The sequence below is a fragment of the Pontibacter qinzhouensis genome, assembly GCF_008017455.1.
Taxonomy (GTDB): domain Bacteria; phylum Bacteroidota; class Bacteroidia; order Cytophagales; family Hymenobacteraceae; genus Pontibacter; species Pontibacter qinzhouensis.
This window is the reverse complement of the sequence record NZ_VRTY01000009.1, coordinates 1-57,671: the sequence shown is the minus strand read 5'-3', so window position 1 is coordinate 57,671 and position 57,671 is coordinate 1. Positions and strand designations below refer to the sequence as shown.

Genomic DNA, 57,671 nt, shown 5'->3' with positions numbered 1-57,671 from the left:
CGGAAGAGCAAATTCATTAGAATAATTAGAAAGAAGGGAAATGTGGTTTGTAGTTTAGCTTGCATCGGGAGAATGCCAACTTCCTGAAACAACACAGGGCCGAATCAGCTTCGGCCCTGTGTTGTTTATTTGTCTTTCTTATCCAGGTTCTTGCCCATGTCCTCTATCTGCTTCATAACATTCTCTATTCTTTCATCAGCATACGGGCCGTAGGAGTTGGTAATGGTGCCTTTAATACCCTCCGTAGTTTCTACTACATAGAGTATCGACATATCATCAGGGTTACTTTCGCCTTCGAAGCGGTAGAAGTCTATGATGCGAACCTGGTCTGGCGTAAAGGTTTTCTTGCCGTCCATGGTTGCCAGTTGCCCTTCTTCTGTCACTTTAAAGTCGAGTGTGCAGCCGTCTTTTTTAAGGCGGTTCAGCACATTCACCAGAGATCTTTCTTCAACTTTATCTTGCATAGTTTTTTGGTTTAAATTGATGTCGGTTGTCAAGTATAAACCTATACGCAAAAAAAACTCAAGGATACAGCTTTCAGCAAGAAAATATAAGGATGACGCTATACATTAACCAAACAGGGCGCTTTGCTATTTCGCCAGCTGCTTTTGTTCCAGCTCTTTCTGTATTTTCTTGAAATCGATGGTAGAGCAGGCGCTGCCGCAGCCTTTGGCGCAACTGCCCCCTTTCGTGCTGAAGCTACGGTACAGCAGCCGCGCCACATAGGCCGCAGCCACTAAGAACAATACTAGTATAATGAGTTCCTGCATTTTTTTATTGTTGCTAATTTTTTGCCGGTTGTTGACTTATGGAATTGTTAAATGGCTTAATTGTTAATCTCTTAAGAATCCCAGACCTCACACCTGTTGAGCGAAACAATTTAACCATGCAGCCATTAAACAATTAGCAACCAACAACTAGCAATTATAACTAATAAGGCAGCAAAAAAGTTTACGGCCGTGTTACTTCCAGAATTCGTTAATGGTATCTTTTACCTGCTGGTGAATGTGCCCGTTGCTGCCGATAATCTGCTTGCCGAAAATAAAATCGTCGCCATCGCCGAACATCGATACCTGGCCGCCTGCCTCCTGCACCAGTATAATGCCTGCTGCCACATCGTAAGGCTGCAGGTTGTACTCAAAAAATGTTTCGGCACGGCCTGCTGCCACATACGCCAGGTCGAGGGCAGCAGAACCTAACCTTCTGAAACCATGTGACCGGGCCATAAAAGCATGCAGAATTTCGAGGTACTGCTTCGCCTTTGTCTCCTCGTAGTACGGGAAACCAGTAATGATCAGCGACTGCTCCAGCGTAGTAATGTCTGACACATGTATTTTTTTGTCGTTGAGGTAAGCGCCGCCGCCTTTGTAGGCCCAGAAGCATTCGTCGTGCATAACCCCATACACCACACCGGCCACAATCTCCTTGTTTTCCATCAGGCCAACGCTCACCGAGAACAGCGGCAAGCCGTGGGTAAAGTTCGTGGTGCCATCGAGCGGGTCTATTATCCAGTTGTAGCGATCCTGGCGGGTAGTGTCTGTTCCTTCTTCGGTTATAAAACCTGCTTCAGGCAACAATTTCCGCAGGTCTTCCACCAGCATTTCTTCGGCCTGTTTGTCTACGTAGCTCACCATGTTGGCAAAGCCTTTCATTTCTATGGTAGAGCGGTCGAAGTTCTCGGCTTCCTGTTTTATAAAGGCACCGGCTTTTTTAGCTATTAAGTTTAATTCCTGTGATAGTTGCTGAAGGTTCATGTTGTTACTTTTTGTTTAGTTTGAGAAAACCATACCATGTACGCAGACCGCAGCCCGATGGTAAGCACCAGCGGCAGGAACGAGGCATGGAACTGCTGCGGCCACCACACCCAGCCTACTACCAGCACCGCTGCTATTGCAGCTGTTATGGCTAGATAGGCCACCACCCATTTAGGGAAGCGGTTGCGTAAAAGGAAAAAGAAAATAATCAGGTGCGTAGGAATAGCCCAGAGCAGGTTGTAGTTATCGGCAGTGCCCTGGTGGTCGGTAGCGACCCAAAGCAGCAGCAGCGCCAGCCCCAACAGCCCGTAGAGCAGGTACAGCACCAGGTCGAAGGCTTTGCTCCAGTTCTTTTTCCGGAAGTTGATAACTGTAAGTGCCACAGCCGTAGCAAACAGCAGCCACCAGAAAACCATGGGGGTAAACAGACTGAACTGCTCCTCTACTGGTGTGTTCTGGTACACAGGCTGCATTTTGCCGGCCAGTGGCACTGCTTTGCCGTCTTGCTGAATGGTGGCATTGGCTAAGCCTTCGGCCAGATAATCGGGCAGGAACATGTATTCGTAAGGTGTGGCGGTGCGGTCTATGCGGGAGCCGAGGCCCAGGTCTATGCCAAAATCGCCCCAGGGCTGCGGCCCCAGGTAGAGGTCGGTGAGGTTCCGGAACGACAGGTTTTTATCGAGGTGCGCTATATTAAACTGAACCTGGTCCGGAAATGTGGCCTCTATGCCATCGCGGATGCGGGTGGCGCAATTATCGAAAAAGAAATCGTAGAGGTAAAAGCGGTTTTCGGGCAGGTAGTTGTTGGTCAGAAAGTCCCAGTACTGCTGCCGTTGCTCCGGGTTCAGGTTGAGCACCTGCTCGTATACGCCCCGGTTATCGGCAGTGTAGGCGTACACGAAATCCTGGAAATAGGCCGCCGATAGCTTGTAGTTGAGCTTGCCCTGCGCAAACTTCAGGTAAAAGTTAGGCTCGTTAAAATCGAAGGTGCCGTAGTTGAAAATTATGTCCATGCCGGTGCTGGGGTCGTTTACCCGCACGGCGCTGTGGCCAAAGGTGGAGTAAAGTTCCTCGCCGCTGGAGCAGGTAATCAGGCTAATTTTGGCTTGCTGAGATAATTGTATGCCATCGAACTGTGCCTGCGCCTGCAGCTGTACCAACAGGAGGAGCAGCACCAACAAGAGCGCCTTTATATGTTTAGTCATGGTCGTTTTTACTGTTTTTTTGCTTGCCCTCTGCTCCTGCCACCACGAGCACAAACTCTCCTTTTATAGCTTTGGTTGTGAATAGCTGCACCAGCTCATCTAGCGTACCGTTTACGGTCTCCTCAAACATCTTCGAGATTTCACGTGAAACAGATGCCAGGCGCCCGCCTCCAAAGTACTCCTGAAACTGAGTAAGTGTTTTGAGCAGGCGGTGCGGCGACTCGTAAAAGATCATGGTGCGCTCTTCGGTGGCCAGGCTGGTAAGGCGGGTCTGGCGGCCTTTTTTCAGGGGCAGAAATCCTTCAAACGTAAACCTGTCGGTACTGAAACCGGATTTAACCAGTGCCGGCACAAAGGCAGTAGGGCCAGGCAGGCACTCCACCTTCAGGTCGTGCTTCAGGCACTCGCGCACCAGAAAAAAGCCCGGGTCTGAAATGCCCGGCGTGCCTGCATCCGATACCAGCGCCATTACCTCACCAGCTTTCAGCCGCTCTACCAGGTGAGCCGTGGCCTTGTGCTCGTTGTGCAGGTGGTGGCTGTGCATGCGTTTGTCTATACCCAGGTGCTGGAGCAGCTTGCCGCTGGTGCGGGTATCTTCAGCCAGAATCACATCTACTTCCTTCAGCACCCGAATAGCGCGCAAGGTTATATCTTCGAGGTTGCCGATAGGCGTGGGCACTAAATACAGATTGGTTTTTTCAGGTTCCTGCATGCGGCAAAGATACAAGGGTTAAGTTAGAAAGTTTTTGAAAGATGTTAGAAGCTAGATGTCAGATACTAGACTTTTTTGTCTGAATCTTTATAGAGCCCTTACACCAAGAATCTAGGGAATACAAGAAGGAGCATAATATCTTCAGTCTCATGTTTTCGGAACCTTATTGAGTCAGTAATTTTTAGCAAATCCTCTCATCCCTAAATCTGTGAATTGAATAATTGGTATATGAGCACATTACTAATTTATTCTAATGATTTTGCCCTTCCGAAGGCTTTGTGCAATAAAACTACCAAGGGTTGGCGGCTTTTACTTTCCCGTTGTTAGCTGTTCGTAAATAGCATCAATTCGGTTAGCGAGTTTATGGTCGCGATGAGTTACGGTGTTGCCGGCGCTGTGGGTGGTGAGTTCTATCTCTACTTTGTTGTACACGTTGCTCCACCAGGGGTGATGGTCCATTTCTTCGGCTGCCTCAGCTACGGCATTTATAAACGCCATGGCCTCTTTAAAATTCTTGAACTGGAAGCTGCGCTTGAGCTTGTTATCTTCTTCTTTCCACATAATTGTATTATTTATAACTGTTGCTGCTAAGTAAAAAAACCAAAATTATTCAAATGAAAATGGCCTTCAGAAGCAAATTCATCAGAATGCTGCCAAGGGTCAGACCCATATTGCTAACGTACTGACACTGTGTTTAGCTGTAGGAAGTATAGATGGAAAGCTTTTGAGCGAAGAGCTTTCACTACCTTTCTAACCTTCTACCTTAAAAATAACTTTCTAACTTAGAAAACAAGCCTGGCGTATAGTTAAAGGCTGCGACAAAACTTTTCGGAGTTCAGCTTTAGATCTTTTTGAAAACTGAAGACAACAAGTCTTGTGTCATGATACTTATGTCCTCTTTATCGAAGTTCTATACTGTTGAATTCCTTAAAGCCAGGATGCAGTTCATATGAGCTGCAACAGTGGCAAGCATTACCTATAAACTATGAAAGCAATGGATAAAAAACCAAAATCAGTTCCGGCACAGGAGCAGGATGTGCAACCTGGCAAAGAACATAAAATGACACCAAAGCCGGAGTACATCCGGAAAACGTATAAAGGCAGCGATAAGTTAAAAGACAAAGTAGCCCTCATAACAGGCGGCGACAGTGGCATTGGCCGGGCCGTAGCCGTGCACTTTGCCCGCGAAGGAGCCGATGTTGCCATCGTGTACCTCAACGAAGACAAAGATGCCAAGGACACCAAAAAGCTGGTAGAAAAAGAAGGCCGCAAATGCACCATTATAGCAGGAGACATAGGCGAAGAGGACTTTTGCAAGAAAACCGTGGAGCAGGTGGTAAAAGAGTTCGGAAAGCTGGATGTGCTGGTGAACAACGCCGCCGAGCAGCACGAGCAGACCGACCTGCGCGATATTTCAGATGAGCAACTGAGGCGCACATTCCAGACCAACATCTTCTCGATGTTCTACATGACCAAAGCTGCTTTGGAGCATATGAAAGAAGGTGCAGCCATCGTAAACTCCACTTCTATTACCTCCTACCGCGGCAGCAGCCACCTCATGGACTACGCCTCTACCAAAGGAGCCATTACCTCTTTTACCCGCTCCCTCTCCTCTAATCTGGCCGAAAAAAACATACGCGTAAATGCCGTAGCACCAGGCCCGATCTGGACTCCGCTTATACCTGCTTCTTTTGATGCCGAAAAAGTAAAGGAATTCGGCAAAGATCAGCCGATGGGGCGTGTGGGGCAGCCATCTGAGGTAGCACCAGCCTACGTTTTTCTGGCCTCCGAAGATGGTTCTTATGTAACCGGGCAGGTAATTCATGTGAACGGTGGCGAGCTTATAGGTTCTTAAAAAGATTAAACCATAGGCCCCGAAAAGGAGTAAAACCCTGTATGGCTGTTACCTATTGTAGGTGCCAGTCCTAAAACCTAACTACTATGGAACAAGATAAAGAACAGAACGCACAACAGGGCCAGCAGCATGGTGGTAAAGCACCACACGACCGGCCGGTACGTGTCATAGAAGACGATACATCAGATCAGGAAATGGCAGCCGGGCATATTATACCGAATGCCGATGCGCCTAAAAACGAACATCAGCGTGGTGGCTTTGGCAACCGCGATGGCAAAGAAGGTTATGGCTCCGATACCGCAGGTAACGGACCATCTGCCATAGGCGTTAATGATTTTTCTGATGACGGTATTCCGCCAAAAGATAACATGCGGACAGAAGACGAAGGCAGAGGATCTTAAAGAACGAGTGCCAGGTATTAATTTTTGTATGGGTGCTGTTGCAGAATTCTGAAAATTGTGACAGGGCCTTTGTTTAACTAAAAAAGAAGGAGGACGTTATGCCATCTTATAAGCATACACAGCCCGGCGGCGAGAACGCAGGAAAGCCCGGCGGAACAGGACAAACAAAAGCAGGGGTAAAACCTGTTGATTCGGATGCAGCCAGTTCTCAGCACGATGAACTGGAGGATAAATATACCAACGATATTGATGAGCCAGGACAGAATGTGAAAACAAACAACCCCAACCGAAATCTGAATAAACCAGATATTGATAAAGGAAAGTATAATTAGAAAATTTTAGTATATTTCAACAGGAATAGCACTTGCTCCGGCGGGTGCTATTTTTATGTCGAGCAGCAGCAACAGCTTGCCATACACAAGTGCAAGAGCTAACCAACCCCTATGGCCCGTTATGCCCTCACCGATATTCATGGCTGTGTCCGAACCCTCAGAGCCATGGTTACCCAACAGCTTCGTCTTCGCAAAGACGATGAGCTTTATATATTAGGCGACCTGGTACACAAAGGCCCAGATAGTAAAGGCGTCATCGATTTTATTATTCACCTCCAGAAGCAGCACTACCAGGTAAAATGCCTCCGCGGCAACCACGACCACATGTTGCTACAGGCTGCCCGAACCGGAGACAAAGCTTTAAAACTACCGCAAGAGGAGAAAGAACTGCTACTAGCCAATTTCGGACTTAAGGACATTACTCACCTCTCCGACAGGTATTTTAATTTTTTAGGTGGTTTGCCTTTTTACCTGGAGCTGCCCGATTACTTTTTAGTGCATGCCGGCTTCGATTTTAAGCACGTCGATATTCTTAGCGACACGGATGCCATGATGAATATCCGGAACTTTAAAGTAGACTGGAATAAGTTAGCCTATAAACCCCTGCTGCATGGCCACACCCCCACCGCCTTGCATGCTATAAAAAAAACAATAGCCCACAAAGAGCTGCAGGTGAACCTCGATGCCGGTTGTGTCTACTACAAAAATGCCGCCCTCGGAAACCTGGTAGCCCTAGACCTGGACACCTACAAGCTATACGTGCAATTCAACGTAGATCGCCCCTATTTTAACGGCCGCAAATAATAAGCCCTAAGTACATTCAGCTAAAACATATCGGGTGGGGACCCTTGGCAATGTTCTGATGTAAAACCTTCTGGAGGCTGTTTTCATTCGAATAATTTAGAAGCCAAGACTGGGCCGGTTTGACCAACCCGACAAAATTTCCTTGTTAATATTTAGTCTCTTTCCAACTTATAAATCAGATAGTTAGCAAATATGCTTGCTTTACTTTTCAGGTATCCGATAGTAAGTGAGTTCCCGAATTTGCTTCTGATAACTTTGCTGATCGATTTACTGATTTGTTAACTTGGGTATTAAAGTTTTAACATTAATTTATTGTTTATTTATAGAAAGAACTATCATTTTATCTAATTTTGTAAAATAATGTTAGAATAATTAAAGTATAGGTTAAGATGTTTTTTTAATATATAAAAATGCATTACCTTTAGTGCCGGTCTGTTAAGTAGCTAAAAACTAATGATAACAGCATACAATTAGCTTTTGTTCAAACTAATTTTTACGAATTCTAACAGATAGATGAAAATGAGGATGAATACGATAGACCGCCTGTAACTAATTCTACGTAAGTGTATTACATAGATATTGCCCTGCTCCATTACCTAGAAAACAATAGCTTAATAAGTAGTAATTTTTTCGGCAACCCTGCTTTTGTTTCTTGCCTGCACCCAGGCAGAGATAAAAAATCAGGGTGTTTTGTATGAGTAACCCCCAAAGCTAACTACTAGATTTTTAACTTTTATTTTATGAGACAAACCTTTACTCTCTCTTTTAAAAACCTTCTTCTCCCGCTGTTCCTGCAGCTGGTGCTGCTGCTCTGCGTAGTCGTGCAGGGGTATGGGCAGGTGACTTTAGACTATAGCTATGACGGACCATGGCAATCACTCCCAAACACTAATCTTCCTACAGCAATTAGTCAAAATGGTTTAGCGACAGATCAAAGTACAAATTTAGGGGGCAGTGGAACTGGCGGATCTGCAAACTTTGATAGTGTAGGTGATTGGATAACTGTACGCGTTCCTGAAGGATCTAAAACAGTATCCTTTATACTTCGTGCGGCTGGTACATTCGCAAATTTTACAGGTACATTCTTGGTAAGGGAGTCAGTGGATGGTGTTAGCTATTCAACAGTTAGTACTATAGACGCGTCAAGTAATGTCGGCCCAGCTATAACCACTCAAAGGAGTTTTACGAGTAGTGTAAATAGTAGTGCTAGATATATAAGATTTATTTATTCAAATAAAGTAGGTAACGAAAGGCTTTTATATGATGCGCTTAGAATAACTCAAGGGCCTGAAATTAACATTAAGCAAGGAGAAGCTTCAATTAGTACGAACGGCTCATTTAGCTTTGGTAGTGTAAATGCTAATACTAGCCAAACATATACTTTCACTGTTGAGAACTTAGGCGGTCAGACCTTAAATCTTACAGACAGCCCTATTGTAGCGCTATCTGGTACAAATGCTTCACAATTTACTGTTAATACAACAACTACTTCTTCGACAGTAGCTCCAGGAGCATCCACTACTTTTAATGTAACGTTTACCCCAACATCATTTGGGTCAAAAACTGCGACATTATCTATTAGCAATAATGATGCAGATGAAAACCCTTATACAATTAATATTTCTGGCTCTGGGATTGAGCCAGAAATAAATTTACGACAAGGTACAAGTTCAATCAGCACAGGCGGACCTTTTAATTTTAATAACGTAAATGTAAACACCAGTCAGTCATTCGTTTTCACTATTGAGAATATAGGTACTGCACCTTTAAATCTTACAGGTAGCCCGAAAGTGCAGCTGACAGGTGTAAATGCTTCACAATTTACTGTTAATGAAACTGCTACTTCTTCTACAGTAGCACCAGGTGCGTCAACAACATTCAGCGTGACTTTTACCCCAACGTCTGCTGGCTCAAAATCTGCATTATTTTCTATAAGTAATAACGACTCAAATGAGAACCCTTATACAGTTTCATTAACAGGAACAGGTTTTTATCCTGCCCCTATTATTACTCAATTTAATCCTGTTTCAGGTTATGTAGGAGATGTAATTACTATAATTGGGAGTAACTTCACAAATGTAAATAGTATTAATTTTAATGGGACCACAGCTTCCGTTTTTACTATAGTTAGTGATACTGAAATTCAAGTTACAGTCCCTTCTGGAGCTACTACAGGTCCAATATTGCTTACTGTAACAGGAGGTAATTCAACTGCAAGTAGTACCTTTACTGTTCTAACTCCGACGATTACCGTAGTGGATCCGAATGAGGGCTACATAGGCGATATCGTTACCATCACGGGCACAAACTTTGTTGATGTTCAGGGCGTGCAGTTCAACGGTGTTGAGGCCGTATACATCCTGGACAGCGAGACGCAGATTCAGGCGCAGGTGCCAGAGGGGGCCACCACCGGCCCGGTAACGGTTCAAACCGTGGGCGGCACTGCCGATAGCGACCCCTTCACGGTGCTATACCTGGTTCCAACGATTACTTCATTCACTCCTGACGAAGGGTTGTTAGGAGATATAATTATCATTACAGGTACAAACTTTGTTGACGTGCAAAGCGTTGCATTTAATGGTGCTGTTTCGACTAATTATATTGTTAATAGCGATACGCAGATCAGTGCCCAAGTACCTATTGAAGCGACTTCAGGTTCAATTACCGTTACAACTTTAGGCGGCACTGCAGCTAGTATAACTACATTCACAGTGTTAAATCCCCTCCCCGTAGAACTGATATCCTTTACAGCCGAGCAACAGGGTGCTGTTACCTTGCTCAAATGGGCAACTGCTTCTGAAACCGATAACTCACACTTCGAGGTAGAAATGTCGACTTCGCCGGAGGCAGGTTTCGCGACTTTAGGTAAAGTAGCCAGCAAAGTAGTAACCAGCAGCCTTACTACCCGATACGAGTTTACGCACCAGGTAAGAAACGCAGGTACTTTCTATTACAGACTGAAACAAGTAGACTTAGACGGAACTTTCGCTTACAGCAACGTAGTAGCCGTAGAAGCAAAAGGTGCTCTCACCAATGCCGTAACAGTAGCCCCTAACCCACTTATCCCTGATTCTAAAATAATAGTAGAAGCAGCTGCCAGCGGTAAAGCCATTATGCGTTTAACCAGCATGACAGGCCAGCAGGTTTATTTCAGAGAAGTAGCGGTAACAGCAGGTCAGAATGAGTTTGCACTACCGTACTACGATAAGCTTCAGAATGCGGCCTATGTTCTTACCGTAGAACTGAATGGCAAAGTAATCAGCACCAAAGTGGTGAAACAGTAACATACTTACATTCCTGCAAAAACCCGGCAACCGAAAGGTGCCGGGTTTTTTGTTTTAAAGCCATTCTAGCTGAAACAAAGCCCTTGAACCAAAAAGCGCTTGATCCCTTCTGAAGGCCATTTTCATTAGAATAATTTAGTTGATTGTTGGTTGCTGATTGTTAAATGGCTGAATTAGAAAATAAATTTTGAATGAGTGAGTGGTTTTTCAACTCAAAGCTAATGAAGGTCTAATATTTAGCATCTGGCATCTACTAAAACATCTAAAACCCCGGAAAATACCGCTATAGTTGTTGCTGAAAGCTTGGGCAGGACCTTGGCAGGCAAATACATGGCTGAAATTTTGAGGATTAGCGACTTAAAATCTGCAAACATTGGTTTATTCAGGAGCAAAGCTTAATTTTGGAACGATTACATCAACCAAAGTAGCAATGCAAAAGGACACAGCCATTTTTGATTTAATTGCCAAAGAAAAAGCACGCCAGACACATGGCATCGAATTAATTGCCTCCGAGAACTTTGTATCGGAGCAGGTCATGCAGGCCATGGGCAGCGAAATGACAAACAAGTACGCCGAAGGCCTGCCGGGCAAACGCTATTATGGTGGCTGTGAAATAGTGGATCAGGCCGAGCAGTTGGCCATAGATCGTGCAAAAGAGCTTTTTGGAGCCGCCTGGGTTAACGTGCAGCCGCACTCCGGCGCACAGGCAAATGCAGCCGTTATGCTGGCCGTGTTAAACCCCGGCGATAAAATTCTGGGCTTCGACCTATCGCATGGCGGTCACCTGACCCACGGTTCGCCTGTAAACTTCTCTGGTAAAATCTACAAGCCCACATTTTATGGCGTAGAACAGGAAACAGGCCTCATCGATTTCAGCAAAGTAGTAGAGATCGCTCGCCGCGAGCAGCCAAAGCTGATCATCTGCGGTGCCTCCGCCTACTCTCGTGAGTGGGACTACAAAAAACTGCGCGAAGCCGCTGACGAAGTAGGCGCCCTCCTGCTGGCCGATATCTCTCACCCATCCGGACTGATTGCACGTGGTTTGCTGAACGATCCGTTTGAGCACTGCCATATCGTAACCACCACTACCCACAAAACATTGCGCGGCCCAAGAGGCGGCATGATCATGATGGGCAAAGACTTTGAAAACCCATTTGGCCTGAAAACTCCGAAAGGCGAAACCCGCATGATGTCGTCGTTGCTGGATGGAGCCGTATTCCCTGGCACGCAAGGCGGACCGCTGGAGCACGTAATAGCTGCCAAAGCCGTTTCGTTCTTCGAGGCCCTCTCCGATGATTACCTGAACTACGTGAAGCAGGTGCAGCAAAATGCCCAGGCCATGGCTAAAGCGTTCCTGTCGCGCGGTTACGATATTATCTCTGGCGGCACAGATAACCACATGATGCTGATCGACCTGCGCTCTAAAGGCCTGACCGGTAAACTTGCCGAAAACTCGCTCGTGAAAGCAGACATCACCATCAATAAAAACATGGTTCCTTTCGACGATAAATCTCCTTTTGTAACTTCTGGTATGCGTGTGGGTACGGCAGCTATTACCACCAGAGGCCTGAAAGAGAACGACATGGAGCGCATTGTGGACCTGATCGATACGGTGCTTATAAATAATGAGAACGAAAGTACAATCCAGTCGGTGCGCAAAGACGTAAATGCCTGGATGGAAAAATATCCGCTCTTCGCTCACTAATAAATAAAGGCCGAAGACTTTACTAAATGAATCAACCTTATATGGAAGAAGAGACGCAGGAGATGTCCTTTGTGGACCATCTGGAGGAGCTAAGATGGCACATTATCAGGTCGTTTTCATCCATTTTAGTATTTGCGGTCATCGCCTTTCTGGCAAAAGGCTTTGTGTTTCACGATATCATCCTGGCTCCTTCCCGCCCCGATTTTTTCAGCTACCAACTGATGTGCGATTTAGGAAACAGAATTGGTTCTGAAGTACTCTGTATCACAGACCTCGGCTTCACGATTCAGAGCCGGCAGATGAGCGGGCAGCTTTCCATGCATATTATGGTATCGCTGGTGCTGGGGCTGGCCTGCGCTTTCCCGTATGCTTTTTGGGAGATATGGCGCTTCGTGAGTCCGGGCCTTTACCCGCAGGAGCAGAAAAACTCCAGAGGGGCCGTGTTTTTTGTGTCGCTGTTGTTCATTTTAGGCCTTTTGTTCGGCTATTATGTGGTGTCGCCAATTTCGATCAATTTCCTGGCGGGCTACCAGGTCGATCCTTCTATCCTGAATGAGTTCGACCTGTCTTCATACATTTCTACGCTCACCACACTCTGTTTGTCGTGTGCGGTCATGTTCCAGCTGCCGGTAGTGGTCTATTTCTTTACCAAGGCAGGCTTGCTCACGCCAGAGATCATGAAGTTGTACCGGCGCCACTCCATGGTCATTATTTTAGTAGTTGCAGCGATCATTACACCACCGGATGTCATCAGCCAATTATTGATAGCTATGCCCCTGCTCGTACTATACGAAATCAGTATCAGTGTTTCGGGCTCTATCCGTAAAAGAGATTTAAAGCGATTAAACGACAACAATACCATCTAATACTATGGCTTACAATATTGCAATAGGCGGCGACCATGCCGGGTTTGTCTACAAAAACATGCTTATAAAAGTGCTGGAGCAAGATGGGCATGAGCTAAAAGACTTTGGGCCATACTCCGGAGAGTCTTCCGATTACCCCGATTTTGTGCATCCACTTTCTAAAGCAGTCGCCAACCAGGAGTTTGATTTCGGAATATTAGTGTGCGGCAGCGGCAACGGAGTGGCCATTACAGCTAACAAATACCAACAGGTACGGGCAGCGCTTTGCTGGAAGCCGGAGCTGGCGCAACTGGCTCGTGGCCACAACAACGCCAATGTGCTTTGCATCCCGTCGCGGTTCGTATCGGAAGAGGAAGCAGTAGAGATGATGCGCGTTTTCCTTTCGACTGAGTTTGAAGGAGGCCGCCACGCCACACGGGTAAACAAGATTACCAATTGCTAAAATAAGCTACAACAGCCTAAAAATTAAGCTTAAAAGAAAACGCGGCCTCTAAGGTCCGCGTTTTCTTTTTCATGCCCCCTGTAGCTGCACCCCTCCCGGGTGCTCATGACCCTCAGCTACCAAAAGCGCGAAAAGCCTCTGGAAGGCCATTTTCATTAGAATAATTCTACTTATAACTCCTTTCCCTGTCTCTTATAAACCGCAGGAACATCTGTAGGTTCGTAAGCATCGAAAATAGTAGGAAGCTTATATTTAAGTTCTTCCAACAGGCCGACTTTGTCAATAATATACCTTGGCGGTTCTTTTTTGAAGTTCCGGTACAGGGCAAATACAGCGTCATATTCATTCAGCCTGCCAAAGTGCCGTTGTGCGAGTTGCCAGTTGAGGTAAGGTGTGGCCAGCGTGTTGTGGGTGTAGTAGGTAATGTCGTTGCCCAGCACGAGCACCGAAGCTCCTTTAATAGCCTGCGCAGGAGAAACAGGCAACAAAATTCTGGACTCGTCGATTTTGACCAGGGAGCCAATACCCAGTGGCTGCCGGTAACGCAGCACCACCACGCCTGCCAGCAGCACAAGGTACATTAGCGAGAGTATCCAGGGTTTAAAGCGGCTGGTAAACAAAAACTCGCTGAAGTAAGCCAGCGGTGGCAGCAGCACCAGGAACGAAGCAGCCGATACCTGATCTCTTGAAATAATAACCAGAAGACTTACAATGAGCCACACCACCATCAGCTGCTGAAACTTAACCTGGAACACCAGCCGTTGCGCCAGCGAGAGCATACTGAACAACGACAGCGCCAGCACGAGGCCCGGTAGGACCAGTAGCTTAGCCAGGTCGGCGGGTGGTATCAGAAACGAAACTTCAAACTGCCATGGCCGCAACAGGTGCAGCTCCAGAAAACTGCCAACCGCCCCCGTAAAAAGGTAGTAAGACAGAAGCATGGCATACGGAAAGGCAAAGCCACAAAGCATGAGAAGCGAACTCCTGAAGGCGGCGGAGGCAAACAGAATAACAGCAAAAAGCCCCAGCAGCAGAAAAAGCCCCAAAGGCAGAAAGCTTAGCGCCGCCAGCCCCAGCATAAACCCACCAATAAACAGGCGGCTGTTATCGAGCCCCTCGCGCGCAACAGTTATAAAGTATGGCAACGACAATATAACAAATGTATTACCAAGGAGCAGCGGCGTGAGCATCTCGAACTCCAGGGTAAGGCAGCCAAAGGTAAGGTACAGCAGGGCGGGCAGGTAATTGCTTTCTGCGTAAACCTTGTTCCGGATAAAAGTTGAATTGAGCAGGAGCGCCTGCGCCAGCAGCAGCGCTGCTGCCACCAGCCGGTACGTCAGGTAAGAGCGGCCGGCCACCAGGTCTATGAGCCAGTACACTAAAGCAGCAAGCGGAGCAGTACTGTCATAAATTTCGCGGTACATGGCAAACCCATCGGCCATACGCTCCCCTATCAGCATAAATTTAAGCTCGGGTACAGTGGCAGGCACTCCCAGTAAAATAAGCGGAACTCGTATGGCCAGGTAGAGTAAAACCAGCAGGATCAGTCGGGAAGGCAATATGCTTCGGAAGTAACTAATCAAGAGTTATTAGAGTTAGAAAGCGAGATAAACGTACCTTCTCCGAAATGAGTAAGCTACTTTTGGGGTAAAAATGCGAAATTAATATGATATTTGCATCTTCGTATGGAAAGTAAAAGACAACAGAAATTCTCACGCCTCATTCAGAAAGAGCTGGCCGACATCTTCCAGAGGGAAGTGCCGCATCTTTTCGGAGGGGCCTATATATCAGTTAGTGTGGTGCGTGTATCTCCCGATCTGGGGCTGGCGCGTGTGTACCTGAGTCTCCTGATGACTACCGACAACAAAGCGGTGCTGCATGAGATAAAGGAAAACACCAAAACCCTTCGTCACCACCTGGCGCAGCGCATCAAGAACCAGGTGCGGGTAATACCGGCTCTGGCATTTTACCTCGATGACAGCGCCGAGTATGCTGCCCAGATGGATAAGTTATTCTCCGGCCTGGAAATACCTCCTGCCAACGAGAACGATGCCGAAAACGAGGATGCTTCTGAAGACGAAGAAGACGAAAACACCACCCGCTAGCCTTGCAACGCCTCATTTATGCAGTATGATCCGATAAAGCGGATTCTGGGCGACGTGTTCAACCAGACCCCTTTTCTTAGACGCATATTTTACCACCTGCTCGACCTGCTGCTGCTGCGTGCCTGGCACGTGCACAAAGAGCTCAAAGCCTGGGCTGTAACCCGTAAAGAAAAAGAGCAGTACATACTCGATGCCGGTTCTGGTTTCGGGCAGTACACTTACTTCCTGACGAGCATGAGCAATAAGTGGAGCGTATTGGCCGTAGATGTAAAAGAAGAGCAGGTATCAGACAGCAACCGTTTTTTCAGAGCTATCGACCGCCAGAATGTAGTGTTCCGCATCGCAGACCTGGTACAGTTCCGGCAACCCAACAGCTTCGACCTGGTACTTTCTGTGGATGTAATGGAGCACATAGAGGAAGATGTGCAGGTGTTCAAAAACATTCACGCCTCGCTCCGGTCTGGTGGCATGCTCATTATTTCTACCCCTTCCGACCAGGGCGGCTCCGATGTGCATAGTGGCGACGAAAGCTCTTTTATTGAAGAGCACGTGCGCGATGGCTATGGCATACAGGAGATACACGGTAAACTGCAGCGTGCCGGTTTCCGTAGAGTGGAGGCGCGGTACTCGTATGGTAAACCAGGGCAGGTGTCGTGGCGACTCTCTATGAAGTACCCATTGCAGATGCTGGGCGTATCTAAAATCTTCTTCCTGCTTTTGCCGTTCTACTACCTGGTTACTTTCCCGGTATGCCTGCTGCTGAACTGGATGGACGTTAACGGTAACCACGCATCCGGCACAGGCCTGATCGTGAAAGCCTGGAAGTAATTGATTGTTGGTTGATGATTGTTGAATTGTTAATTCGCCCTACAGAGTACATAATAACTATTAAACTCAACCATTTAGCAGGTTAACAATTTAACAAATAGCTACTAGCAACCAGCAACTAACAATCAGCCAATGAATGTACCTTTTCTGATAGCGAAACGATATTTTTTCTCCAGAAAGAAGAGGAACATCATCAGTATCATCTCCAATATCGCCATGATCGGGGTAGCCGTAGGCACCATGGCCCTGATTATTGTACTCTCCGTATTCAACGGCCTCGAAGACCTTATCCGGGCCATCTACAGCAGCTTCGACCCGGACCTGAAAATATCGGTGGTAGAGGGCAAATCGTTTGAAACCGATACCGAGTTTATGAACCGCATTCGCCGCACCCCAGGCGTGGCTGTGGTATCGGAAGTGATAGAAGACAATGCCCTGCTGCGCTACAACGACCGCCAGATGGTGGTGAAGGTAAAAGGAGTAAGCGAGAACTTTTTTCAACAGAATAAGATCGATTCTGCCATTGTGGAGGGCAACTTTGAACTTTATCGCAACGATGAGTTTTTCGCTGTGGTGGGGCGTGGCGTGCAGTACCAGCTCTCCATCAGGCCATCTAACCAGTTTGTGTCGCTGCAGTTTCTGTACCCGCGCAACACTAAGTTTAACCCGCTAAACCCCGAAGGCTCGTTTAACAGTTTGCCCATAAGGCCGGGCGGCGTGTTTGCCATAGAACGGCAATACGACGATGCCTATGTGTTTGTGCCGCTTAATTTTGCCGAAGAACTGCTGGAGTATGGCAGGCGGCGTACCTCCCTCGAAATTAAAGTAGAGGAGGGAGAAAAGATAGAAACCGTAAAAAAAGCCTTGCAAGCCACATTGGGTTCGGCGTTTCTGGTGCAGAACAGCGATGAGCAGCACACCAGTTTGCTGCGTGCCGTAAAGGTCGAGAAGCTGTTCGTGTTTATTACGTTCGCCTTCATTCTGCTTATAGCCTCCCTCAACATCTTCTTCTCCCTGTCGATGCTCGTAATAGATAAGAAAAAAGATATCGCCATACTGGCCTCTATGGGAGCTACGGCAACAACTATCCGTAATATTTTCCTGTTCGAAGGGGCCTTGGTTGCCTTTATTGGTGCCACGTATGGGCTCTCGTTGGGTATGCTGGTGTGCAACCTGCAGGAAAGCTTCGGCTTGGTTTCGATGGGAATGGCCACCTCTATTGTTGACTCTTACCCAGTTAAAATGCAGGTAAGTGATTTTGTATTTACCGGGCTGGCCATCGTAATTATCACGTTGTTAGTTTCCATCAGGCCAGCTTATAAAGCAGCCTCTATGTCGGTAACTGAGAATATATAAGCTTGTTGGTTAGCACTTTATAAATATTTATAAATAACAAGCTATAGTTAGTGAAAAGGCAGATTTTTCTAGGAAAATAGTTGATTTAGCGTTATTTTTGATGTCCATCACTTAGTTTTTGGCATGAACGTTTACACAACCCAACCTTTTCAGATAGTTTATTCTCTTTTCGAACACGAGTACCTTGGTTACCTGTTCGAATCGTTTGTGATACAGGTAAATGGCAAAGGGCAGTTAACACTTCAGCACCAAAACATCTCGGCTAAAAATGCCAAAGAATTTGCATCTCGACTCGATGAGAAAGACTTTAAACTGATTCCGCTCATCGATCAGATTCAACAGGATGCAGTTCTCAAAAAATTCTCCGTCAAAAAATTAACACCAGTTGACTTTTTCCTGAAAGTATACGATCCGGAGAAAGGCGACAAAGGGCTTCAGGAAGAAATTCATCATTACATTCAGGTCCGGATGAGCAAGATTCTGGACCTGCTGAAGGGCAAAACGACGTTTATTATGGGCAAAGACGGAGAGCCTACCTGGAAGCGCATTACCATGGCGCCCGAAAAAGCCACTGTGCTTTTTCATTTTATGCGCAACGAGAGCAATACGCATTATTTCCCGACTATAAAATATGCTGGTCAGAAACTCGAGTTTCAGTACCGGCATGCTACTTTGGTTGGCTATGAGCCTGCCTGGCTGCTGCTAAACGATACAATTTATGGTTTCGACAAGCCTATAGACGGCAAAAAGCTGCAGCCATTCCTAAATAAAAAATTTATTGTGATACCCCGATCTGTAGAAGACAACTACTACAGCAAATTTGTGGTGCCACTGGTCGAGTCGTTTGATGTGTATGCCAAAGGCTTCGATATCAGGTCGCAGAAATACAAGCCTAACCCGTACCTGACCTTCTCTGAGTTGCGGGCTGCAGATGCGCTTACATTGCCCGCCCTAAACGGCAACAACTCAGAGGCCAGACAAGACCGGCAGGTTTCTGCTGATAAAATTCTGTTTAACCTGTCGTTTCTGTACGGAGACCACATGGTGGAGACACAGGAGCTGAAACGCGTAAGTGTGAGCATGGAAAAAACTGCTGACTCGTATGTGTTCCATCGGCTGATCCGGGATGTAAACCATGAGAAGGAGTTTATAAAGGAACTATCGAAACGAGCTCTGGAAGTAAAGAATGGCAAAGCGGTTTTAGAAAAAAGCTCGGCCTTTTCGTGGCTCAACAGCCACCTGCAGGAGCTGGAACAGCTTGGGTTTATTGTACGCCAATCGGAGAAGAGCGCCAAAAACTATTTTATTGGCGAAATATCTGTAAGCGTAGGTATCACCGAAAACAATGACTGGTTCGATATTTATGGTAAAGTGCAGTTTGGGGAGTTTTCGATACCGTTTATTAAACTCAAATCGCATATTCTTACTAAGAACAACGAGTTTGTGCTGCCAAACGGGCAAATTGCCATTATTCCGGAAGAGTGGTTTACGCAATATATTGAGCTGTTCGCTTTTTCGGAAGGCGACCAACTGCTCACGCTGAAGAAGCACCACATGGCCCTGGTAAACGACCTGCAGAATGGCAGCCTAGCAACTGTTACCATGAGCCGCAAGCTCGAAAAACTCCGCGAGTTTGAGGTAATAGAAGACAAGCCCTTGCCTGCCGGGTTTAGAGGCGAACTGCGCCCGTACCAGAAGGCCGGTTACAACTGGCTGCACTTTGTAAAAGACTACAAGTTTGGAGGTTGCCTGGCCGATGACATGGGCCTTGGTAAAACGGTACAGGCGTTGGCTATGCTGCAGCACCGCAAAGAGCATGGGGCAGATTCAGCCACACTGCTGGTTATGCCTACCTCGCTCATTTACAACTGGCAGAACGAAGCTCAGAAGTTTACGCCAAATCTGCGCGTGCTCTCCTACACCGGCACCTACCGCGACAAAGACGTGGAGCAGTTTAAGAACTACGATGTGGTGCTAACCTCCTACGGTATTGTGCGGCTGGATGCAGGTATCCTAAAGAATTACTACTTCGATTATATCATCCTGGATGAGTCGCAAGCTATAAAAAACCCCGATTCCAATACCTCGCGTTCGGTGCGTTCGTTAAAATCGCGTTACCGCCTGATCCTGACAGGTACGCCAGTAGAAAACAGTACCATGGACCTGTGGTCGCAGATGTCGTTTATTAACCCGGGTCTGCTTGGCAACCAGCACTTTTTCCGCAATGAGTTCCTGAAACCGATCGAGAAGGAGAAAGATGAGCAGAAGATAAGGAAACTACATGCCCTGATAAAACCCTTTATACTGCGCAGGCACAAGTCGCAGGTGGCAACAGAGCTCCCTGAGAAAGTGGAGAACATTAGTTTCTGCAAAATGACAGAGGAGCAGGAACATGCCTACGAAGAAACAAAATCGTATTACCGCAACAAAATACTGACGAACCTGGAGGAACATGGCCCAGGCAACACCCAGTTTATGCTCTTGCAGGGCCTCACCAAACTGCGCCAGATCGCCAACCACCCGCTTATGACCGACGAAGGGTACGAAGGAGAATCTGGTAAGCTGAAAGAGGTGCTGCGGATGACAAAGAGTGTGGTGTGCAAAGGCCACAAGGTCCTTATATTCAGTCAGTTTGTAAAGCACCTCGAAATTATAAAGCACGCCTTAGATGAGCGGGAGATAACCTATGCCTACTTGGATGGTAACACCAAAAACAGGCAGCAGCAGGTAGAGCGTTTCCAGACAGATGCCGCCATACAAGTATTCCTGATTTCGCTGAAGGCAGGTGGCGTAGGCTTAAACCTGACAGCAGCAGACTATGTGTTTATACTGGACCCCTGGTGGAACCCGGCTGTAGAGGCACAGGCTGTAGACAGAGCCCACCGCATTGGGCAGAAAAATCAGGTGTTTGCCTACAAGTTTATTTCGAAAGATACCGTAGAAGAAAAAATACTGGCGCTGCAAGGGCGAAAAATTCAGTTGGTAACCGACCTGATCAGCACCGACGAAACCGTCATGAAGAGCCTCACCAAAGAAGACATCGACAACCTGTTGAGTTAACAACAAGGTTCTTTTTAAGTAGAAGCCTCTGCATGCCTGGTAGCTGCAGAGGCTTTTTTTTGTGTAAACACCCTTTACCCTTGGCAAAAAATAGCTGTAAAAGCTTCTGAAGGCTATTTTCATTAGAAAAATTGAAACTCCCCGCTGGCTAAGCACCAGGCATTTAGCCAGGTAATTTCTGCTTTTAACCTGGTACAGAAACAGTTAGCAAACCTTTCTGCAACTACTGTTGTTATGCAAGTCAGTTAATCTCATACGCTCTAACCCAAACCTACCTATGCACTTGCACCTCCGCACCTCCGTTAAGCAAGATTACCTTTCTGTTTTCAATGGCTTCGACGAGAGCTTGTTCCGAAAGCTTTCGCCACCCTACCCCCGGCTGCGGCTGCTGCGCTTCGATGGGAGTTACCCCGGCGATGTGGTGGAGGTGGAACTGCTGACAGGGTTCAGAACTTTTAGATGGACCAGCCTGATAACTGAGCGTGCCATAACAGATACAGCGGCCTATTTTGTGGACGAAGGGCTGGAGGTGCCAACACCTTTGCGCTACTGGCGGCACAAACACCTGGTAACCAAAGAAGGAGATGGTGCCATTATTCACGATATTATCGAATACCGCACCAGGTTTAAAGCCCTGGATGCCCTGCTTTACCCCATGATGGTGCTGCAGTTCGGCAGCCGGAAACCGGTGTATAAACGCATGTTTAACTAAGCCAGCAGGCACTTCATTCCTCAAAACAACCAGCAAGCTGCCAATTATTTAAATAAAAACAGCCTTCCAAAGCGAAATAGCTAATTTTACGCCAAGGGTAAACCGGTGTAACTGCTCGCATAGCCACTACACTTTTTAGTGGATGCCAGATTCTGGAAAATTTAAGGTAACATATTTTAGATTTTCCTGCAGAAGCCAAAAATTGCTGACTTCTAAAACCTTTCCGGCTTAAAGCAGTTTTGAGTGGAGGAAAAAGCATGTACATTCGGTTTCATGAAGAAAACAGCCATTGTAGTAGGTTCAGGAATAGGAGGCATAGCCGCTGCCATTCGGTTGGCCGTAAAGGGCTACCAGGTAACAGTGCTGGAGGCAAACACTACGTTCGGCGGCAAAATGCAGCAGTTTAACCTGCAAGGCTACCGTTTCGATGCAGGGCCTTCGCTGTTCACACTGCCCCACCTCGTCGATGAGCTGTTTACATTGGCTGGTCGCACGCCTGCCTCCTACTTCAGGTATACACGCCTCGACCCGGTAACACATTATTTCTGGCCAGATGGGAGTGCCTTAAAAGCCTATGCCGACCCGGCGCAGTTTGCTGAAGAAGCAGAGCAGCAACTGGGCGTACCGGCTAAAGCGGTGCAGCAGGCACTGGCAAAAAGCGCCCGACTCTACAAGGGCACCGCCGATACATTTCTGCACAAGTCGCTGCACAAGGCTGGTACCTATCTGAGCCCCGATGTGCTGAAGGCGATTGGCTGCCTCTCCGACCTCGGCCTAACCACCAACATGCACGCCGCTAACCAGAAGCTGTTTCAGGACCCGCGCTTTGTGCAGCTCCTCGATCGGTTTGCCACCTACAACGGCTCCGACCCCTACCAGGCACCCGGTACTTTAAACCTGATTCCTCACCTGGAGCATAACATAGGAGCTTTTTACCCCAAAGGAGGCATTTACGCTATAGCCGCCAGTCTGGTAAAGCTGGCAGAGGAGTTAGGTGTTACGTTCCGGTACAACGAGCAGGTAACGCGCATAACAACAGCAGCCGGTGCTGTTACAGGCGTAGAAACCCACAACGGCGCTTACCAGGCAGCTGTAGTGGTCAGTAACATGGATGTAGTGCCCACGTACCGCAAACTGCTGCCCGACCAGCCGGCACCCGAAAAAACATTGCAGCAGCCGCGGTCCAGTTCCGCATTAATCTTTTACTGGGGTATACAACGGGCATTCCCGGAGCTGCACCTGCACAACATCTTCTTCAGCCAGAACTACAAAGAAGAGTTTGAGCATATATTTCAACACAAAACCATTGCGCCAGACCCTACCGTTTATGTGAACATTTCCTCTAAACTAGACCCGACCGATGCTCCTGCAGGTTGCGAGAACTGGTTTGTAATGGTTAATGTGCCGCATAACCAGGGGCAGAACTGGCAACAGCTAATTGCTGCCACCCGCACTGCTGTTTTAAACAAACTTGGCAGTATGCTGCAAGTGCCGCTCGAGCCACTCATAGCCTGCGAGCAGGTGCTCGACCCGCTCCTTATAGAGCAGCAGACTTCTTCCTTTGCCGGTGCCCTGTATGGCAGCAGTTCCAACAACCGCATGGCAGCTTTTCTGCGTCACCCAAATTTCAGTGGGCGCATCAGGGGGCTGTATTTTTGTGGTGGCAGTGTACACCCGGGCGGCGGTATACCACTTTGCCTGCTCTCCGCAAAAATTGTAGGGGAGCTGGTTCCTGAATCAGAAAAAGCTTAAAACAGATGCCAGATACAACATTCCAGGTTTCGAAAAACAAAGCACCCCGGCTGTTCCTGAAAAAGTATGGGCTGCCACTGGCGGTTGGCGTGCTGGTAATTTTTCATGCGGTGGGTTTCTGGGGCCTTGGCCTTAGTGGCAGGCCCGAATACTTTCAGTCGCTTACGCCACTCAACCTGCTGCTAACCAACGTGCTGCTGTTTAGCTTTCATAAAGGCTACACGAGCAGGTTCCTGGTATTTGCTTTTCTGGTGTTCGCGGCGGGCTTTTTGGCCGAAGTGCTGGGAGTGCATACTGGCTTCATTTTCGGGAACTATAGCTATGGCAGTACTCTTGGCACAAAGCTATGGGAGGTGCCGTTGCTAATTGGTGTAAACTGGCTCATGCTGGTGTACGCTACCGGTACCATGGTGCATAAACTGCCCCTGCACTGGTTCCTGAAGGCCATAACAGGAGCCATGCTGCTGGTGCTGCTCGATTATTTCCTGGAGCCTGTTGCCATAACCTACGATTTCTGGAGCTGGCACGAGCAAGTCATTCCGCTCTCTAACTTCAGAGACTGGTTTGGGTTGTCGCTGCTGCTGCAGGTTTTATTTCAGAAGTTTAATTTTTATAAGAAAAACCCGGTAGCACCTTATGTTTACCTGGTACAGTTGCTGTTCTTTATTGCCTTATATATCATACTTTAAGGTAAGAATCTTAATTGCCAGAAATAGTTATTGTACGCAGCCGAATTATTCTTAAATTTCCAGAATCTCAAGGAGCTAACAAGTATTAGCATCCGGTTGAGTTAAGCTTACCGTAATATGCTTAGCAGCAACTATCAGTAGGTAACAGAGTAAGGGCAATTATGACTTTTTTAGAAACTATCTTAGAGGAAATTCTTCGCATATTTAAGCGCGATGGAATAGAGGCGAACACACAGGAAGATATCATAAAAAGACTAGACATCAGGCACTCCACCTTTCAGGAGCTTTTTTCAAGCAAAGCCGATATGGTGCTTAAGGTGGTGAGGTTTGATATAAAGGAACAGGAGCGGCAGCAGGCCAGGCTGCTGGCAAACGCACAAGACCCTGTAGAAGAAGTAATGCTGCTGTTGCAGGATGGCATCAAGAATATTCAGCAAACTAACCCGCAGTATGTGCTGGACCTGCAGCAGCATTACGAGGAGGTATGGCTGATGTGCCTGGAGTATCTTAACTCCAACAGTTACCACCTCATCTCAGAAATTATTAATAGAGGAATTTTGCAGGGCCTTTTCAGGAAGGACATTAACATAGAACTAGTAACCCGTATTATTCTGGCGCAGCTTAATATGATGCTGAACCCGCAGGTTTTCCCGCCCGAGAAATACAACCTCTCCGAAGTGTATCGGAGCATTTTTCTTTACTACCTCCGGGGCATCTGCACCGAACCGGGAGGCAAACTGGCGGAAGCATTTTTTGCAAAGCACAATTTATAGGTACAGCTAAAACAGGAGCGGCCCGGAAGTTTAACTTCCGGGCCGCTCCTGTTTTAGCTACGTTAGATTTTAGCTGATGGAAGTTCGTACTTTTTGTGTGTACTCACGCAGTGCCGTCTTAAAATCGACGTGCTGGTGGTGCATTTGGTTCAGAATCCAGACGGCAGCCAGAATGTGGGTCAGCTGTTCTCCTTCGTCTTCGCCCTCTACCTCAATGGCTAGCTCCTGCTCCTCTAAAATTGCGGCCTCGGCAGCCAGCAAAGTTTCAATGCTCTGGGTTTCTACTAATTTTTTTATTACCGGTATTTTCATTTGTCGGGTTTATACAAGTTTATGGATAAGGGTGCGTACTGCTTCTTCTTTGCTGGCGGCTACAGTATCTACGAGATTCCCGTTTTTGAACACAGCAAAGAAAGGAAGGTTGGTTACTCCTGCCATTTTACGGGCTTCCGGACTTGTTTCAGCGTTTACATCCACAAAAGTTACTGTGGCAAAGTGCTCATCTTCTGACAGGCGCTTGAACTTAGGCGAGAACAGGCGGCAGTTGCCACACCAGTCTGCAAAGTACTTTACTACCACATGTTGGTTAGACTTCAGGATACTCGCAAAATCAGAATCAGTTGCTTTTATAACGGCCATAGAATATCGTGTTTTGAAGGTTAAAAATTAAGTAAGTATGGGTTATGCATACTTGCCTGCATAGTAAATGTTTCAACTGCAAATATACAACAAAATACATGTTGAGGTGTAACCAATGCAGCTCCAACGGTTTAAGATGCTAAATCTTTTATTAGTTAAGAGTTAAAAGTTAGGAGTTAAAAGTTTTAAAAGTGGTTCACTCATCCTCTCAGTCGTTCATTCAAAATCAACCATTTAACCATGTAGCCATTCAACAATCATCAATCAAATTATTCAAATGAAAACAGCCTCCAAACAGGTTTTAGGTGCTTTACAGGTCAAGGGTTAAACTACTTAAATTAGTAAGAGTCACATTGTTTCTGTCACTCCGTCAGAATTCCTTAAAATTCCTCAAATCAACCATTTAACCATTCAACAAACAGCAATCAACAATCAACAACCATCTCAAAATCCCATTTTAATTTTCTTTTTGGGTTGGGTCGTCATGTCGGTTACAAGAGTTTGCTTGTTAAACCTGATGTGCCACATGCCTCGCAAGTCGCCTGTTGCGTAACGGGTAGCCTGGTCGGTGGGGTATTGCTGTTTCAGGAGTTCGTTATCGGCATCAGACAGCTCTTTGCCCGGGGTGCCGTGGCAGCGCAGGCAGCTCTCGCTCCGGATGTAGATCGGAGCGGTGTAGAGCAGCTCCTCGCGGTTTAGTTCCTGTAGCACGGGCTCTTGCAGCTGCCCCTCTGTGTATTGCTGTAAAGCCACAGCTACGGCTCCCTCTGCCTTGTTGGCGGGGTTGCGTAACTTTAAGGAGGTGCGGCCGGCAGTGCCACCGTATTTCTGCTCCATGGCCTGCACAATCTCGAACTGCTCAGGGCGGCAATAGGCCATGGCGGCTGCTACGCCACCGCTGTCGAGGTGCTGTTGCAGGTACAGGTCCATTTGGTATTGGGCGGCAGCCACTATGGAGTCGCCTGCATTAAGGGCTGCTTCCTGAATCTGGGCACCGGTTACACGCTTAATCTTGCGCCGCTCCAGTTCCTTGGCTATTTCTTTTCCGCCCTCTACAGGCTTAACTTTTACTTCGCACCCCGAAACTATACAGGCAGCAGCAAGAGTTATATAATATAAGATACGAGGTAGGTGGAACATCTTTTTAGTCTGGATTGTATAAAAATGTATAAAAGAAACTACACGCCAATTTAGTATCTTTGTACTTTAAAACCATAACAGCGCCATGTTAGATAAATTAGAAGCCATTAATCATCGGTTTGAGGAAGTAAGCCAACTGCTTATCCAGCCCGACGTGGCCAGCGATATGAAGAAATTCAAGTCGTTGAACAAAGAATACAAAGATCTGGATAAGATAGTTACCGAATACAAAAAGTACCTGAATATACTCAGCAATATAGATAACGCCAAGCAGGTAATCGCCACCGAAAAGGACGAGGATTTCCGCGACATGGCGAAAGAGGAGCTGGACGAGCTGCTGCCGCAACGCGAAAAAATGGAGGAGCTCCTGAAAGAGCTGCTGATACCAAAAGACCCGAACGACAGCAAAGACATTATTATGGAGGTAAGAGCCGGTGCCGGTGGCGACGAGGCTTCTATCTTTGCCGGCGACCTGTACCGCATGTACACCCGCTTTGCCGAAAAAATGGGCTGGCGCGTGGAGCTGATGGATGCCATGGAAGGCACATCGGGCGGTTACAAAGAGATTATTGTCGGCATGTCGGGCGAGGATGTGTATGGCAAGCTTAAGTTTGAGTCGGGGGTGCACCGTGTGCAGCGCGTACCAGCCACCGAAACCCAGGGCCGCATCCATACCTCGGTTGCATCGGTTATCGTACTGCCCGAAGTAGAGGAATTTGATATCGACCTCGACATGAACGATATCCGCAAAGACCTGTTCATGTCATCAGGCCCGGGCGGTCAGTCGGTAAACACGACCTATTCTGCCGTTCGTCTTACGCACATCCCGACCGGTATTGTGGCGCAGTGCCAGGACCAGAAGTCGCAGCTCAAAAACTACGACAAAGCCCTGAAAGTGCTTCGCTCCCGAATCTACGAAATAGAGCTGGCCAAGAAACTCGAAGCCGAAGGTGCGCAGCGTAAAAGCATGGTAGGTGGCGGCGACCGTTCCGACAAGATCAGGACCTACAACTACCCGCAGGGCCGCGTAACCGACCACCGCATTGGCTACACCGTGTACAACCTGCCTGCCGTAATGGAAGGTAACATAGAAGATTTTGTAGAACAACTAAGAATTGCCGAAAACGCCGAGAAACTGAAAGAGGGCGCAGCAGCAGAGTAATACCTTAATTTTAAATGAATTAAGTAATCGGGGGTCAGGAGTATAGTAAAGGGAGAGAGACTTTATTATATTCCTGATCTGTTTTATACGATTTTGGTAACTTCGGCAGTTGGAGCAATAGGCGCAGCAACCCTTGACCAAACTCAAAGCTTTTGCCTTCGGAAGGCTATTTTGATTGGAATAATTGCTGATGCTTCGCCAAATTAAAAATTAGAAATTAAAAACTATGCTGGCGCGAGCGTCCTCGCTCGTGACTCTTATTCTGAGGCCTCTGGCCGATACAGAAGTTAAAGTTGAAAACTTAGTATTTCTAAAAACTTATTTTAAGGAGCATCAACCATTCAACAGTTTAACAATTTAGCCATCACTATATAAAACAGATATCATTTTGAAGTACCTCCTCGCTATTTTACCCCTTCTGCTGTTGCTCTCGGTGTTTTCGTGTACGCCAAACGATGAGGTGATTACAGCTGACCCTGAGGCGGTGCTTCATTTCTCGGCCGATACCGTGCTTTTCGATACAGTATTTGTGGCGCGGGGCAGTGTTACCAAGCGGCTTAAGGTTTACAATCCTAACCAAAAGGCCGTCCGCATCAGCGACATTACCTTAGGTGGTGCAGGCGCATCGCCTTACAAACTGACCATTAACGGAGTCGAGAGCCCTATTGCCAACAACCTAGAGTTGCGTGGCCGCGATAGCCTGTATGTGCTGGTGCGGGTAAATATCAACCCGAATGCCAGCAACCAACCCTTTCTGGTAAGCGACTCCATTATGTTCCGGACCAATGGCAACCTGCAAAAGGTGAAGCTGGTCGCCTATGGGCAAAATGCTTATTTCCATAGCAAAGCAGCCATCGGTAACACCGTGTGGGGCAAAGACAAAGCGCATGTGCTGCTCGACACCATTCTGGTTAGCGCCGGCACCACCCTCACCATAGAAAAAGGCAGTCAAATATTTGCCACACCAGGAGCGGTGCTGCTCGTAAACGGAACACTGCTCGTGGAGGGAACAGCCGAAGAACGCGTGGTTTTTAGTGGTTACAGGCGTGAGCAGAGTTACCAGCAGGCACCGGGGCAGTGGCAAGGCATACAGATTCTGACACAAAGCGAGAACAACCGCATCCGGTTTGCCGACATCAGGAACACAACCTGGGGCTTACGCATCGGTAACCCGGGCAAAGGTGGCACACTGGTAGAAGGTTGTGCTATACAATACGCGTTTCAGGATGGCATTATCGGGTTTACTTCTGATATCAGGGTGGTGAATACGCTCATCTATAACTGCGGGCGGTATGGCTTTAGTGGCCTTGGAGGTGGCAACTACGATGTTATTTACTCCACTATCGTGAACTACAACAACCCGATGCAGCGCGAATCACCTGCCTTTGTGGTAGCCGATTACATACCGGGCACCGATATCCGGAACATGACCGTGAACCTGCGCCTCATCAACTCTATTGTGTACTCCGATGGTTTTAACTTTAAAGACGAGCTGCTGCTCGAAAGCGATGGCGGTACCATTGCAGCCGAAGTTGCCAACAACGTGTTACGAACCGACCTCTATAAAGAGCTGCTTAACCAGGATAACAATATTCTGAACCAGGCACCAAAATTCAAGTCGATATCAAATCAGGATTTTAGCCTCGATACCCTTTCTGTTGCCAACGGAGCCGCAAAGCCACTTTTAGATGTGCGCCGCGACATAAAAGGCCAAAGCCGCAGCTCCACCACCCCCGACATAGGGGCATTTGAGAGAACAATTGATTAAGGTGCTGATTTTTGATTTGGAGATGTGAGGATTTGGAAATTTGAAGATGAAGAAATATTAAATGGGTGAAGGAAAGTATTTTTTCCAACTTTTAACTCATAACTGATGTTACGCACATTTATCAGGAAGTCTCCTTTAAATTGGTTCTAATACATTTGGTAACAGTTTCATCCGGTGCCCTTAGGCTTTCATTTTTCATTGTAGAAGTCTTAGCGCTCAAGGCCACGGGGCCCCGTTCTCGGGCATCGCGCTGCTGCACCTTTCCTGCCTTCGCTGTCGCTCAGGCTGCCTGCGGCACCGGAAACCTGCAAAGGCGCTCAACCCAAGAACTGGAAATTTGTGCTCTTAGTTGAGGCTAAAGCGACTGTTTGGAGTTGCCCTGGGAATAATATTTCTTTGCTGGTCGCATGAGTGCGTAACATCAGTCATAACTCTTAACTAATCAAAGGCTCTTGACTAAAAAACGTTTAAAAGCTTTTGGAAGGCTGTTTTCATTAGAATAATTCCCAAACGCAGCTATTTAGGAGCAGCACCGTATTAAACAGTCACTCACTCATTCATTCACTCATTCAAGTAATCAAAATTAGAACATGAAATGGTATCAGAAGGAAATCAGGTTGCCGGCCGTAAAGCGGGGCTTTCATCTTATAACCGATTTAGTGGAGTCGCAGTTGCCTGAGCTGGAAGATATTAAGATGGGCCTGGCGCATGTGTTCATCAAGCATACCTCTGCCAGCCTCACCATTAACGAAGATGCTGACCCCACCGTGCGGCAGGACTTCGAAAGCCATTTCAACAAGATGGTGCCGGAAAACGCGCCTTACTACAAGCACACCCTCGAAGGCTCCGACGATATGCCTGCCCACTTAAAAGCTGCCATACTTGGCTCGTCGGTTACGGTGCCTATTACCAACGGCAAGTTTAACATGGGTACCTGGCAAGGCATTTACCTCTGCGAGCACCGCGACCACGCCTCAAAACGCTGGCTGGTAGTAACGCTGCAGGGGAATTAGGTTGATTGTTGGTTGCTATCCGAGCTGAACACGATAAACTTATTCTCACATTCAATCATTCATTCAAAATTCAAGACGAGCACATTAAACTTACCTGATTACGCTTATTTTCTTAATAACCATGCCGTTGGAACTTTGAAGGCGCAGGTAGTAAACTCCCGCTGGCAGGTGCTGTACCTGTAGCTGAACCACTCTGTCTGCTACGGTTTGCTGCAGCACTGTTTGGCCAATGCTGTTAACCAGTTCAATGTGGCGTACTTCTATGCGGGCCGGTTGCTCAATGGTGATATACGCAGCAGCCGGGTTCGGATAAACCACCAGGTCGCTTACCGTAACTTCTATATACTGGAGCTTTTCTGCAGTATCGCTCACAATGCCATTTGTTACTGTAAGCTTTACGGTGTAGCTGCCGGGTGTATTATAAGTAACAGTTGGGTTCTGTTCTGTAGATGTTGCCGGAGTGCCTCCTTCAAACTCCCAAAGCCAGGCAGTTGGTCGCGAACCTTCTGATTTATCGGTGAAGTTAACGGCTGTTCCGACTAGTACCAGGGTGTCGGTGGGGTTGGTTATTTCAAAGTCGGAGCGGATTCTGCCGGTGCAGGCAAGAGAGCTCAAAATAGAAGGACGAGCCGTTGCTAAAGTAGCCTGCATCAACGCAGCCTGCCCGTTCGTGAACAAGTTCATACAACCATCGTCGGTGTAGTCCATGTAGTTCTGCCACATGTTGCCATAGGGGCCGTTGTTGCATGAGGTTACAATACCTGTTGGGCAGCCTCCGGTATCGCGTTGCTGGTTGGGTGTGTCTTCTATGCCATCGGCGTTGTTGCAGGCGCTCCCCCAGATGTGCCGCAGGCCCAGCCAGTGCCCTACTTCGTGGGTCGCAGTGCGGCCCTGGTTGTAGGGTCCGGACGATCTGTTAAAGGGTGGTGCTCCTACAGAAGAATAAAGCAGTACCACGCCATCGATGTTCGCATTATAGCCCGGAAAAGACGAGTAGCCGAGTGTGTTGCCGGTAATTCTGCAAACCCAGATGTTAAGGTACTGGTTGCTGTCCCAGATGTCTTTGCCTCCCCTGCTTGTGAATTTAACATCGTCGCGCGAAGTCTCAAAAGAGGCTCTATCGGTTTGGGTGCGGGTAATGCCGGTAGTCGGGTCGCCGTTCGGGTCGATGGAGGCAAGGCAGAACTCAATTTGGGTGTCAGCTGCGAAGGGTCTGAAATAAGCAGGTGTATTTACAGTGTCTGGGTTCTGGCGCCTGAAGTCAGCATTCAGGATAGCCAGCTGCGATAGGATCTGCTCGTCCGGAATGTTTTCTGCCTCGGTGTTATATACAACATGAAAAACAACCGGTATGGTAATAATGGTGTTACGCCATGCTGCCTTGCTCTGGCTTAACTTAAACGAACCCTCCTGCGCCCGCTCCATTGCCTGCTGTTGTCGCAGCACCAGGCTTGGGTCCTGTGCCTGTAGCGCTTCCTGGTACTCGGTGGTAGCGCACGAGCGCGTGTGTAGAGCCGGAGTAGCAGTGTCTTGTGCCCAGGCCTGCAGGTTGCAGCTACAAATACAAAGTAAGACAAGAAGAAGTGCACGCATGCTGTTTTAACAGATAAAATCAGGGCTTGTTCTGTTGCTGCTGAAGGTCGTGCGCATCGGAATAACCGTACCTGTACGTAAAATAACCGCCTCACACTATACTCAATTGGCCTTAAACAGGAGTTGATCAGAAGTGAAAAAGGTAACGCTCAGTACCACAAGCAGCAACAAAGTTTCTTATTAAACTTTATAAGAAACAATATAGTGCAAACAGGTGAGATTATTTTAAGAAATGTGCAGGAGCAGGTGTAAACAGTGCCTGCCGCTGTTGCTTTACAAATTTGCTACGATGTTGTAATGCAGCGAATCGCTGAAGATTAGTTTCTGGGTTCCTTCTATGTGGTAAGAAGAGATGTTGCTGTTTTCGGCTGGGTTTGCCGTTAGCACAATTTTACGCTTAGAGTAGAACAGAATGTTTTTATCGAGCACCATGGCCTCCAGGCGTTGTAGCTGCCGCCCGGGCGTTAGCTGGAGCTGCAGGTATTGTACTGGCGCAGCTGATGTCTCTGATTTGGTGTAGAGCAGTTGGGTGTTACCGTTGGGCAAGGTGGTGGTGGTTTCAGTATAGAAGTCGCGGAGGGCAGGGCGGCTCAGGTCCACATCCTGGAAAATTGCCAGTTCGTCTGTCCAGTCGAGGTCGGTTGTCTCGATGGTTTCGGTTTGCTGGTGCTGGGTCGTAACCGATTTTAGCACCATGGGCTGCTCCTTTTGCAGGCGCTCCGTTTGCCGGTTCAGGTAGGCGGTTAAGTCGTAAGAGGCTGCCGCGCTGGCAGATGGTGGCGCGGCAGGTCTCTCACAAGCTACCAAGGCTACAAAAGAGCCAAGTATCAGTATGGTTTTAAAAGGAACCAAGTAGTTTTTATTTCTCAAGTAAAGAAGTTCCGGTCATTTCGGCTGGCTGCTGTAGCCCCATCAGCTCCAGAATGGTTGGGGCCAGATCGCCGAGTTTGCCTTCGGTAAGGGAGCCGGAGTAGCTGTTGCTAACCAGCACACACGGTACCAGGCTGGTGGTGTGAGCCGTGTTGGGCGTTCCATCCGGGTTTATCATGCAGTCGGCATTGCCGTGGTCAGCAATTACCAGGGTGTCGTAGCCATTTTCGAGGGCAGTTGTAATTACGGCTTCTGCGCATTGGTCTACAGTTTCGCAGGCTTTTACGGCTGCCTCAAACACACCCGTGTGGCCCACCATGTCGGGGTTCGCGAAGTTCAGGCAAATAAAATCGGCTGTTCTGTTCTGGATCTCCGGTATAATAGCATCCCGAATGTCGAAAGCGCTCATTTCTGGCTGAAGGTCATAGGTCGCCACTTTAGGCGATGGGCACATCAGGCGTCTTTCGCCATCGAACTGCGTTTCGCGGCCTCCTGAGAAGAAGAACGTAACGTGCGGGTATTTTTCAGTTTCGGCAATTCTGATCTGTGTTCTACCTGCAGAAGCAATTACCTCGCCTAAGGTTTTGTTGAGGTTATCTTTATCAAAAATAGGTTCTACACCTACAAAAGAATCGTCGTAGTTCGTAAGGGTAATGTAGCGCAGGTTCAGCTTATGCATTTCCTGCTCCGGAAAATCGCGCTGGGTCAGGGCCTGGGTAATTTCGCGGCCACGGTCGGTGCGGTAGTTAAAGCAGATCACCACATCACCTTCTTTAATGGTGGCAATTGGTTGCTGCTGGTCGTTTACCTTTACAATCGGTTTTATAAACTCATCGGTCACGCCTTCGTTGTAGGAAGTCAGCATCGACTTGATCAGGTTTTGCGAAGGCGCGCCTTTGCCGTGCACCATAAGGTCGTAAGCCAGCTTCACACGTTCCCAGCGGTTGTCGCGATCCATGGCAAAATAACGGCCTACAATAGAGGCGATGGTGCCGGTGGTGCCTTCGAGGTGCTGCTCCAGCTCGTTAATATATTTTACGCCACCTTTCGGGTCTGTGTCGCGGCCATCAGTAAAGGCATGAATAAAGACACGGCGTAGTTCATAGTCGTTGGCAACAGAGCAGAGCGCCTTCAGGTGCTCTATGTGCGAGTGCACGCCACCATCAGACAAAAGCCCGATCAGGTGCACATCTTTTTTCTGCTCTTTGGCAAACAAAAAAGCATCAGACAAGGCGGGCATAGAGGCCAGCTTATGCTCAGCAATAGATTTGTTGATGCGAACCAGGTCCTGGTACACCACACGGCCGGCACCAATATTCATGTGGCCGACTTCAGAGTTACCCATCTGGCCATCGGGTAAACCTACTGCCTCGCCTGAAGCTTGGAGCGTAGTGCGCGGGTATTTCTGGAGAATAGAGTCAACAAAGGGTGTATGTGCTTTTTGTATAGCCGAAACTTCCGGGTTTGTGGCTATTCCCCACCCATCTAAAATAACTAAGAGTACCTTTTTATCCATGGTGCAAATATAGGTATAATCTTTCAATAGCCTGTTTGCGTGCAGGCACTGAACTGATGATTGAATTGTTAAGTATAAAACTTTTTTCTGGAAGTCTTATGCAAGATAGACAACAATCTGACTACGTGCTGTTAAGAATAGCTTTTGCTGATAAAAATCATCTTTATTAGTGCGGTTTAAATGCCAGATTTTATATATTCCGGTAATACTATTATATTAGAAGCAGGCTGGCCTATAACATATCCTACGCTAAGTCGTAATGCAGTTAGCTAAAGCTTTAAAATAGCTTTAAACCCTTTTTAAGGTTGCGTGTTAAAAGGTTTCTCAAGTATCGCCAATTAACAAGCCAGGCATTTAATCTGGTGGAAATTATTCAAACGAAAATGCCCTTCCGAAGAGTTTTCAGCTTTTTTACGCCAAGGGTATAAGCTGGGTAGAGAGAGCTGAAGAGGCTGGCACTAAGCTTTTTTAAGTAATTTACAGAGTAATATACAAAGTCTAAACATACGCATAGTACTTGGCATAGTTTTAGCTGCATTCAGTAGCAAGATCTCAAACATTATTTATGAAACACATTAAACATATTGCAGTAGTTTTTTCCTTATTGTTGGCTGTGGCGTTTTTACCTCTAGGACAAACTATTGCACAGGGTGACTTTATTGGGCGTATAAGCGCGGCCTTTAAAGTTGGCTCGGCTAAAGATCTTGCCCGAAACTTTAACAGTGTAGTAGAAATTACTATGGATGGCGGCAACGCCACCAGTTACAGCAACACCCAGGCTGAATTTGTGATGAAAAACTTTTTCAGCAAATACCCGCCTGTAGAGTGCTCGGTGGGCCACAAAGGCAGCTCCGATGGTGGCCAGCGTTACGTTATTCTGGCTTATACTTCTAAAGCGGCATCTAATACGGTGCTTGTTCGTTTTAAAGAAGAAGACGGGCGTGCACAGATTTACTCGATTAATTTTATCAAAGATTAAACGTACATCAGTATATTTTAAAAAGCCCGGACGATAATCCCGGGCTTTTTTTATTTTTGCACTGTGAAAGCAACTTACTTAACAGAAAACAACATACAGGAGTTTATCTCCAGGGCACTGGCCGAAGATGTTGGCGATGGCGATCACTCGTCGCTGGCTTCTATACCTGATACTGCCCAGAACCAGGCGCGCCTGCTGGTAAAAGGCGAAGGCATACTGGCTGGCGTAGAACTGGCTGGTTATATTTTCAGGCAAGTAGACCCTGAACTGCAGCTGAACGTGCTCCTGCACGATGGCGCATCTGTTACATATGGCGAAATTGCCTTTACCGTAAAAGGCAAAGCACAATCTATTCTGACGGCCGAGCGCCTGGTGCTTAACTGCATGCAGCGCATGAGCGGCATTGCCACCTACACCCACCACCTTAACCAACTGATAGCCGGCACCAGCGCCCGGCTGCTCGACACACGCAAGACAACACCGAACTTCCGGATGATGGAAAAGTGGGCCGTGCTGATAGGCGGTGGCCTGAACCACCGGTTTGGCCTTTACGATATGGTGATGCTCAAAGACAACCACGTAGATTATGCAGGCGGTATACGGGCAGCCATTACAGCCACACAGCAGTACCTGCAGCAAAGCGGCAAAAATTTAAAGATCGAAATAGAAACCCGTAACCTGGAAGAAGTAAAACAAGCACTTGAAACAGGTGGCATACACCGGATTATGCTCGATAATATGTCGCCGGCCCTGATGACAGAAGCTGTGCAGCTCATAAACGGACGCTACGAAACGGAAGCATCGGGAGGCATTACAGAAGAGACCATAGCAGAAGTGGCACGCACCGGCGTAGATTTTATTTCGGTTGGCGCACTCACCCACTCTACTAAAAGTTTAGATCTGAGTCTGAAAGCATTTTAATTTAGCGTAAATTGCACCGGGATTTTATAAAGTAGAAGTTCTCTCGGGCTTTTGTGCAGCTCCAAAGGCAGTGCAACCCCAGAGAGCCAACAGTATCGATAGTTCAATTTTTATGCAACAACCAAATCAAAGAGGTTTCAGGGCACCGCAGGGAGCATCCCCGCTGGCTATCCGAACAAAAAAGTATCAGTTTGATAAAAACACGTACACTACCATGGCCCTGAAAATGATCTGGCGCAAAGACTGGTGGTATGCCTTAATTCCGCTGGTGCTGTTCCTGTTGCCGACACTTTACAGCTTTTCGTGGTGGTGGGTGGCAGGTGCTATTATTATAACCATATTATTTGTGCTGCTGCGTTCGGCACAGGTTATGGGCGTAACCCAGATGGAGCAGAGCAAAGTGCTGTTCGAGAAACTGTATTATGAGATAGACCAGCGCCAGGTACTCATGAAGCGCAACGACCGCGAAGGCATGGCCCTCACCTGGGACATGATCGACAGAGCCAGTCTGCAGGACGATGCCTACATGCTGTGGCTGAAAGAACCCGGAGCAGAACTGATGCCAAAAGGCTTTAGAGGCTGGCTGGCCAGAACGTTTCAGGTACCGGTGTTTTTTCACCTGCCTTTCCGCATTTTTAACAGCCAGAACGACATTAAACTGATGGAATCGATGCTGCGGCGTAAAAACCTGTTGAACCAGTAATTACCTTACTAAAAAATAATTTCGTACATACAGACTTTTAGTCGCCAAATGGTGGCTTTTACAGATCGACGTATAACAAGAGCAAAAATGAATAAGAACGTAGTAGCAGTATTTGCCGCTGTATGCGGTATTGTAATGATCACGGGTTGTGACACTCCAAAAGACCAAAGACCAGAAACCAAGGTATCTGTTGACACAGTGCCTCCAGGCACCCGTAACACACACAATGTGGGCGGGGTAAACGAAGTGCACGGACACGGGACACAGCACCAGGAAGTTATGCCGAACCATGACGAAGGGGCTAACACCATTCAGCCAGGCGACAGCATAGACGAAACAGGTACAACCAATACAGAAGCAGGCGCAATACGCCGCTAATTTTTCTTACCACCCCTTTTTAGCACTGCCGCTGCTGTGGAGCCACAGCAGCGGCAGTGCTTTTTTTGCCCATTGGGTATGCAGCCTGTACCCCTCATATGGGCATTTTGTGGAGGATGATTAAAATTAGTTCTATATTTGCAACACAATTGCTTTTGGCAAAATTATGGCACAACCGGAGGAGTGGTTTAGCACTTGGTTTGACTCACCGTATTATCATGTACTTTACAGTGACCGCGATGAGCAGGATGCACATTCTTTTATAGATAACCTGCTGGCGTACCTGCACCCCAAACCTACCGATACTATTCTGGACCTGGCTTGCGGAAAGGGTCGCCATTCGGTTTACCTGAGCCGTAAAGGCTACAGGGTAACAGGTATAGACCTATCGGGGCAGAGCATTGCCTACGCTAAACAATTTGAGAGTGAGCAGCTCCATTTCAGTAAGCATGATATGCGGCAGGTATATAAACCTGCTTCTTTCGATGTTGTGCTCAATCTTTTTACCAGCTTCGGCTACTTCGATAACGAAACTGAAAACGTGGTGGCTCTGGTAGCCGCAGCCGATTCGCTGAAGCATGGTGGTAAGCTGGTGATAGATTTTATGAACACAGAAAAAACCATAGAGCACCTGGTGGCACACGAGCAGAAAACAGTGCACGGTATTCAGTTTAAGATAACCCGTGGTGTAGAGAATGGGTTTATCGTAAAATCTATTGCATTTACCGACCAGGGCCAGAACTTTACTTTTGTGGAGCGGGTGCGGGCATTGCGCCAGGAAGACTTTATGGAGTACTTCCGGATGGCGAAACTGCGCCTGGTCGATGTGTTCGGTAATTATAAGCTCGACCCTTACTGCCGCCTGCAAAGCGAGCGGATGATTTATGTGCTCAAGAAATAGAAAGTACTCATGTTTGTAGCCATTCCGGTTCTTTTCCTTACGGTGGTGTTTTCCAGTTTCCTGGTTAAGATATTTCCGCCTACTAACAGCCGATGGCTGAAAATGGCGCTTGCCTTTAGCGGTGCCTACCTGTTTACTATTACCATTATACACCTGCTGCCAGATGTGTTGCTGGCCAACGAAAACCCGCATGCCGTGGGGTATTGGGTGCTGGCTGGCTTTTTTCTGCAGCTGGTGCTGGAGCTGTTCTCGCACGGGGTAGAACATGGGCACATGCACGTGCACAAGCATGAACATGGCCGCATAGGTGCGCTGCCGTTTTTGCTGCTGGGCTCGCTGTTTGTGCACTCTTTTTTAGAAGGAAGTATTCTGGTAGACCAGGGAGGCGCGCAGCATGTAGGGCACGTGCATGAGCGCAACAACTTCTATGTTATATTATTTGGTGTAGCCATACACCACATTCCGGCTGCCTTTGCTCTCATGTCGGTACTGCTCTCGCGCCTGGAGAGTTTTAAGAAAGCTTTTCTGTGGCTGCTTATTTTTGCAATAGGTGCCCCCATGGGGGTTTTGTTCAGCAACATATTCCTCAACGGCCTTACCCACGATAGCCTCGTCTACACTGCCCTTACAGGTATAGTAGCCGGTAACTTTCTGCATATTTCTACCACCATCCTGTTCGAGACCAGCCCTGACCACCACTTTAACCGCAACAAGCTAATCGCGACTCTGCTCGGATTGAGCCTGGCTATCTTAAGCGACTTTGTCCATTTCTAGAAGTGATTATGATAACTCATTTGTACATTAGTATCGAATAAAAATTTATTTTACGGTATCCCTCCATTTGTCATCCCTTTGGGATTTTGTAGGCGAGATCCATTCGCAATGGCAGCTCTGGGTATAAATTCGCATACGTGCTGTTTCTGCTGTGATAGCAGCATTCTGTGAGTTTCTATTTTCAATCCGTGCACCTGGCAAAGATGTTCCCTTCGTTGCTACCTGCCGCAAAGTAGTTGTTGGAGTAACAGTTACCGCACAAATGAGTTATTATGATCAGTCTAACCGACTCTTGGCAAAATTCGGATGCAAAACCTTCCGGAGGCTAATTTCATTCAAATAATTCAGAACCTAAAAAAGAGGTCAGGTTAATTAATTATGGCAGGTTACCTAAACTTTGCTACTGCCGCAGTTGGTTCATCAGTCTGTTCAGCCGGTTTTCGAACTGCCGCACATTAAACTCTGTTTGCAGCACCTTCATGCAGCTGGCGCAGAGGCAGTCGGAGTAGCGGGTGTGTAAGTAGTCGCGTTCTGCTTCTGTGAGGCGCACTACACTGCACTGGCAAAGCAATATAGAGCCAACTTTGCATTCGAAAGGCTGCTGGCACCTGGGGCAGGTTTTATGTTCGTGGTTTGGCATGGGAGGGCTTGAGTAAAATTTGGGATGTAAGGCTCAGGAAGGGTATTTTTATTAGAATAATTGCTTATTGCTAGTTGTTGATTGTTAGATGGCTTAATGATTGATTTGGAGATGTGAAGATTTGGAAATTTGAAGATGAAGGAATTGTGATTGATAGATCCTCAACTCTTAACTAATAAAAGGTCTAGCATCTAATATCTAGTGTCTAAAATCTAAAAAAACCTTTGGAAGGCTCTTTTCATTAGAATAATTTGAGAAAGTGAGCGCCTGCACCTTTAAACAGATGCAGGCGCTCTAGCTGTCAGGCCACAGCAGGTTCTCCTATTTTCTCTCTTACTATTCTGGCAGCTTGCACCATGTTTTTCAGCGATTCTTCTGTTTCGGGCCACTTGCGGGTTTTAAGGCCGCAATCGGGGTTTACCCACAGGTTCCGGGCTGGTAACAAGGTGGCCGCTTTCTCGAGCAGGCTTACCATCTCCTCTACCGAAGGCACACGTGGCGAATGGATGTCGTAAACGCCTGGGCCGATCTCGTTCGGGTAAGCGAAGTCGGCAAAGGCCTCCAGCAGCTCCATCTGCGAACGCGAAGTTTCCATGGTAATCACATCAGCATCCATGTCGGCAATGGAGGCTATGATGTCGTTGAACTCGCTGTAGCACATGTGCGTGTGTATCTGGGTTTCGTCTTTCACGCCGCTGGCCGATACCCGGAACGCTTTTATAGCCCAATCGAGGTAGGCTTGCCAATGGGCGCGGCGCAATGGCAGCCCTTCGCGTATGGCAGGCTCATCTATCTGGATGATGCGGATGCCGCTCTCCTCCAGCGACACCACCTCATCGCGGATGGCCAGGGCTATTTGCAGCGTAGTTTCGGAACGAGGCTGGTCGTCGCGCACAAAAGACCATTGAAGAATAGTTACCGGCCCGGTAAGCATTCCTTTTACCAGTTTGGAGGTAAGAGATTGGGCATAGGTGCTCCAGCGCACCGTCATGGCTTCGGGACGGCTAACGTCGCCGTAAATAACGGGCGGTTTAACGCAGCGGCTACCGTAGCTCTGTACCCAGCCATTCTGCGTAAAGGCGAAACCTTCGAGCAGCTCTCCGAAATACTCTACCATGTCGTTGCGCTCAAACTCGCCGTGTACCAGTACATCAAGGTGCAGGCTCTCCTGCCAACGTATTACTTCTTCAGTGGCGCGTTCTATCTCCTGCTCGTACTGGGCCTGCGTAAGTTCTCCTTTCTTCAGGCGGGCCCGGAGCTGCCGAATGTCGGCAGTTTGCGGAAACGAGCCGATAGTGGTAGTCGGGAAGAGTGGCAGCTGAAATTCCTCATACTGTTTCTGCTGGCGCGAGGCAAAGCTGCTGTGGCGTTGGGCATCTTGTTCGGTAATAGCGGCCGTGCGTGCCTTTACAGCTGGTTTATGAATGAGTGCCGATTGTTTGCGAAGCGCCGCTGCCTGCTGGTTTTGCAGTAACAGGGCCTCATCGCCGTGCAGAATGCGTTGCAGGTCCCCTACCTCCTGCAGCTTCTGTTTGGCAAAGGCCAGCCAGTTTTTAATTTCCGGACTTAGCTTCGTCTCCAGGTCCAGGTCGAAAGGCACATGCAGCAGCGAGCATGAAGGCGCGATCATCACGCGCTCCTCCCCCAGCTGGTCTATGGCCTGCTGGAGCAGCTCCAGCGACTGGTTGTAGTCGTTTTTCCAGATGTTGCGGCCATCTACTACGCCCAGCGAGAGCGACTTCTTTTTAGATAGCAGGGGCAGCACCTGGTCGAGCTGCTGCGGTGCGCGCACCAGGTCGAGGTGCAGGGCGCACACCGGCAGTGTGGCCGCCAGGGCCGCATTGTCGTGCAGGCCCTCAAAGTAAGTGGCAACCAGTGTTTTAATGCCGGCGCATTGCCGCTTTATTTCACGGTAAGCGTATTCATAAGCCTTTTTCTCATTTTCAGTAAGATCCATAGCAAGGAAAGGCTCATCGAACTGCACCCACACCGCACCCCGTTCGCGGAGCTGGTTAAGCAGTTGTATATAAACAGGCAGTAGGTTTTGGAGCAGTTCAATACGGTGGAAACCAGCTTCTTTCTCTTTCCCTAACAAGAGGTACGAAACTGGTCCGAGTAAAACAGGTTTAGATGCGTGCCCCAGCACCTGCTTCGACTCCTCGAAATCGGCAAAGACTTTGGTAGAAAACAGGCTGAAGGTTTGGTTTGGCAGGAACTCCGGCACAATGTAGTGGTAGTTGGTATCGAACCACTTGGTCATTTCCATGGCTTTTACATCTAAGCCATCTTTCTGGTAGCCGCGCGCCATGGCAAAATACAGGTCGAGCTCCGAGTTGCCTTTGTTCTGCGTGAGCACGGGACTATAGCGTGCCGGTATGTTCCCCACCGTAAGCGACATGTCGAGCACCTGGTCGTAAAAGCTGAAATCGTTCGACGGAATAAGGTCGATGCCGGCCGCCTGCTGGGTCAGCCAGTTTTGTTTCAGGAGCTGGCTTTTTACCTGAAACAGCTCATGTTGCGATACTTTGCCGGCCCAGTACTGTTCACAGGCCTTTTTTAGTTCGCGTTGGGCACCCACCCTCGGGTAGCCAAGATTGTTTGTTAGCATACAACAATACGTTTAGTTAAACATTAATTTTTAGATTAATGCTCTTACAGTATCCTGTATGCTTTCGGGATTGGTTAATAGTGAAGAAGGAGAGAAATGCAGCGGCACACGAACCACAATACCCATGCTTATTAAAGCAAATGCAAACCAGGGCCGGCAGGCCAGAACAGGCAAAGCAGGTATAGGGGTAACTGCTGCCTGGGCACGCCGGGGCTGTTTACAGGTGTTGTATCCTGTGCTCTTCATTTCTTTTTCCAGACTACTGCTTCAGACCGCGAAAGCATTTGTCTCATAATATCAGGTAAGTCTCCTGGCTTGTAACCTTGTTGCCGTCCTTCTCACCCCGCGTCTTGGTTGGGGACAATGGACTATTAGATGGCAACAAACTGATGTGTTACTTACAGTTGCGCGACAGCCCGTGATTTTCACACGGTTCCTTATTAAGTGTGGTTTTACCCTTACACCCGATATCAGGAAGAATAAAGTAAAGAACTTCTGTGGCGAAGGTAACAAAAAATATCAGGTTACAAAATGAACAAAGTGGCAGGTGCGGCAGAATCTTTTTTCTTTTTCAGCCTGAGCAGTTGGTGTGGCACCGCATGATGATAAAATGATAAAATATAAAGTAATTAAGATATGTGATTGGGGAGTAATTTCGCATAGCCTATGCTTTAGACTAAAGTAAAGCTACTACGCAACTCCAGGTAAAGCGGCATAACACAGGATTAGATCAAATTTTTAATAAACAAAGTTCTTAACTTTTAGAAGTGGATTATTTTAGAAGAAATAATTATAACTTTGACCTTAGATTATAATTTACGAATAAACCGCCTTCTCATTTTATGGTAAATAATACCCCGCCGAGCAGATTCAGCATGGTGCATTACGACGATGCCAGCCCCGAAGTACAGGCAATTTACAATGAAACTATGCAGAGCCTGCAGCTGCCGTTTGTGCTAAACTGGTTTAAATGCCAGGGAAGTAACGCCACCTTGCTGCGTGGCAACTGGGCAAAACTCCGCTCCACCCTTTTAGAAGGGCAAGTACCCAGCATTCTGAAGCAGTTAATCATTTATAATGTTTCGAAAGAGCGCGGTTGCGACTACTGTGCCCAGGCACACGGTATTTTTGCCGACAGCATGAGCAAACTGATCAGCGAGGAAGCGGGCTTTAAGGTTACAGAACATATCGATTCAACTGTGCTGCCATCTAGCTACAGAACTGCCATTAGAGTTGCTACCAAGGCTGCGCTGCATACCGCCACCGTTACCGAAAACGATTTTGAGGAGCTCTACCAGGAGGGTTTTTCTGAGGCGGAGGTGCAGGAACTTATGGCGCAGGCCGACCTGGTAAACATGCTAAACACGATTGCCACCATAACCGGCATTAAGCTGGACAACGAGCTGCTGGAGCCTGAGTTTTAAGCAGAATAGCGTCTGAATTCAGATTTGAAAAGCTGCCTGCAACAGGTAAACCCTTGGCGTTATTTAGCTAAAAATCCGTTGAAAGGCCGTTTTCATTTAAATAATTGCAATTTCTGATTTTTAAGTTGGCGAAGCACCAGAAGTAATGGAAGGGCAGATTTACAGGATCAGGTACGAGGCCTTTTCGCGGTTTTCGACAGTGCTGTTTCGGGAGCGCTCTTTCGATGGTATTGCCGAGGCGCTTCGGGTAAACCTGAAATACCTGTTCAATTTTCATGTGTTCAGGATTAGCTTTAACTGGAACAACTTTTTTATACATATTACAGTGAGTGCCAATGCCGTGCAAGTGCAGAAACAGGAAAGCTATCTTCCGCATGAGCAGGTGCTGCTGCAAAAAGGTGTTCCTGTGTACCTCACCGATTTTAGCACCTTAAACCTGCCCGCTAGCTATGCCCTGGAGCCTGACGAAAAACCTGAACTTTGGGGTTGGCTTTTTGCCCGCGAAGAGTGCCGAATTGTAATTTCGCTGCTGTCTGGCAGGAGCAAGCCTTTTGCAGGCCGCGATGTTACCTTCGTAAAACTGATGGCCGAGAATCTGGAGTCGAAGCTCCTGGAGCTGTGCCTGTTTCAGGAGTTAGATAAGCAGCATGCGCTTATAAGCTATATTAACCAGCACCAGCAGGAGGTAATACAGGAAAGAACACAGGAGATTGCCGCCAAAAACGAGAAGCTCCTGGAGGTATCGATTATGAATGCGCACCATTTGCGGGAACCACTCAGCCGCATACTCGGCCTGGTAACGCTCGCCGGTTACTGCACCACACCCGAGGAGCTGAAGCAGCAGCTGCTACCCATGCTCCAGACATCGGCTCACGACCTGGATACTGCCTTGCAAGAGGTTATACAAAAAGCCACCGCAGAACTTGACGAACTAAAAGCCTGACGTACTAATGCCATCAGAAATGAAAAAAATAATGCTTGTTGATGACGCCGAGATAGCCAACTTTATTACCGCCTCTCTTATTGGTCATATAAACCCACAGTATCCTGTTTACAATTTCACGGAGCCGGTTGTAGCACTTACCAACCTGGATGCCATTGCGCCAGACGTTATCTTTCTGGACCTGAATATGCCGGTAATGGATGGTTGGGAGTTCCTGGAGAAGCTGGAGGAGAAGGGCCTGCAACACAAAGTGTACATCCTGACATCCTCTACAAGCAAATTCGACAGGCAGCGGGCAACGAACTTTGCCAATGTGGAGGAGTACCTGGTAAAACCCATCAACAAAGATAAATTATCACAAATTCTACAACAGCTTTAACATACTTACCCTTGAGGACTTTTGCCCTCAAACCTCTCGGAAGGCGGTTTTCATTAGAATAATTGGTTGCTGATTGTTGGTTATGGTAAGGTTAAATGGCTGTAATGGTGATGTTAGAGAATATAAGTCAAATGATGCAGGGATTACATAAACATTGAACTGTTTCAAGGGTTAGCATCTGAAATACTTTGGACTTTGCTAAAGAGCTAGTCTTGCCTGGCGTTACGTACTAAAACGGAGTTTTTGGGCGGTTTCTGTAGCCTGCTATATGACTTTGTTGAGGTACGGTAAACGGAGCAGGTATTTCCCTTTTATCAGCCACATTGCCTGCTCTGGGTGCGCAAACCTTTGCTGGCTAATGGTAGTATGTAACTACAACTAACACAAAAACTTGAAGTGCACATGGAAATTACACTTGAACAAGCTGATAAAGCCATTAAAGCGGCCAGAGACAAAGCGCAGGAGCTAAACCTGAAAATGAACATCGCTATTGTAGATGCAGGTGCAAACCTGACAGCCTTCGCCCGCATGGACGGCGCCTGGCTTGGCTCCGTAGACATTGCCATGCGGAAGGCCAGAACAGCTCGCTTTTTTGATATGCCAACCGGAGACCTGGGGCAGGCATCGCAGCCGGGTGGTTCGCTTTATAACATAGAGCACTCAAACGGCGGCTTAATTACTTTTCCGGGTGGCATTCCGATTAAAGATGCTGGCGGCGAAATTATTGGTGCTATTGGCGTATCGGGTAGTACAGTTGAGAACGACCATACCGTAGCTGAGGCAGGCGTTCAGGCCATCTCTTAAAATGAGGTTGTTAAGCCTCTCTTTAAAAGCTCTTCCGGATGAAGAGCTTTTTTTGTGGCTGTTTCTGCTGATCTGGGTAACAGGCCCTGTTTATACCAGAACAGGGCGCTGCTGCTTAACCAAAACCTCAAAGTTTCTAGCTTTCCAGACTAAAAATCTGCTCCGTTCGCTCCTGCTGTGTGTGCTTGCCAACAGGCATTCGGCGATCGGGGGCAAGAGAGCAGAATTGCTGCTCATGCTCAAAGTGAGGGCTGCTTGCTGGTGAAAATACTCAGTTTGGGAAGGTGGTGCGCCTTTTTAGTAAAGTTACTCTTTCTTCCCTTTCCTGGGCATCTTCATTAAATAACCATGTGCTCTGCCTGTTGCCTGGGCATCAGCAGCGGCAGTTTTGTATAAAATCAATGAATTGTCGCCTATGCCGCCGCCGTTCGAGATAGTGCGGTTAGGAAAAGAAGAATGCAGGAACATGACCGACCCGCCAAGTGTGTACTTAGATGCTTTGGCCTTTGTTGCCGCTGCCTTCATACTAACCCGTTCTATGAGCAGGTGCGCTTTTGCCGAGCTGTGGCCGGTGGTAATAAAAGGAACCGGAGAGGCATCCATCTCATTATTTACTATGGCAAAACTGTTCCCCACAACGGTATAAAATTTCAGTGCCGCTGTGTGTATGTTGGTTAATCTGTTGCCATAGAAGTTAAAGCTTCCTTTTTGATTAGAAACAGCGCAGTCAACATCGTCGAAAAAGGAGTGTACTAAAGGGTTGGTGAGTACATTGAAATTTTCGGAGGCGTAAGCAGCTCCTTCTCCTTTCTCTGTTTTGTTGTTCCGGAAAACGCAATCTACAATCATAAAGCCATCGCCCATTTTATGCGCGCCAACAGCCATCCCGATTCTTCCATTCTCGAACCGGCAGCGGTAGAACATATTTGCCTGCAGCGCAGCGCCCGTCTTTTTTCGGGTTTTATCTGCCGACTGAGCATTAATCCAATCAAAATCAGTCGTCTTTGTTTCTGCGCCAGGCTTATTTTCGAAGCCCATGTCTACAAAGGTAGAATAGCCGGCACCATCTGATACAACAACACCCTTTCCTGTTGTACTAACCAAGACTGATTTATCTGCGCCTTCGCCCCAGAAACCACCACCAGCTAAATGGTCAAGAAACAAAGGCTCGCTAAAATCATATTTTCCGGCCGGGAAATAAATAGGTTCGGAAGTCCTGCCGCCCATCAGCGCTGCATCCAGAGCTTTCTGTATAGCTTCGCGGTCGTCTATTCCATCGTTCGGTATAGCTCCAAAATCCTTCACGTTTAGCATCAGCTCAGACAGATTAGCAATACGAGGCAAGGTGGCTGCCTCATAAAGAGAAAAAACCGGCAATTGTACGGCGGCAGAGTCTGCAGTTACTAAAAAAGATACTTTAGAAGGCACAGCCTTACCGGCTTTCTGCATGGCAGACTTGGTGATAGGCTCATTAAACGGTTTCTTGTAATCTGTTTTGTTGGGCAACATCCATAAATCGCCCATAGACTGAACAGTTGTGGTTGAGCTAATTACAAACGGGCCTGGAGCCTCATCGTAGCTTAAGCCATATTTGTTTCCGTAACTCAATACTTTTGCCGCCCCCCTACTTCCAGTTACTATACCAACAGAGCTGTTATCTCCTTTACCAGGATAATTGACATTCTCCAGCAATATGAGCGTTCCGTTGGCATTATAATCTGCGTACTGTAGCATACTCCCTAAAGTATTTGCGCGCAACACTACATTAACAGCAGCTTTGGTTAGGGGAACGTGGAGCAGCTTCTCCTGTGTTTTTGCGCCGTTATTGCCCTCCGATCTAATGCCTTCAATTAAATGATAACCAACCGGAGACGGAGACTGGAGAATAATATCAGCATCGCCTTTGTTTACCTGCATGCCAAATGCTCTTGCATCGAGGTGCCCCTGTACTTGCTGAATATGAACCCGGTTGTATTGAATGTTACCACCAAAAACATGGGCAATGGCTTTCGGGTGTTCGATGCTGATACCAATATCGCTTGATTTTGGATTGCACCCTTGAACTATGGTTTTTCCGGGAGCTTTCAGCCGTATGGCGATACCATCTTTGCCCGTTACTAAGGCATTCAGGAGAGTTACTTTCCCCTCTTTGTTGCCAACAACATCAATAACGGCATTGCCTTCTCCTATGCTGTTGTTGATGATACTGAAGTTACCGATGGTAACCTGACGGCTGCCACTGATGATAATATTTCCTTTTAAGGTGGTGGTTAAGCGGCCTGCGCCCCATATCAGGCCACGTTGCCAATCTTTGATATGCAGTGTGCCAATGTTATAAGTGCCAGGCCTAAAATATACATTACGATGCCGGTCAAGCAACTTCTGAATTTCTGCGGGCGAGGCATTAAGGGGAACTGGTGTTAACCGCACCGGTTTCCCCTGCTCTTTTCTTGGTCCTGTTGAAAGAGGCTGAGCAGATGCTGTAACTGTTACCAGGGCAAGTAAAGAAGCTAGAAAGAGGCAGATAAATCTCATTGGCTATGAAAATAGGTGCTACTGCTATACGTTTTACAAAACTACTGCCAGAATCTGATAACTACTTATTTTTTGTAAAGAAGGGAGCATCTAAGTTCATAGAAGGAGGTATAAGCAAGTGCTTGTAAGGGTACAAAATGATGCCGCGTTGGTAGCGAAGGGGAAGGAAATTTCTGAATTAGTCACCTGTCCGGGTACCTTAAATCAGAAAGGCCTTGTAAACAAATAGTTTACAAGGCCTTATTTTAATCTGAGGTAGCGGGGACAAGACTCGAACTTGCGACCTTTGGGTTATGAGCCCAACGAGCTACCAACTGCTCCACCCCGCACTGTTATTGTGTTACAAAAGTAGGGCGATAATTCTTACTATGCAAGTGCCAGCGTAAAAAAAAGCTAAAAAAGTTAGACTTTGCTAAAACTTGTTGGTAATGCCAAAGTGTATCTTTGAATGTTTAAACGTTAATGGCTGTTGGTCCGATCTCCCTAAGGAATATACCAACTGGAATATGCCTGCACCGGTACTAAAGCTAATACCACCTCCCACTCCTAAAGGCAGATCCTTTTCAAAAGATTTCTCAAGGTCGCTGCGGTAGTAGCCCTGGTCGTAGAACAGGAGTACGTAAGAGTCTTCGGCCGTGAACAGGCGGTACTCCAGCGTACCCACAGCATACGAAGAAGCATAAAAGAAAAAATCGTCGAAGCCTCGGAGCGAGCCGAGGCCACCAAGGCGGTACATGTCGTTGAGGAAAAGCTGGTCGTTTAGCAGGGCTCTGCCGCGCAGGCAGGTCAGGAGCACACTTGTTTTGCCGATTCTGAGAAAATTCTCCAGTTGCAGCCCCACACTAAGCTGCGTGGTGCGCTGCTGCAGGGTATCGTAAAAGCTCTGCTCAAACAGCGGGTTACGCAGCAGCCGTTTGTTACCTGCCGAAAACTGGAGCTCCACCAGCCGTCCACGCTTCGGAAAATAAAAATCGTCGAGGTTATTCCAGAGGTAGTTAATGCCGTAGGTGTTGGTGCGGGCATCGGCCAGGTCGAGGTTCTGCAGGCTCTGCCGGTTGGCCGTAGAGAGTACGTTGGCGCTGCGCCACTCACTAAACACACTGAACTTTCCATATTTAATGGTGTAGTACGAGAGCTGGAGCTGAGGCTGCACAGTAATAAAAGACGAATCCTGCTTGAGTAAGCCAAAGCGGCCACCTAACTCGAAAGGTGTCCCGAAGAGGTTCGGGTGCAGGTACTCCCCGTTCAGCACCACAGATCCGCGGTTTACGCGCCGCCACTGCAGACCTAGTTGCTTGCCGCTCCCCTTAATGTTGCGGATGTTCAGGTTGGCCTCGCCGGTTATAAGCAGTTTATTGTCGCGTCGGTTAGGGTCCGGCAGAAACCCGACTACGCCATCGAGCTGGTTTGCCTGACGGTCGTCCAGGAAATAATATACGGTGGCTTTATCTTTATAAAAGCGTACCTGTGGCGGCCGCGTTACCTTAATGTAAGGCAACGATGTGAGCATACGCTGCGAAGCATTTACCTGGTCCTGGTTATAAGGCTGGCCTGGGTAGAGCTGCAGGTAGCGTGTGAGGAACTTAGGCTGCGTTTTGCTTTTGCCTTGTATGTGGAGAGAGTCGTAGGTAACCAAAAAAGCTTTCTCTACCATCAGCACCCCTTCTATCTTGTTACCTGATATAGCCACTGAGTCGAGCCAGACGGAGGCGAAGGGGTAGCCGTTGCGCTCTGCGTATTCCAGAATGCGCTGCTGCAGCTTTACGTATTCTGCGGGTTTAAAAGGTGTGTTGCGGTAAAACTTCTCGCGGAAACCCGACTCTACCAAGATGCCTTCGCTCAGGTTGCCATTGCGCAAGGCGGCCCACTCAAAGCGATCGCCTATGTGCAGTTTCACGTGGAGCGTATCTTGCCTAAGAAATACACTATCGGCTGAGGCCAGCAAATAGGCATCTTGCTGCATGCGGTGCACCAGGGCCCGCACCTCGTTCCTTGCTTCTGCAGAATCGGCAAGCTGTGATTTAAAATTATATTGCCGCATTACGGCCCGCTGCTCCGGTTGAGGTGTGCTGATGTGTAACGTCAGAGTCCGTTGCCTGGCTTGCACCTGTATCTGCTGAGGCACCTGCGCCTGCACCAACTGCAGGCAAAGCGAAAAGCACAGGAACAACAAGAGGAATTTGTACATTTGCACTGAATAATTTCGGACTACAGGTTGTTATGGAGCTTCGCCAAATTAAAAATTAGAAATTCAAAATTAAAAATGTTGAGAAATGTGTTGTAATGACTTATTTAGAAGCATTTTTATCAGTTTTTTAGTTGGGAGCTGCTAATTTGTTATGACAGCTTTACTATAACAAAACGGTGCCTGTGCTGTAGCGCTGAGCTTTGGCGCTACAGCACAGGCACCGGCAAATATACCGGAACCAAAGCCTATTGCAATAGGTTACTTTGCCCGGAGCATAACTGGAGATAAAAGCAAAAATGAGCGGTTATAGTTCCGATACATAACATAAGTAAAGCCGTTACAACAAATCAGCAAGTCACAAATAACAAACAGCTGAAAATTGCTTCTATCGCTATCATAAAAGCAGGTTTCCTGACATTTCTAGTTTTTAATTTTTATTTTCTAATTTGGCGAAGCTCCTAAGCTATAACGACAGCAGCATTAAATCAAATACGTTGGCAGGCATTTACATACATATACCATTCTGCAGGCAGGCCTGCTATTACTGCGACTTCCATTTCAGTACCTCTATGGGGCTGAAGGAGCAGATGGTGCAGGCCATACAGCAGGAGCTGCAACTGCGGCAGGACTATCTGCGGGGGCAGTCGGTGCAGACTGTCTACTTTGGCGGCGGCACTCCTTCGCTGCTCAGCCAGCAGGAACTCATGGCTATTCTGCAAACGGTTAGGCAGTTATTTAAGGTGGCTGAAGATGCCGAGATAACCTTAGAAGCCAACCCCGATGACCTGACACCCACCAAGCTGCAGGAGCTACGGCAGGCAGGCATTAACCGCCTAAGCATTGGGCTGCAGTCGTTCCATGAGCCGCACCTGCGCCTGATGAACCGTGCTCACATCGCCACCGAAAGCCTGCAATCTGTAAAAGACGCCCAGGCAGCAGGATTCGATAATATTACGGTAGACCTGATTTATGGCATCCCGGCTCCGGACCATAGCATTTGGCTGCAGGATCTGGAGAAACTGTTTTTGCTGCAGGTGCAGCATGTTTCCTGTTACGCCCTTACCATTGAGTCTGATACTGTGTTTGGCCGCTGGAGCAAGAAAGGCACCTTTATAGCACCCGAAGATGAGTTTACAGCACAGCAGTTCGAAATCTTACTCTCTCTTATGAAGCTGCACGGCTTTGTGCAGTACGAGATTTCCAATTTCTGCCAACCCGGTTACGAATCGAAACACAACAGCAACTACTGGCGTGGCGTGCATTACCTGGGCATCGGGCCAAGTGCTCACTCGTTTAACGGACCTACGCGGCAGCACAATGTGGCGCACAACAAAAAGTACATCGATGCCCTGCAGCAGGGGCAACTGTTGTTCGAGCTGGAAACCCTCTCCCCTGCCGACCAGGCCAACGATTACCTGCTCACCAGCCTCCGCACCAACTGGGGCTGTGACCTTGCTAAACTGAAACAGGAGCTTGGCTTCGACCTGGCCACTACGCATGCCAGTTACCTGCAGGAACTACAGCAAAAAGGGCTGGCGCAAATTAACAATAACATACTTTACCTCACCGACAAAGGCAAACTCCTCGCCGACCAGATCACACTCGACCTGTTTCTGTAGGTAAAGCTGGCTAACAAGCGGTGTTGCAAAACCTTACCCTTGACACCTAAAGCCCCAAAAACCTTCCGGAGGCCTGTTTCATTCGAATAATTGGTTGCTGATTGCTTGAAAGTTGAATAATGAGCGTGACCTCGTAGCGTCTTCCAGACCTGCGAGCATCTTGTGGGCGAAGCAGATGAAAAGAAGCTCCAGTGAAAATCCAAGCACAAACAAGGAAGTTCTGTCGGACAAATCAACTTGCTTTAGTGTTAGCTTCTAAATTATTCGAATGAAACAGGCCTCCGGAAGGTTTTTTATCAAAATTTTGCCAAGGGTCTACCCGACGTGTTTTAGTTGAATGTAGTTAGTGTCTAAAGAGCAGTAGCAAACAGAACCATAGCCGATGCTATTCCAGCAGACGCTCGCAGGTCTGAAAGACGCTGCGAGGTCTTTCGAGTAACCTTAAACTTATAGTGCAACTAAAAAGGCTGTAGCAATAGCCACAGCCTTTCATATTCCAGTAGGTTTTCTTTTTCTAAAAGAGCGCTTCTGCTACTTTTCTAACAGAACCTGAGCGGCCCATCGAGTAATAGTGCAGGCACGGCACGCCAAACTCCATCAGCTCTTTAGATTGTTTAATGGCCCACTCCACGCCTACTTCTGCTACCTGTTTGTTGTCTCTGCAGGCTTCCACGGCTTCGGCCAGCTCACACGGAATGTCGAGGTGGAAGAAGCTTGGTAGTACAGAAAGCTGTGATTTAGTGGTAAGCGGTTTAAGGCCTGGAATAATGGGCACGTTAATGCCTTCTTCGCGGCATAGTTTTACAAAGTCGATGTATTTCTGCGTGTCGAAAAACATCTGCGTTACGATATAGTCTGCTCCGAGTTCTATCTTCCTTTTCAGCCAGTTTAAGTCGGCTTTCAGGTTAGGAGCTTCAGAGTGCTTTTCAGGGTAACCGGCAACGCCTATGCAAAAATCGGTGTGGTTTTTAAAGGTCTGCTCCTCATCAAGGTAGCGGCCGTTGTTCATATCCACTACCTGCTCTATTAGCTGAGTAGCATAGGCATGGCCTCCCGGCTCCGGTGTAAACCGCGATTCGTTCTTCACACAATCGCCTCGAAGTACCAGCACATTGTCGATGCCCAGAAAGTGCAGATCGATGAGCGCGTTCTCGGTTTCTTCTTTGCTGAAGCCGCCACAGATCAGGTGTGGCACCGTGTCTACTTTGTAATAGTTCTGGATGGCCGCACAAATGCCCACTGTGCCGGGGCGCTTGCGTGTCGTAATTTTTTCGAGCAGGCCGTTCTCCCGCTGCTTGTACACATATTCCTCCCGGTGATAAGTTACGTCTATAAAAGGCGGCTTAAACTCCATCAGCGGATCGATGTGGTCGAATAGGGTGCGCATGTTCTCACCTTTCAGCGGAGGCAATATCTCGAAGGTAAATAAGGTTTTTTGAGCGTTATTGAAATGTTCCGTTACTTTCATTTAGCGGTAAGGATAGTTTTTTAGATGTTAGATACTAGATGTTAGATACTAGATTTTGGATGTGTGAATTATGGTTCTGAGCTTTCTTTTACTATAGTTTCAGTTCCTTTACTAAAACAGGAGAAACATCTCCTGCAAAAGTCTAACATCTATAATCTAGGATCTAATATCTTATTTAAGCTGGCTGCTGTACCTGTTGCGGGTCATAATTCAGGTTTGGTGAGAGCCAGCGCTCCAGTTCTTCCTGCGGCATGCCTTTGCGGCGGGCAATGTCGGCTACCTGGTCTTCCCCTATTTTGCCGAGGCCGAAATAGCGCGACTCAGGGTGCGAGAAGTACAGGCCGCTCACCGAGGAGGCTGGGTACATAGCCAGGTTCTCGGTCAGGATAATGCCGGTCTGCTCCTCTGCCTTCAGCAGGTTAAACAGCGTAATTTTCTCGGTATGGTCGGGGCAGCCGGGGTAGCCTGGTGCCGGACGAACACCCTGATATTTCTCTTTTATCAGCTCATCGTTTCCTAAAGCTTCGTCTGGTGCGTAACCCCACAGTTCTTTCCGTACTTTGGCGTGCATGAGTTCGGCAAAGGCTTCTGCCAGGCGGTCGGCCAGGGCTTTTACCATAATGGAGCGGTAGTCGTCGTGGTCGGCTTCGTATTTTTCTACCAGCTTTTCTATGCCAAAACCTGCCGACACGGCAAACCCTCCAATGTAATCGGGCACTCCTGTTTCTTTCGGAGCCACGAAATCAGAGAAGGCCATGTTCGGTACTTTATCGCCTTTCTTGCCTTGCTGGCGCAGCGTGTGGAACTCGGTGAGCAGGTTTCCACGTGAATCATCCGCATAAACCTCTATCGTGTCGTCGGCCTCTACATTGGCCGGGTAGAAACCTACCACGGCACGCGCCTCGAGCAAAGCTTCATCTACGATCTGCTGCAGCATTTCCTGCGCATCGGCAAACAGTTTGGTGGCTTCTGCCCCCAGTTCCGGGTCGTTCAGAATTTTTGGGTACTGGCGCTTCAGCTCCCAGGTATGGAAAAAAGGAGTCCAGTCGATGTACGGCACGATCTCCGCCAGTGGGTAATTGGTGAATACCTTGTTACCCAGGAAACTTGGCTTTACAGGTTGTGATGCCTGCCAGTCTACTTTAAACTTGTTGGCTCGGGCTTCTGCTATAGTGGCGAAAGCGCGGTCTTTGGTGCGGCCGTGGTGGTCTTCGCGGAGCTTCTGGTACTCTGCTGTTATTTCGGCTTCGTAGGTCTCGTGGCTGCTGCTGAGCAGGCTGCTCACTACGGTTACACTGCGCGAAGCATCGTGCACGTGTACTACCGGGCCGCTGTACTTAGGCGCTATTTTTACGGCTGTATGAATGCGCGACGTAGTAGCACCACCAATCAGCAGCGGAATTTTCAGGCCACGGCGTTCCATTTCCTGCGCCACATACACCATCTCATCCAGCGATGGCGTAATCAGGCCGCTCAGACCAATGATATCTACTTTCTGTGCTTCTGCCTCTGCCAGTATCTTGTCGAGGGGCACCATCACGCCCATGTCAATTACTTCGTAGTTGTTACAAGCGAGTACTACACCTACAATGTTTTTGCCGATGTCGTGTACGTCGCCTTTCACGGTTGCCATTAATATAGTGCCCGCCGTTGACTTAGAAGTGTCGGATGCCAGCTTCTCCTTCTCCATAAACGGCAATAGGTAGGCTACCGATTTTTTCATTACGCGGGCACTTTTCACTACCTGTGGCAGGAACATTTTGCCAGCTCCGAACAAGTCGCCTACTACCGACATACCGGCCATCAGCGGGCCTTCAATTACGTCGAGTGTTTTGGTGGCTTTCTGGCGGGCTTCTTCTGTGTCTTCGTCGATAAACTCTACAATGCCTTTTACCAGCGAATGCTTCAGGCGCTCTTCTACAGGAGCATCGCGCCAAGCGTTATCGGCTCCGGTGGCTGTTTTGCCTTTGCCTTTTACGGTTTCGGCATAATTTACCAGCTTTTCAGTAGCATCGGGGTGACGGTTGAAAATCACATCCTCAATCAGGTCGCGCAGCTCTCGTGGTATTTCTTCGTAAATGCCCATCATACCGGCATTCACGATACCCATGTCCATACCGGCCTGCACGGCGTAGTACAGGAACACGGTGTGCATGGCTTCGCGTACGAGGTCGTTTCCTCTGAAAGAGAACGAAAGGTTACTCACGCCACCGCTTACCAGGGCATGCGGCAGGTTTTCTTTGATCCAGCGAACCGAATCGAGGTATTCTACGGCATAGTTGTTATGTTCTTCTATACCAGTGGCAATGGCTAGTATGTTGGGGTCGAAAATAATGTCTTGTGGCGGGAAGCCTACTTCGTCTACCAGAATTCGGTAAGAGCGGCTGCAGATTTCCTGACGGCGTGCCAGCGTATCGGCCTGCCCCTGCTCATCGAAAGCCATCACGACTACAGCTGCTCCGTATTGGCGTACCTTGCGGGCCAGCTTCCGGAAACTGTCTTCGCCTTCTTTTAAGCTGATAGAGTTTACAATGGATTTGCCCTGCACACATTTCAGCCCGGACTCTATCACACTCCACTTCGAAGAGTCGATCATGATGGGCAGTTTGGAAATGTCTGGCTCTGAAGCGATCAGGTTGAGGAAGTTGGCCATGGCCTGCTCCGAGTCGAGCATGCCTTCGTCCATGTTCACGTCTATGATCTGCGCTCCGCCTTCTACCTGCTGACGGGCAACGGCCAGGGCCTCTTCAAACTGGCCTTCTACAATAAGACGGGCAAATTTGCGGGAGCCTGTTACGTTAGTACGTTCGCCTACGTTTATAAACAGCGTTTCGGGTGTAACCGTAAGCGGCTCCAAACCACTGTAGCGTGGCAATGGATCAATAACGGAAGGTTTGCGGGGCGTGTGTTTGGCCGCCAGTTCGGCAATGCGCTTGATGTGCGATGGTGTAGTGCCACAACAACCACCGAGTATATTGACCAGTCCTTCCTGCAGGTACTCTTCTACAATAGCGCCCATTTCGTCGGCTGTTTCGTCGTAGCCCCCAAAGGCGTTTGGCAGACCGGCATTCGGGTAAGCACTGATGTAGATATCAGAAATACGCGACAGCTCCTGAATGTGCGTTTTAAGCTGGCGTGCGCCCAAAGCACAGTTAAAGCCAACGCTCACGATAGGCGCATGCGATATAGAGTTCCAGAAAGCTTCCACCGTCTGGCCCGACAAGGTTCGGCCGCTGGCATCGGTAATAGTGCCGGACACCATGATCGGTAGTTTTTTGCCGCCGTCTACTACAAATTGTTCGGCAGCAAAAAGTGCCGCTTTACAGTTCAGGGTATCAAAAACGGTTTCGATGAGCAGCACATCGCAGCCACCATCTGCTAATCCTTTTACCTGTTCATAATAAGCTTCTACCAACTGATCGAAGGTGATGGCGCGGTAGCCGGGGTTGTTTACATCCGGAGAGAGAGACGCGGTGCGATTGGTCGGGCCGATGGCTCCTGCCACCAAACGCGGTTTGGCCGGGTTTTTAGCGGTAATTTCATCTGCTGCCTCCCGTGCAATCCTGGCCGACTCGTAGTTAAGTTCATACACGATGTGCTCGAGGTGGTAATCGGCCATGGCAATGGTGGTGCCACTAAAGGTGTTTGTCTCGATAATGTCTGCGCCTGCCTCTAAGTAATCGAGGTGGATTTGCTTGATCACATCGGGGCGGGTAAGCGAGAGCAAGTCGTTATTGCCTTTCAGGTCGCTGGGATGATCTTTAAAGCGGTCGCCGCGGAAATCCTGCTCCTGTAGCTCGTATCGCTGAATCATGGTACCCATGGCGCCATCAAGCACCAGCACGCGCTCCTGCAGCAGTTTATAAATAGGATGATTTTTCATGAAAATGGTGTCTCTCTTCTCTAACTATTCTACAACCTTTGTTGCTTATCAAGAAGGACACCCGGAGGTAGGATGCACAGTCTTATCTTCCCTGGCTATGGTTACCAGGAGGGAGTTAGCACCTCGGCATTACCCAGGTTGCTAAGACGTCGACGGGCCCTGTCCCTCAGTCTTTCTTGATAAGAACC

At 47.9% G+C, this 57,671-nt stretch carries 51 protein-coding genes, 1 tRNA gene and 2 riboswitches; of the genes, 30 read left to right on the top strand and 22 right to left on the bottom strand.

Annotated features, from left to right (window positions below; all coding sequences use genetic code 11):
• Nucleotides 1-125: 125 nt before the first annotated feature.
• The 6 genes from FVR03_RS03740 to FVR03_RS03715 form a co-directional block, all read right to left on the bottom strand.
• Nucleotides 126-464: a hypothetical protein gene (locus FVR03_RS03740; protein WP_147920427.1), complete on the bottom strand. Its 339-nt coding sequence runs from the start codon at nt 462-464 to the stop codon at nt 126-128.
• 126 nt (nt 465-590) lie between these two features.
• On the bottom strand, nt 591-770 hold the full coding sequence (locus FVR03_RS03735) for a FeoB-associated Cys-rich membrane protein (protein ID WP_147920426.1): 180 nt from the start codon (nt 768-770) through the stop codon (nt 591-593).
• A 192-nt stretch (nt 771-962) separates the two neighbouring features.
• Complete coding sequence (locus tag FVR03_RS03730; RefSeq protein ID WP_147920425.1) at nt 963-1,754, bottom strand: inositol monophosphatase family protein; 792 nt, start codon at nt 1,752-1,754, stop codon at nt 963-965.
• Nucleotides 1,751-2,959: an Lnb N-terminal periplasmic domain-containing protein gene (locus FVR03_RS03725; protein WP_147920424.1), complete on the bottom strand. Its 1,209-nt coding sequence runs from the start codon at nt 2,957-2,959 to the stop codon at nt 1,751-1,753. The genes FVR03_RS03730 and FVR03_RS03725 overlap by 4 nt, the downstream gene beginning before the upstream one ends.
• A complete protein-coding gene (gene rsmI / locus FVR03_RS03720) occupies nt 2,952-3,671 on the bottom strand; it encodes a 16S rRNA (cytidine(1402)-2'-O)-methyltransferase (protein ID WP_147920423.1) in 720 nt (239 codons plus the stop codon). The genes FVR03_RS03725 and rsmI overlap by 8 nt, the downstream gene beginning before the upstream one ends.
• A gap of 309 nt (nt 3,672-3,980) precedes the next feature.
• Complete coding sequence (locus FVR03_RS03715; protein ID WP_147920422.1) at nt 3,981-4,232, bottom strand: 4a-hydroxytetrahydrobiopterin dehydratase; 252 nt, start codon at nt 4,230-4,232, stop codon at nt 3,981-3,983.
• A gap of 424 nt (nt 4,233-4,656) precedes the next feature.
• On the opposite strand from FVR03_RS03715, the gene FVR03_RS03710 reads away from it, so the two are divergent.
• The 3 genes from FVR03_RS03710 (at nt 4,657) to FVR03_RS03700 (ending at nt 6,259) form a co-directional block, all read left to right on the top strand.
• Complete coding sequence (locus tag FVR03_RS03710; RefSeq protein WP_222707166.1) at nt 4,657-5,526, top strand: SDR family oxidoreductase; 870 nt, start codon at nt 4,657-4,659, stop codon at nt 5,524-5,526.
• Between the two features lie 86 nt (nt 5,527-5,612).
• Nucleotides 5,613-5,927, top strand: a complete 315-nt coding sequence (locus FVR03_RS03705) for a hypothetical protein (protein WP_147920421.1) — start codon at nt 5,613-5,615, stop codon at nt 5,925-5,927.
• Nucleotides 5,928-6,025: 98 nt separating this feature from the next.
• Nucleotides 6,026-6,259, top strand: coding sequence for a hypothetical protein (locus FVR03_RS03700; RefSeq protein WP_147920420.1), 234 nt, complete (start codon nt 6,026-6,028; stop codon nt 6,257-6,259).
• Nucleotides 6,260-6,265: 6 nt separating this feature from the next.
• Here FVR03_RS03700 and FVR03_RS24900 read toward each other — a convergent pair whose 3' ends face one another.
• The gene (locus FVR03_RS24900; RefSeq protein WP_255474047.1) at nt 6,266-6,400 is read right to left on the bottom strand and encodes a hypothetical protein; all 135 of its coding nucleotides are present in this window, start codon (nt 6,398-6,400) and stop codon (nt 6,266-6,268) included.
• A 24-nt stretch (nt 6,401-6,424) separates the two neighbouring features.
• On the opposite strand from FVR03_RS24900, the gene FVR03_RS03695 reads away from it, so the two are divergent.
• From FVR03_RS03695 to rpiB, 5 genes are all read left to right on the top strand, one after another.
• Nucleotides 6,425-7,063, top strand: a complete 639-nt coding sequence (locus FVR03_RS03695; RefSeq protein WP_255474046.1) for a metallophosphoesterase — start codon at nt 6,425-6,427, stop codon at nt 7,061-7,063.
• 740 nt (nt 7,064-7,803) lie between these two features.
• Entirely contained in the window at nt 7,804-10,347 is a 2,544-nt protein-coding gene (locus FVR03_RS03690; protein WP_147920418.1) for a choice-of-anchor D domain-containing protein, read from the top strand.
• A 430-nt stretch (nt 10,348-10,777) separates the two neighbouring features.
• Nucleotides 10,778-12,052 (top strand): serine hydroxymethyltransferase, encoded by a 1,275-nt coding sequence (glyA, locus tag FVR03_RS03685; protein ID WP_147920417.1) that lies wholly within the window; start codon nt 10,778-10,780, stop codon nt 12,050-12,052.
• A 26-nt stretch (nt 12,053-12,078) separates the two neighbouring features.
• Nucleotides 12,079-12,918, top strand: coding sequence for a twin-arginine translocase subunit TatC (gene tatC, locus FVR03_RS03680; RefSeq protein WP_255474045.1), 840 nt, complete (start codon nt 12,079-12,081; stop codon nt 12,916-12,918).
• A gap of 4 nt (nt 12,919-12,922) precedes the next feature.
• Nucleotides 12,923-13,360 (top strand): ribose 5-phosphate isomerase B, encoded by a 438-nt coding sequence (rpiB, locus tag FVR03_RS03675; protein ID WP_147920416.1) that lies wholly within the window; start codon nt 12,923-12,925, stop codon nt 13,358-13,360.
• 170 nt (nt 13,361-13,530) lie between these two features.
• Here the strand turns inward: rpiB and FVR03_RS03670 are convergent, their stop codons facing one another.
• Nucleotides 13,531-14,919, bottom strand: a complete 1,389-nt coding sequence (locus FVR03_RS03670) for a hypothetical protein (RefSeq protein ID WP_147920415.1) — start codon at nt 14,917-14,919, stop codon at nt 13,531-13,533.
• A 126-nt stretch (nt 14,920-15,045) separates the two neighbouring features.
• Here FVR03_RS03670 and rbfA point away from each other — a divergent pair, with 126 nt between their 5' ends.
• The 5 genes from rbfA (at nt 15,046) to FVR03_RS03645 (ending at nt 21,421) form a co-directional block, all read left to right on the top strand.
• Nucleotides 15,046-15,465 carry a 30S ribosome-binding factor RbfA gene (rbfA, locus tag FVR03_RS03665; protein ID WP_147920414.1) on the top strand — a complete coding sequence of 140 codons (420 nt, stop codon included), beginning with the start codon at nt 15,046-15,048 and terminating at the stop codon, nt 15,463-15,465.
• 18 nt (nt 15,466-15,483) lie between these two features.
• A complete protein-coding gene (locus FVR03_RS03660; RefSeq protein ID WP_147920413.1) occupies nt 15,484-16,293 on the top strand; it encodes a class I SAM-dependent methyltransferase in 810 nt (269 codons plus the stop codon).
• A gap of 132 nt (nt 16,294-16,425) precedes the next feature.
• Nucleotides 16,426-17,649 carry an ABC transporter permease gene (locus FVR03_RS03655; RefSeq protein WP_147920412.1) on the top strand — a complete coding sequence of 408 codons (1,224 nt, stop codon included), beginning with the start codon at nt 16,426-16,428 and terminating at the stop codon, nt 17,647-17,649.
• 123 nt (nt 17,650-17,772) lie between these two features.
• The gene (locus FVR03_RS03650) at nt 17,773-20,709 is read left to right on the top strand and encodes a DEAD/DEAH box helicase (protein ID WP_147920411.1); all 2,937 of its coding nucleotides are present in this window, start codon (nt 17,773-17,775) and stop codon (nt 20,707-20,709) included.
• A 277-nt stretch (nt 20,710-20,986) separates the two neighbouring features.
• Nucleotides 20,987-21,421, top strand: coding sequence for an SRPBCC family protein (locus FVR03_RS03645; protein ID WP_147920410.1), 435 nt, complete (start codon nt 20,987-20,989; stop codon nt 21,419-21,421).
• A gap of 13 nt (nt 21,422-21,434) precedes the next feature.
• Here FVR03_RS03645 and FVR03_RS03640 read toward each other — a convergent pair whose 3' ends face one another.
• A complete protein-coding gene (locus FVR03_RS03640; protein ID WP_147920409.1) occupies nt 21,435-21,680 on the bottom strand; it encodes a hypothetical protein in 246 nt (81 codons plus the stop codon).
• A 14-nt stretch (nt 21,681-21,694) separates the two neighbouring features.
• On the opposite strand from FVR03_RS03640, the gene crtD reads away from it, so the two are divergent.
• The 3 genes from crtD (at nt 21,695) to FVR03_RS03625 (ending at nt 24,635) form a co-directional block, all read left to right on the top strand.
• A complete protein-coding gene (gene crtD / locus FVR03_RS03635; RefSeq protein WP_147920408.1) occupies nt 21,695-23,173 on the top strand; it encodes a 1-hydroxycarotenoid 3,4-desaturase CrtD in 1,479 nt (492 codons plus the stop codon).
• 5 nt (nt 23,174-23,178) lie between these two features.
• Nucleotides 23,179-23,862 (top strand): carotenoid biosynthesis protein, encoded by a 684-nt coding sequence (locus FVR03_RS03630; protein WP_147920407.1) that lies wholly within the window; start codon nt 23,179-23,181, stop codon nt 23,860-23,862.
• Between the two features lie 161 nt (nt 23,863-24,023).
• Entirely contained in the window at nt 24,024-24,635 is a 612-nt protein-coding gene (locus FVR03_RS03625; RefSeq protein ID WP_147920406.1) for a TetR/AcrR family transcriptional regulator, read from the top strand.
• A gap of 69 nt (nt 24,636-24,704) precedes the next feature.
• Here FVR03_RS03625 and FVR03_RS03620 read toward each other — a convergent pair whose 3' ends face one another.
• From FVR03_RS03620 to FVR03_RS03610, 3 genes are all read right to left on the bottom strand, one after another.
• The gene (locus FVR03_RS03620) at nt 24,705-24,947 is read right to left on the bottom strand and encodes a DUF6952 family protein (protein WP_147920405.1); all 243 of its coding nucleotides are present in this window, start codon (nt 24,945-24,947) and stop codon (nt 24,705-24,707) included.
• Between the two features lie 9 nt (nt 24,948-24,956).
• Nucleotides 24,957-25,274: a thioredoxin family protein gene (locus tag FVR03_RS03615; protein WP_147920404.1), complete on the bottom strand. Its 318-nt coding sequence runs from the start codon at nt 25,272-25,274 to the stop codon at nt 24,957-24,959.
• 444 nt (nt 25,275-25,718) lie between these two features.
• Nucleotides 25,719-26,414, bottom strand: coding sequence for a Tll0287-like domain-containing protein (locus FVR03_RS03610; protein ID WP_147920403.1), 696 nt, complete (start codon nt 26,412-26,414; stop codon nt 25,719-25,721).
• Nucleotides 26,415-26,499: 85 nt separating this feature from the next.
• Between FVR03_RS03610 and prfA the strand changes: the two genes are divergently transcribed.
• The 3 genes from prfA (at nt 26,500) to FVR03_RS03595 (ending at nt 30,357) form a co-directional block, all read left to right on the top strand.
• Complete coding sequence (prfA, locus tag FVR03_RS03605; protein WP_147920402.1) at nt 26,500-27,576, top strand: peptide chain release factor 1; 1,077 nt, start codon at nt 26,500-26,502, stop codon at nt 27,574-27,576.
• A 388-nt stretch (nt 27,577-27,964) separates the two neighbouring features.
• Nucleotides 27,965-29,344 carry a beta-helix domain-containing protein gene (locus FVR03_RS03600; protein ID WP_147920401.1) on the top strand — a complete coding sequence of 460 codons (1,380 nt, stop codon included), beginning with the start codon at nt 27,965-27,967 and terminating at the stop codon, nt 29,342-29,344.
• 590 nt (nt 29,345-29,934) lie between these two features.
• Nucleotides 29,935-30,357 carry a secondary thiamine-phosphate synthase enzyme YjbQ gene (locus tag FVR03_RS03595; RefSeq protein ID WP_147920400.1) on the top strand — a complete coding sequence of 141 codons (423 nt, stop codon included), beginning with the start codon at nt 29,935-29,937 and terminating at the stop codon, nt 30,355-30,357.
• 90 nt (nt 30,358-30,447) lie between these two features.
• Here FVR03_RS03595 and FVR03_RS03590 read toward each other — a convergent pair whose 3' ends face one another.
• The 3 genes from FVR03_RS03590 to gpmI all read right to left on the bottom strand — a co-directional run bounded on the left by FVR03_RS03590 (nt 30,448) and on the right by gpmI (nt 34,336).
• Nucleotides 30,448-31,950 (bottom strand): M43 family zinc metalloprotease, encoded by a 1,503-nt coding sequence (locus tag FVR03_RS03590; RefSeq protein ID WP_147920399.1) that lies wholly within the window; start codon nt 31,948-31,950, stop codon nt 30,448-30,450.
• A 273-nt stretch (nt 31,951-32,223) separates the two neighbouring features.
• Nucleotides 32,224-32,802 carry a hypothetical protein gene (locus FVR03_RS03585; RefSeq protein ID WP_147920398.1) on the bottom strand — a complete coding sequence of 193 codons (579 nt, stop codon included), beginning with the start codon at nt 32,800-32,802 and terminating at the stop codon, nt 32,224-32,226.
• 7 nt (nt 32,803-32,809) lie between these two features.
• The gene (gene gpmI / locus FVR03_RS03580) at nt 32,810-34,336 is read right to left on the bottom strand and encodes a 2,3-bisphosphoglycerate-independent phosphoglycerate mutase (protein WP_147920397.1); all 1,527 of its coding nucleotides are present in this window, start codon (nt 34,334-34,336) and stop codon (nt 32,810-32,812) included.
• A gap of 565 nt (nt 34,337-34,901) precedes the next feature.
• On the opposite strand from gpmI, the gene FVR03_RS03575 reads away from it, so the two are divergent.
• The 6 genes from FVR03_RS03575 (at nt 34,902) to FVR03_RS03550 (ending at nt 38,992) form a co-directional block, all read left to right on the top strand.
• The gene (locus tag FVR03_RS03575; RefSeq protein ID WP_147920396.1) at nt 34,902-35,315 is read left to right on the top strand and encodes a DUF4783 domain-containing protein; all 414 of its coding nucleotides are present in this window, start codon (nt 34,902-34,904) and stop codon (nt 35,313-35,315) included.
• Between the two features lie 63 nt (nt 35,316-35,378).
• On the top strand, nt 35,379-36,236 hold the full coding sequence (gene nadC, locus FVR03_RS03570) for a carboxylating nicotinate-nucleotide diphosphorylase (protein WP_147920395.1): 858 nt from the start codon (nt 35,379-35,381) through the stop codon (nt 36,234-36,236).
• 112 nt (nt 36,237-36,348) lie between these two features.
• Entirely contained in the window at nt 36,349-36,939 is a 591-nt protein-coding gene (locus tag FVR03_RS03565) for a hypothetical protein (protein WP_147920394.1), read from the top strand.
• An 87-nt stretch (nt 36,940-37,026) separates the two neighbouring features.
• Nucleotides 37,027-37,317 carry a hypothetical protein gene (locus FVR03_RS03560; protein ID WP_147920393.1) on the top strand — a complete coding sequence of 97 codons (291 nt, stop codon included), beginning with the start codon at nt 37,027-37,029 and terminating at the stop codon, nt 37,315-37,317.
• 166 nt (nt 37,318-37,483) lie between these two features.
• Nucleotides 37,484-38,218: an SAM-dependent methyltransferase gene (locus tag FVR03_RS03555; RefSeq protein WP_147920392.1), complete on the top strand. Its 735-nt coding sequence runs from the start codon at nt 37,484-37,486 to the stop codon at nt 38,216-38,218.
• 9 nt (nt 38,219-38,227) lie between these two features.
• A complete protein-coding gene (locus tag FVR03_RS03550; protein WP_147920391.1) occupies nt 38,228-38,992 on the top strand; it encodes a ZIP family metal transporter in 765 nt (254 codons plus the stop codon).
• 400 nt (nt 38,993-39,392) lie between these two features.
• On the opposite strand, the gene FVR03_RS03545 is transcribed toward FVR03_RS03550, so the two are convergent.
• The gene (locus tag FVR03_RS03545) at nt 39,393-39,632 is read right to left on the bottom strand and encodes a cysteine-rich CWC family protein (protein ID WP_147920390.1); all 240 of its coding nucleotides are present in this window, start codon (nt 39,630-39,632) and stop codon (nt 39,393-39,395) included.
• A 301-nt stretch (nt 39,633-39,933) separates the two neighbouring features.
• Nucleotides 39,934-42,240 carry a 5-methyltetrahydropteroyltriglutamate--homocysteine S-methyltransferase gene (gene metE / locus FVR03_RS03540; RefSeq protein ID WP_147920389.1) on the bottom strand — a complete coding sequence of 769 codons (2,307 nt, stop codon included), beginning with the start codon at nt 42,238-42,240 and terminating at the stop codon, nt 39,934-39,936.
• A gap of 283 nt (nt 42,241-42,523) precedes the next feature.
• A riboswitch (cobalamin riboswitch) is annotated at nt 42,524-42,723 on the bottom strand.
• Between the two features lie 359 nt (nt 42,724-43,082).
• Here metE and FVR03_RS03535 point away from each other — a divergent pair.
• The 4 genes from FVR03_RS03535 (at nt 43,083) to FVR03_RS03520 (ending at nt 45,790) form a co-directional block, all read left to right on the top strand.
• Nucleotides 43,083-43,664 carry a carboxymuconolactone decarboxylase family protein gene (locus FVR03_RS03535; protein WP_222707165.1) on the top strand — a complete coding sequence of 194 codons (582 nt, stop codon included), beginning with the start codon at nt 43,083-43,085 and terminating at the stop codon, nt 43,662-43,664.
• Between the two features lie 145 nt (nt 43,665-43,809).
• Nucleotides 43,810-44,607: a hypothetical protein gene (locus FVR03_RS03530; protein WP_147920388.1), complete on the top strand. Its 798-nt coding sequence runs from the start codon at nt 43,810-43,812 to the stop codon at nt 44,605-44,607.
• 19 nt (nt 44,608-44,626) lie between these two features.
• Entirely contained in the window at nt 44,627-44,986 is a 360-nt protein-coding gene (locus FVR03_RS03525) for a response regulator (protein WP_147920387.1), read from the top strand.
• 402 nt (nt 44,987-45,388) lie between these two features.
• Nucleotides 45,389-45,790, top strand: a complete 402-nt coding sequence (locus FVR03_RS03520; RefSeq protein ID WP_147920386.1) for a GlcG/HbpS family heme-binding protein — start codon at nt 45,389-45,391, stop codon at nt 45,788-45,790.
• Nucleotides 45,791-46,096: 306 nt separating this feature from the next.
• Here the strand turns inward: FVR03_RS03520 and FVR03_RS03515 are convergent, their stop codons facing one another.
• From FVR03_RS03515 to FVR03_RS03505, 3 genes are all read right to left on the bottom strand, one after another.
• The gene (locus tag FVR03_RS03515; protein WP_147920385.1) at nt 46,097-48,325 is read right to left on the bottom strand and encodes a glycosyl hydrolase family 28-related protein; all 2,229 of its coding nucleotides are present in this window, start codon (nt 48,323-48,325) and stop codon (nt 46,097-46,099) included.
• 256 nt (nt 48,326-48,581) lie between these two features.
• Nucleotides 48,582-48,654, bottom strand: a tRNA-Met gene (locus FVR03_RS03510).
• Nucleotides 48,655-48,737: 83 nt separating this feature from the next.
• Nucleotides 48,738-50,513 carry a BamA/TamA family outer membrane protein gene (locus tag FVR03_RS03505; protein ID WP_147920384.1) on the bottom strand — a complete coding sequence of 592 codons (1,776 nt, stop codon included), beginning with the start codon at nt 50,511-50,513 and terminating at the stop codon, nt 48,738-48,740.
• Nucleotides 50,514-51,007: 494 nt separating this feature from the next.
• On the opposite strand from FVR03_RS03505, the gene hemW reads away from it, so the two are divergent.
• On the top strand, nt 51,008-52,132 hold the full coding sequence (gene hemW / locus FVR03_RS03500) for a radical SAM family heme chaperone HemW (RefSeq protein ID WP_147920451.1): 1,125 nt from the start codon (nt 51,008-51,010) through the stop codon (nt 52,130-52,132).
• A 514-nt stretch (nt 52,133-52,646) separates the two neighbouring features.
• On the opposite strand, the gene metF is transcribed toward hemW, so the two are convergent.
• Together metF and metH are read right to left on the bottom strand one after the other, a co-directional pair.
• The gene (gene metF / locus FVR03_RS03495; protein ID WP_147920383.1) at nt 52,647-53,600 is read right to left on the bottom strand and encodes a methylenetetrahydrofolate reductase [NAD(P)H]; all 954 of its coding nucleotides are present in this window, start codon (nt 53,598-53,600) and stop codon (nt 52,647-52,649) included.
• Nucleotides 53,601-53,775: 175 nt separating this feature from the next.
• Nucleotides 53,776-57,483 (bottom strand): methionine synthase, encoded by a 3,708-nt coding sequence (metH, locus tag FVR03_RS03490; RefSeq protein WP_147920382.1) that lies wholly within the window; start codon nt 57,481-57,483, stop codon nt 53,776-53,778.
• A 79-nt stretch (nt 57,484-57,562) separates the two neighbouring features.
• Nucleotides 57,563-57,669, bottom strand: a riboswitch (SAM riboswitch).
• Nucleotides 57,670-57,671: the final 2 nt, after the last annotated feature.

Coding starts and splice junctions, on each gene's coding strand:
- FVR03_RS03740 (WP_147920427.1), bottom strand. CDS start 464: ATGCAAGATAAAGTTGAAGAAAGATCTCTGGTGAATGTGCTGAACCGC.
- FVR03_RS03700 (WP_147920420.1), top strand. CDS start 6,026: ATGCCATCTTATAAGCATACACAGCCCGGCGGCGAGAACGCAGGAAAG.
- FVR03_RS03645 (WP_147920410.1), top strand. CDS start 20,987: ATGCACTTGCACCTCCGCACCTCCGTTAAGCAAGATTACCTTTCTGTT.
- FVR03_RS03695 (WP_255474046.1), top strand. CDS start 6,425: ATGGTTACCCAACAGCTTCGTCTTCGCAAAGACGATGAGCTTTATATA.
- FVR03_RS03630 (WP_147920407.1), top strand. CDS start 23,179: ATGCCAGATACAACATTCCAGGTTTCGAAAAACAAAGCACCCCGGCTG.
- FVR03_RS03575 (WP_147920396.1), top strand. CDS start 34,902: ATGAAACACATTAAACATATTGCAGTAGTTTTTTCCTTATTGTTGGCT.
- FVR03_RS03530 (WP_147920388.1), top strand. CDS start 43,810: ATGGAAGGGCAGATTTACAGGATCAGGTACGAGGCCTTTTCGCGGTTT.
- FVR03_RS03590 (WP_147920399.1), bottom strand. CDS start 31,950: ATGCGTGCACTTCTTCTTGTCTTACTTTGTATTTGTAGCTGCAACCTG.
- gpmI (WP_147920397.1), bottom strand. CDS start 34,336: ATGGATAAAAAGGTACTCTTAGTTATTTTAGATGGGTGGGGAATAGCC.
- rbfA (WP_147920414.1), top strand. CDS start 15,046: ATGGAAAGTAAAAGACAACAGAAATTCTCACGCCTCATTCAGAAAGAG.
- FVR03_RS24900 (WP_255474047.1), bottom strand. CDS start 6,400: ATGAATATCGGTGAGGGCATAACGGGCCATAGGGGTTGGTTAGCTCTT.
- FVR03_RS03655 (WP_147920412.1), top strand. CDS start 16,426: ATGAATGTACCTTTTCTGATAGCGAAACGATATTTTTTCTCCAGAAAG.
- FVR03_RS03725 (WP_147920424.1), bottom strand. CDS start 2,959: ATGACTAAACATATAAAGGCGCTCTTGTTGGTGCTGCTCCTCCTGTTG.
- FVR03_RS03615 (WP_147920404.1), bottom strand. CDS start 25,274: ATGGCCGTTATAAAAGCAACTGATTCTGATTTTGCGAGTATCCTGAAG.
- FVR03_RS03550 (WP_147920391.1), top strand. CDS start 38,228: ATGTTTGTAGCCATTCCGGTTCTTTTCCTTACGGTGGTGTTTTCCAGT.
- FVR03_RS03705 (WP_147920421.1), top strand. CDS start 5,613: ATGGAACAAGATAAAGAACAGAACGCACAACAGGGCCAGCAGCATGGT.
- FVR03_RS03690 (WP_147920418.1), top strand. CDS start 7,804: ATGAGACAAACCTTTACTCTCTCTTTTAAAAACCTTCTTCTCCCGCTG.
- metF (WP_147920383.1), bottom strand. CDS start 53,600: ATGAAAGTAACGGAACATTTCAATAACGCTCAAAAAACCTTATTTACC.
- FVR03_RS03520 (WP_147920386.1), top strand. CDS start 45,389: ATGGAAATTACACTTGAACAAGCTGATAAAGCCATTAAAGCGGCCAGA.
- crtD (WP_147920408.1), top strand. CDS start 21,695: ATGAAGAAAACAGCCATTGTAGTAGGTTCAGGAATAGGAGGCATAGCC.
- FVR03_RS03625 (WP_147920406.1), top strand. CDS start 24,024: ATGACTTTTTTAGAAACTATCTTAGAGGAAATTCTTCGCATATTTAAG.
- FVR03_RS03620 (WP_147920405.1), bottom strand. CDS start 24,947: ATGAAAATACCGGTAATAAAAAAATTAGTAGAAACCCAGAGCATTGAA.
- FVR03_RS03735 (WP_147920426.1), bottom strand. CDS start 770: ATGCAGGAACTCATTATACTAGTATTGTTCTTAGTGGCTGCGGCCTAT.
- FVR03_RS03535 (WP_222707165.1), top strand. CDS start 43,083: ATGGTAAATAATACCCCGCCGAGCAGATTCAGCATGGTGCATTACGAC.
- FVR03_RS03650 (WP_147920411.1), top strand. CDS start 17,773: ATGAACGTTTACACAACCCAACCTTTTCAGATAGTTTATTCTCTTTTC.
- FVR03_RS03525 (WP_147920387.1), top strand. CDS start 44,627: ATGAAAAAAATAATGCTTGTTGATGACGCCGAGATAGCCAACTTTATT.
- FVR03_RS03640 (WP_147920409.1), bottom strand. CDS start 21,680: ATGCTTTTTCCTCCACTCAAAACTGCTTTAAGCCGGAAAGGTTTTAGA.
- FVR03_RS03515 (WP_147920385.1), bottom strand. CDS start 48,325: ATGAGATTTATCTGCCTCTTTCTAGCTTCTTTACTTGCCCTGGTAACA.
- rsmI (WP_147920423.1), bottom strand. CDS start 3,671: ATGCAGGAACCTGAAAAAACCAATCTGTATTTAGTGCCCACGCCTATC.
- FVR03_RS03715 (WP_147920422.1), bottom strand. CDS start 4,232: ATGTGGAAAGAAGAAGATAACAAGCTCAAGCGCAGCTTCCAGTTCAAG.
- FVR03_RS03595 (WP_147920400.1), top strand. CDS start 29,935: ATGAAATGGTATCAGAAGGAAATCAGGTTGCCGGCCGTAAAGCGGGGC.
- metE (WP_147920389.1), bottom strand. CDS start 42,240: ATGCTAACAAACAATCTTGGCTACCCGAGGGTGGGTGCCCAACGCGAA.
- FVR03_RS03565 (WP_147920394.1), top strand. CDS start 36,349: ATGCAACAACCAAATCAAAGAGGTTTCAGGGCACCGCAGGGAGCATCC.
- FVR03_RS03660 (WP_147920413.1), top strand. CDS start 15,484: ATGCAGTATGATCCGATAAAGCGGATTCTGGGCGACGTGTTCAACCAG.
- tatC (WP_255474045.1), top strand. CDS start 12,079: ATGAATCAACCTTATATGGAAGAAGAGACGCAGGAGATGTCCTTTGTG.
- metH (WP_147920382.1), bottom strand. CDS start 57,483: ATGAAAAATCATCCTATTTATAAACTGCTGCAGGAGCGCGTGCTGGTG.
- FVR03_RS03560 (WP_147920393.1), top strand. CDS start 37,027: ATGAATAAGAACGTAGTAGCAGTATTTGCCGCTGTATGCGGTATTGTA.
- rpiB (WP_147920416.1), top strand. CDS start 12,923: ATGGCTTACAATATTGCAATAGGCGGCGACCATGCCGGGTTTGTCTAC.
- FVR03_RS03545 (WP_147920390.1), bottom strand. CDS start 39,632: ATGCCAAACCACGAACATAAAACCTGCCCCAGGTGCCAGCAGCCTTTC.
- glyA (WP_147920417.1), top strand. CDS start 10,778: ATGCAAAAGGACACAGCCATTTTTGATTTAATTGCCAAAGAAAAAGCA.
- FVR03_RS03710 (WP_222707166.1), top strand. CDS start 4,657: ATGAAAGCAATGGATAAAAAACCAAAATCAGTTCCGGCACAGGAGCAG.
- FVR03_RS03505 (WP_147920384.1), bottom strand. CDS start 50,513: ATGTACAAATTCCTCTTGTTGTTCCTGTGCTTTTCGCTTTGCCTGCAG.
- FVR03_RS03730 (WP_147920425.1), bottom strand. CDS start 1,754: ATGAACCTTCAGCAACTATCACAGGAATTAAACTTAATAGCTAAAAAA.
- FVR03_RS03610 (WP_147920403.1), bottom strand. CDS start 26,414: ATGTTCCACCTACCTCGTATCTTATATTATATAACTCTTGCTGCTGCC.
- prfA (WP_147920402.1), top strand. CDS start 26,500: ATGTTAGATAAATTAGAAGCCATTAATCATCGGTTTGAGGAAGTAAGC.
- FVR03_RS03555 (WP_147920392.1), top strand. CDS start 37,484: ATGGCACAACCGGAGGAGTGGTTTAGCACTTGGTTTGACTCACCGTAT.